The following is a 55775-nucleotide window of genomic DNA, read 5'->3' as shown; positions in this document are numbered from 1 at the left end:
GACCCGACGTACGAGAAGATCTCGCGCCGCTTCCTGGAGAACCCCGACGAGTTCGCGCTGGCGTTCGCCAAGGCCTGGTACAAGCTGCTGCACCGCGACATGGGTCCGGTCAGCCGCTTCCTCGGGCCGTGGGTTCCGGAGCCCCAGCTGTGGCAGGACCCGGTGCCGGCCGTCGACCACGAGCTCGTGGGTGACGCCGACGTCGCCGCCCTCAAGGCGAAGGTCCTGGAGTCCGGCCTCACGACCGCCCAGCTGGTCTCCACCGCCTGGGCCTCCGCCGCCAGCTTCCGGTCCACCGACAAGCGCGGCGGCGCCAACGGCGCGCGGATCCGTCTCGAGCCGCAGCGCAGCTGGGAGGTCAACCAGCCCGAGCAGCTCGCGACGGTCCTGGAGACCCTCGAGGGCATCCAGCGGGAGTTCAACGAGGCCGGCGGCGCGAAGATCTCGCTCGCGGACCTGATCGTGCTGGCCGGCTCGGCCGCCGTCGAGAAGGCGGCGCGCGACGCCGGCGTCGAGGTGACCGTGCCGTTCCGCCCGGGCCGCACCGACGCCACTCAGGAGCAGACCGACGTGGAGTCCTTCCGGGTCCTCGAGCCGCGCGCCGACGGGTTCCGCAACTACCTGCGTCCCGGCGAGAAGACCCAGCCGGAGGTGCTGCTCGTCGACCGTGCCTACATGCTCAACCTGACCGCGCCCGAGATGACCGTCCTCATCGGCGGCCTGCGCTCCCTCGAGGCAAACGTCGGCGGCACGCAGCACGGCGTCCTCACCGACCGGCCCGGCGTGCTCACCAACGACTTCTTCACCAATCTGCTCTCCCCAGGCACCCGGTGGAAGGCGTCGGAGTCCGACGAGCACGTATACGAGATCCGGGACCTGGCCACCGATGAGGTGAGGTGGACCGCCACCGCGGTCGACCTCATCTTCGGCTCCAACTCCCAGCTACGGGCCCTCGCGGAGGTCTACGCCAGCCAGGATGCCCGCGACAAGTTCGTGGCCGACTTCGTCGCAGCCTGGACCAAGGTCATGGAACTCGACCGGTTCGACCTCGCCTGACCCGGCTTCGAACGACGAGCCCCGGTCGATCCACCAGCGATCGACCGGGGCTCCCCCGCCATCGGATTCGGTCATCTGGGCCGAGCAGCACAGCTAGCCGGGCCCCAGTTGTAGTTGGCCACAAACGGCGATCATGGATTCGTGGTCGACGTCAGTCGAGCGTTCCTCTCAGACCTGACCGATGCCCAGTGGGCGTTGATCGAGCTGCTGCTGCCAGCGCCGAACACTGGTGGACGGCCCGAGAAGCATCCGCGACGCGACATCGTCGACGCGATCCTGTACGTGGTGCCCACCGGCTGCGCATGGCGGCAGTTGCCCTTCGACTTCCCGCCCTGGCAGACGGTCTACTGGAACTTCACGTGCTGGCCTGATTACCTCATCCCCGCGGTCAGTCCGCAGCTTCGGCGGAGGCTGCGCCCCGGCCGAATCCACATGAAGCGCGCACCGGCCAACGAGGCCAGCTGCCGCACCCGGCGGCGGGCGCTGCGCCGGCGGTCGCGAAACTGAGTCCGGGTGGCGCCCCACAAGACCCCCGCCGTGCGGGCCTGGCTCGCCCGCCATCCACGCTTCCACATGCACTTCACCCCGACCGGTTCCTCCTGGATCAACCAGGTCGAACGCTGGTTCGGCTACCTCACCGAGCAGAAGATCCGCCGCGGCGCCCACAAGAGCGTTCACAGCCTGGTGTGCTGCCCCTGTCAGCACAGTGGACGGAGCTGTTTCGATTGAGTACATTGACGTACTATTATCAGTTAATAAGGTTTCCTAATACGTCGCGGCGGTAATCGGGCCAGTCCGACGCGGACCAGAGCACGGGACGCGCCCCATCCCCATCCGAGGAGAGCCAATGCTTCGCAAGCGGACAGTCGCCTACCTCTCAGCGGCTCTGCTGATGTCCGCCGTGGCGGTCGGGTACGGCCTGCCTTGGGCCAGCGCCGCGGCGGCCGGGCCGATCACCGGCCTCGGCGAAAAGTGCGTCGACGTGGCCGGCGCCAACCCGGCCAACGGCACGCCGGTCCAGCTCTGGGACTGCAACGGCACCGCGGCCCAGGCATGGACGGTCGGCAACGCCGACGGCTCGGTCCGCGCCCTCGGCAAGTGCCTGGACGTCACCGCCGCGTCGACCGCCGACGGCGCGAAGGTGCAGCTGTACGACTGCAACGGCACCGGCGCCCAGAAGTGGGCCGCCAGCAACGGCGCGCTGGTCAACACCGGCTCGGGCAAGTGCCTCGACGCCACGGGCGGGAGCACGGCCAACGGCACCCGCTTGCAGATCTGGAGCTGCTCCGGCAACGCCAACCAGCGCTGGATCCTGCCCGGTGGCGCCACGCCCAGCCCGTCCGCGCCGGCCGGCGCCCCCCTCGACGACCCGGCGAAGAAGGACATCGCCATGCAGCTCGTCTCGGCGGCGGAGAACTCCTCGCTCGACTGGAGTGCGCAGTTCTCCTACATCGAGGACATCGGCGACGGGCGTGGCTACACCGCTGGCATCATCGGCTTCTGCTCCGGCACGGGCGACATGCTCGAACTGGTGCAGGCTTACACGACGACCAAGCCGGGCAACGTGTTGGCGGGGTACCTGCCGGCGCTGCGCGCCGTCAACGGCAGTGACTCGCACGCCGGCCTCGACCCGTACTTCCCCCGCGACTGGCGGACCGCCGCCGCCGACCCGGTGTTCCGGGCCGCCCAGGAGGCCGAGCGGGACCGGGTGTACTTCAACCCTTCTGTACGCGACGGCAAGGCCGACGGGGTACGGGCACTGGGTCAGTTCGCCTACTACGACGCGGCGGTGATGCACGGCTACGAGGGCATGCGGGGGATCCGCAGCCGCGCCCTCGCCCGGGCAAAGCCGCCGGCTCAGGGTGGCGACGAGCGGACCTGGCTGCACGCCTTTCTCGACGAACGGGTCGCCGAGATGAGGAAGGAGGCGGCCCACTCGGACACCTCCCGCGTCGACACCGCCCAGCGGGTCTTCCTCAACAATGGCAACTTCGACCTGAACACGCCGCTGGTTTTCGCCGTGTACGGCGACCAGTACCGCATCGGCTGACGCCCCGCCCCTCGGGTCGGGAGTCCCACCGGGTCCTACTTGGTTACACGCCCAAGCGGTGATTGTGTGCGCGAAACGTCGGTGGGAGCGGGTTGGCTCCACCGACAGGCGGTACATCCCGAGATCTGAGTTCTCACCGCGCCTGCTCGGTCACACCCACACTGCTTCGCGCCGCCCGTCGGAGGCTCCTCGTGCCTCAGCTCGCCTTCGCCAATAGCTTCTGGGAGAGCTACGACGTCCTGGAGAAGCCGATCAAGGCCGGCATTCGTAAGGCGATGGCGAAGGTCCAGCAGCTCACCATGGACAAACGTTTCCTTGACTGTCAGCCCCAGTAGGGTCGCCGCTGTCAGCGACAGGCCCGGAGGTTCTCCGGGCCTGTCGCTGTTTTCGCCAGTCACGCATTTCGCGGCTGGGGGCCGGTCACAGGGTGACGACGGCGTCCTCGGCCAGGGTGAACAGGCCGGCGTCGAAGGTGATCGTCTTCAGCTTCGTGCCCTTGGGCACATCGAAGTAGACGTTCGCCTTCACCGAGTTGCCCGGGTTGATCTCGTCGAGGAAGCCCTTGGCGTCATCGTTGCCGTAGATGGCGGCCTCTCCGTCGACGTCGTACTCCCGGCCGGAGGCGTCCTGTGCGGTGATGGTGCCGTCGGCGTGGAACAGCTTCGCGCTCTTGGTGACGTTCTTGGCGGTCACGCCGACCCGGCAGAACGTGCCCTGCGCCTTGTGGTTGAAGTAGCTGCTGCCGACCTGGGAGATCCCGCACTTCACGCTGTTGACGGTGAACTCGAAGTCGCCGCCGCGCACCTTGTCGCCGATGCCGAAGGTCTTCGGCTTTGCCGGCGCCGGGGCGGCGGTGGTCTTCGCCGGCGCGGGCGCCGCGGAGCTCGTCGTCGGGGCCGGGGCCGCCACGCTCGGGGCTGAGGTGCTGGGGTTGACGGCGGGGATCTCCTTGCTGGCGGAGACGCCGTCGCTCTTCTTGTCGTCGCTGGTCAGGCCGATCACCATCGAGCCGCCGCAGCACAGCACCACGAACACACCGACGCCGATGAGGGTCGGAAGCAGCCAGGAGGGACGCTTCTTGGCGGCGGGAGGCGGCGGGAACTGGCCGGGAGGTGGCGGTGGGTACTGGCCGGGCGGTGGCGGGAACTGGCCGGCGGGGACCTGCGGGAACTGGGCGGTCGGCGGCATCGGCTGCTGACCGGGCTGGTTCTGGGCAGGGTCGTAGGGGGTGGTCATGGGTGTGGAGGTCTCCCAGGTCTGGTGTCGCGCTGCCCCGTACTGAGCGCAATACCAGGAACGCTCTCACAGCGTCCCCACAGACGCCCTCCCCCGGCAGTCCTGACACAGACGCCGGTTGCCTGGGGCAACATCCAATCGACCGACCCACCGTCCGACGATGAGGCACCCGCCACGTCACGCTCCGGCCGCGGCATCCCAGGGCGGGTCGGCGTCCTCGCCGAGCAGCAGCGGCACGTCGTGCACCGACAGGTCCAGCCGCGGACGCAGGAACCAGACCCGGTGGCGCCTTCCGCCGGCGCTCGAAGGCGGTGTCCACTTCGATCTCAGCCACCACCGTCGGCTCCACCTGCACGTAGCGCAGCGGCTCGGGCCGGTCCAGCTGCCCGCCGCCGGATCGAGTGGGCCGACCCGAACCGCAAACGCCTCCACCACCGTCGCAGGGCGTCCCGCCGGTTCTTCCCGCCAGCGCGAGATTCGACCACCCACCCGTGCTGTACCTGCGACAGGGCGCGATCGCCGGCGCCAGCTCAATCGGCGGACCAGAGCATCGGGTTGAGCGGCCCGCTGGCCACGCTGCCGGCCGGTCGACTGTCCAGAAAAGCCGCCCAGTCCGCGTGCTGGAAGCGGTTGGCTGGCTGCGCCACCTCGAGGGCCGCGTCCATGTAGATGATGGTCATCACCCGGCGTGGGATGTCGCCGCGGTTGCCGGGCGCCCGGTGGATGGTCCAACCCGCGTGGAAGCTGACGTCGCCCAGCGCGTATGGCGAATCGTCGATCGGAAAGCCGCCGGCCGCCACGAAGGCGTCGAGCTGAGCCTCTGACTCGTCGCTGATCTCCAGTGGCTGACCGTAACCGGACCGGTGGCTGCCGGCCGCGAAGGTCAGCGGCCCCAACTCCGCCGGCGTGTCCTGCAGCGGCACCCAGGCCGTCACCGTACGGTCGGTGGAGAGCGGCCAGTAGTGCTGGTCCACATGCCATGGCGTGAAGCCGCCGCCGGCCTCCTTGTAGAGCGCCTGGTCGTGATAGAGCCGCACAGCCGGCACCCCGAGCAACTGGGCAGCCATCCCGGCCAGCCGCCGGGAGAAGACGAAGTCCCGCACCACGTCGCTGTGCCGCCACAGGTTCACCACCTGCAGGAAGGCCCGGCTGTACGTGTCGCGCTCGGCCAACGGCAGGTGCTGGCTGTTGAGCCGGATCACCTGCGCGGTGATCTCCGGCTCGTAATGTGCGACGAGGTCAGGGCTGAGAACGCCCCGCAGCTTCACGAAGCCGTTCGCGGCATAGCGCTCGACGTCCCCGGGCGCTACGGCGTAGTGCTGGTCGAGTTCGGCGCCAGCAGTGGTCATCAGAGCCTCCCATCAAGCGGCTGTCGCAACGTCTGGCCGGGACGGTGATCGGCCCGCTACGCCTGGAATGGCCGGAACCGGTACTCTGCCGGCCGCTGCACTGGGGCACACGCCGCTGCTGGTCGGCAGGGTACCGTTCGGGCGTGCGCCCGTCGCTGCCGAGGATCAGGCGGGGCGATCCGACGATCCCGGCCGTCCGGTCAGGCGCGGGCGGGGGACCAACCGTGGGCGACGAGTCGGGAGGCGTCGCCGCCCTCGCCGTGGAAGAGCAGCCCGTCCCGGTCCGTCGCGACGATCTGGTCGACGTAGACCCCTCGACCCTGGCCGGAGCCATCGGTGCTGCTGCTCCATCTCAGGTGGGTAGCCTGATTGGGCAGCTCGACCGACACCTGCCACCAGACCCGGCCGCCATAACCGGTGACCGTGCCGTCGCTGGTCCACTGGTGGTTCCCATGTCGCAGCAGCATCCGCTCGGGAGCCCAGGTCGAGCCACCGTCAGTGGAGACCTCGAACCGGGCGCTGTCGTAGCGCGGCTCGGTGTCGTACCAGAGCAGGAAACTGGCCGAGCCGCCCCGCGCCGCCCGGCGCAGCGGTGCGGTGAGGGTGCCCGTCGCGAGGTCGCGGGGGTCGGCCCGCCAGGCGTCCCGCGACCGGGGTCGTACCGGCATCGCTTCGGCGAGGTCGCGCGCGACGGCGCGCCGGGCGACGTTGTTGCTGCCCCAGCCGCGGTCGGGGTGTACCCGGTTGCTGAGCAGGATGACGAACGAGTGGGAGAGCGGGTCGACGACGATCGACGTGCCGGTGAAGCCGGTGTGCCCGAACGCCACGGGGGAGGAGAGCCCCATCATGTACCAGTGCTTGTTGAGCTCGAAGCCCAGTCCGCGATCGCTCTCCGGATAGGCCGGCTCCAGCGGCGCGTTGTAGTTGACCAGCATCGCCCGCACCGTGTCCTCCCGCAGGATCCGTCGCCCGCGGTACTCGCCGCCGTTCAGTAACGCCTGACAGAGCACGGCGAGGTCCGCCGCGGTCGAGAAGGCTCCCGCGTGCCCAGCCACACCGCCGAGTGACCAGGCGTTCTCGTCGTGCACCTCACCCCAGACCATGCCGCGCCCGGCGTACGGCTGGTACTCGGTCGCGGCGATCCGCGTCCGCCGCTCCGGTCCCGGGTTGTAGCCGGTGTCACTCATGCCCAGCGGTGCGGTGACGCCGTCGCGGACCAGCTCGGCCAACGGCCGGCCGGTCATCCGTTCCGCCAGCACGCCGAGCGCGATCAGCCCGAGGTCGGAGTACACGTACCGGGTACCGGGCGTCGCCCCGGGGGACAGCGGCGTGGCGAGCGCGGCGGCGAACCGCTCGGCCTGCGTCGGGTACCTGCTCCACAGCGGCGCAAAGGCGGGTAGGCCTGAGGTGTGGGTGAGCAGCATCCGTACGGTGACCGCCGCCTTGCCGCCGGCCGCGAACTCCGGGAGGTACCGGGCGACGGGCGCGTCCAGCTCCACCCGCCCCCGCTCGACCTGCTGCATCGTCACGATGGTGGTGAACAGCTTCGACACCGACGCCAGGTCGAAGATCGTGTCGGGCCGCATGGGGATCTGCTGGTCGGCGGGGAGCTCCACCCCGACCAGCCCGGGCGGCGGCCCGGCGGCGGCGTACCGCACCGCCGTGCCCACCGCGGCGTGCTGCACGATAACGCCGTCCTTGGCCGCCAGGACCACGGCACCCGCGTACGCGGGGTAGCCGGGATGGTCGGGGGTCGGCTGGAGATACGCCGCCAGGTCGGCGGGCATGCGGTCCACGTGCTCGGGGAGCAGGCCGACCTCGCGGGCGCTGCCGCGTCGCAGCGTGTCGTTCCGGAACTGGATGTCGGCAGGGGTGACGGCCGGCGGTCCGGAGTCGGCCGGGGGCTGCGCAGCCGCGGCCGTGGCCGGCACGGAGGTGACCAGAACGGCCACGGCCGCAACGAGCGCGACGGTTCGGAGCGGTTTCGTGCGGACCGCGGTGGCGACGGCACTCCGCTGCATGGTTCCTCCTACCAGGTCAGGCCGTGGCCGTAGGGGTAGAGCACGGTGCCCGCGCCCTCGGCCGTGGGAATCGTGACGGGCAGCCGTCCGCGGGGAGACAGCTCGCCGTGCAGCGAGCGGACGAGAGCGTCCATCGCCGCCCGGGTGTACGAATAGGTCGCCAGGTAGGTGGTCACCCCCGGCAGGTACGCGATGTCGTAGGGGTCGCGGACCGCCACCACCACCACGGGCTTCCCGGTGGCGACCAGCGCTGCGACGAGACGTTGCTGGGTGCCGCGCGGGTCGGTGACGATGGTGTCCCACGCCTTGTTGACCAGTACGACGGTGAGATCGTGCTTGGCTGCCTCGGCAGCGGTCGCGGTGATCACGGGGTCGGACGGGAGGGTCGCGGGTCGGGCGGTGGCTCGGGCGCCGCGGGCGGTGAACCCGTCGGCGACGTCGCGACCGGAGCGAAGGCGGCGCTGTTCCAACCGGTGACCAGCACCGACCGGTCCGTGTGGGCAAGCGGCAGCAGCCCGGCGTCGTTGCGGACCGCGGTGAGGGTCGGGTCGGTGACCCGGGCCACGGCGGCCAGGTGCTGCGGCGCCCCGATCGTGCGTACCGCCTCGTCGACGTCGACCAGCGGCGACCGGGCCAGGCCCTGCCGGTACTTCATCGCGAGGATCCGCCGGACCGACTCGTCGATGCGCCCCTCGGTCAGCTCGCCGGTGGAGACGGCCCGCAGCACCGCGTCTCGGGCCAGCCGCAGGTCCGGCGGCATCAGGAGCTGGTCCGCGCCGGCCTTGAGCGCCAGCACGGGCACCCGGTCGTCACCGTACTTCTGCCGCACACCGGCCATGTTGAGCGCATCGGTGACGATGACTCCGCGAAAGCCGAGTTCGCCGCGCAGCACGTCGGTGAGGATCCTCGGCGACAACGTCGCCGGGTCGCCGGAGGGATCGAGCGCGGGCACCACGATGTGGGCGGTCATGATCGATTCGACGCCCGCGCTGATCGCCTGCCGGAACGGCGGCGCGTCGATGCGGTCCCACTCCTGTCGGCTGTGGTTGATGACCGGCAGGTTGGTGTGGCTGTCATTTTCGGTGTCACCGTGGCCGGGGAAGTGCTTCGCCACCGCGGTCACGCCGGCACCGTCCTGGAACCCGGTGACCTGGGCGGCGGTCAGCTCGGCCACCAGGGTGGGATCGGCGCCGAAGGACCGTACTCCGATCACCGGGTTTGCCGGATTGACGTTGACATCGGCGATCGGCGCGTACGGCTGGTGGATGCCGGCCGCGCGTAGCTCGCGCCCGGTGATCTCCGCCGCCGTCTGCGCGGCCCCGGGCGACCGCGCGGCGCCCAGGGCCATCGACCCGGGGAACTGCGCGGCGGGTGCGGGCATCCGCAGCACCACGCCCTGCTCCTGGTCGGTGGAGATGAGCAGGGGCACCCGACCCTTGCTGCCATCGCCGAGGGCGGCCCGCTGGAGCCCGTTGGAGAGGGTGGCGATCTGGCTGGGACTGTCCAGGTTGTGGGACCAGGAGAAGTAGCAGACGCCGCCGAGGTGGAACCGGTCGATGACCTCGGCCGGCGTCTCGACGCCGAACGTCGCACGGTTGGCGACGCGGTCGGCGGCTGTGGGTTCGGTGGCGTCGCTGCCGTAGACGTACGTGGAGAAGAGCTGGCCGACCTTTTGCGCCAGGCTCATGTGCCGCAACGTCGAGGTGACCCAGCCGTGCTCGGCAGCGGGCGGGCGCACAAGCGCGGCGGAGGCCTGGACGGGGAGCGGCGTGAGGGTGGTCGCCAGGGTGGCCACCAGGACGGTCGCGATGACGAGTCGGGCCTTCATAGACGATGACCTCTCAGTCCGGTTGACTGAAACTTAGCTACACATCGATGAATGGTCAAGAAAGTTTGCTACAGGAACGCCGGACCGGTCCGCCGCGGTCTACAACGGCACCCCGGCGGTCAGCGACCTGTCGTTGCTGCGGGTCGGCCGGCACGTCCAGGTGCTCGGCGCCTGGCATCCGGACACCAACGAGATCGACATTGCCACCGTCTACGCCGCCGCCTGGCGGCAGGCCCCCGGGCGGTGCGTACCCGCGCATCCGCGTGCCGCCCGGAGCGTCGCCCGCAGCACCGCGTGCTGCCCGCGTACCGGCTGCTGGGTGGCGTCGAACTGACCCTCAGCGAGCTGCTCCTGCTGCCGCCCGTACTGCGGGTGGAGGCGGTGGCCGCGACGGTGCTGACCGTCGTCTTCGTCGCCTACCTCGGGTACGCCCGGCGGGCCGCCCCGACCTCGTCCTGCGGCTGCCTGAGCGCCCGGGCGACCCCGGTCTCCGGCCGTAGCCTGGCCCGGTCAGGGCTGCTGGTGGCGGCGGGCGGACTGGCCGGGCTGGCCACCGGCGGGTGGCTGCCCGCGCTGGCCGGGCAGCCGGTGGCCGGCGCCGCCGTGCTGCTCGTCGAGCTGGCGGTGATGGTGTCGCTCTCCCCGGAGCTGGACCCGTCCTGGCTGTTGCCGCTACGCCGGCTGCGCGCCCGGCTGACCCACCCGCTGCGCGGCGGCACCGGTGTCCCGCTGCTCGCCACCGTGCAGCAACTCCAGCTCAGCGACGCCTACCGACGGGTGGCGCCGCTGCTCCGCTCCGACGTGCGGGAGCACTGGGACGACGGCGACTGGCGCTTCGTCGGGCACGCCGCGCGCTACCAGGGCCGCCTGGTGACGGCGGTGTTCGCCGTGCCGCTGGTCGACCGGGATCGCGACGCGGTGCGGGTCGCCGTGGTCGACGACGCCACCTGGCACATCCTGCTCAGCCTGCCCGGCCCGCCGCCCGCCGCCCGCCGCCGGCCCCCGGCTCTCCGTCGTCCCGGGCCTGACACCGCCACCATCCCGGAAGGCGAGGTCACCATGAGACGCGTCCGACCATGGGCCGGCGGCGCAGCCGCGGGCCCTGCTGAGGGTCACGAGCTGATTGGGGCGGCGCCCGCCGTCGCAGGACCGCAACAAGGGCGAGAATGACCTGCGCCAGCTCCGGATGTCGGTGGTAGCGCGAGATTACGGCAGGAAGTATTCGGCCATGAGCCGACCGACCCATTGCGGCTGCCGAACGTCGGTGGGCTGGAATTCGATCATGGTGGGTTTGATGTCGATGACCGGTGTGCCCGATATCGCGTCGAGTCCGAGCACCTCGAGTTCCCGGCTGTTCACGGAGGTGATCCGGCAGGTGGTCATGCCGAGGCGGTTGGGACGCCGCGGTCCGCGATCCGCGAACATCCCTACTTCCGGCAGATCGGCCCGGCCGCGTGGTCGCCGCGGCCGGTAGTCCGGCCGTTCCGTCGTCCGGTCGAACACGAAGAAGACGTCGACGTGGGAGAAGTCGGCCAGGCCGAGCAGGCATTCGTCACCGAACCGTTCGTCGACGACGATGGTGCTGGTCACCGCTCCCCAATGGTCTGTCACTGCGCTGTCCGTGCGGTCGTTGCGCACAGTGCCGATGGGGTTCATGACGAAATGCATAGTTCACCTTCCGGGCGTGAACCACCGGCGGCTTGCGGCCGGCGGCTGGGCAGATGGTCCTGTCCGAGCTGCGGTCAGGTACGGATGGAACGGTCGGTCCGGTGGACCTCGACGCTCGAGGTTGCCGACGCCAGCCGCCGACCGTCTCGAATGTTGAATGACATCAGCGCGAGGTTGATCGCGCCGGCGGCCAACTCGACCGCCTGCACCGTGTAGAAGAGCGTGCCGAACTCACCACGTGATGCGAGTCCGTCGAGGTAGAGCGCGGCGGGGACCAGGACCAACAGCCCGATACCCGCGATGAACAGCATGCGGCGCTTCTTGGCGACGATCCCGGGGTTGGTCGCGCTGCCGGCCGTCGCGGATCCGGTCAGCCCGGCGATCCCCAGTGCGGGGACGAGGACGAAGAGTCCCCAGACGACGGCCTGCCTGGTGTCAGCGATCTGGTGGTGCGACCCGAGCAGCACCGCGAGGACGGTCGAGAGCCAGAACGCCAGGATCGTCACGAAGCCCGTCGCTGCCGCGATCACGTGCAGGCGCTTGATCATGGGGTACTCCTAACTGATGGCCTGCGGCGGCTGGGTCAGGTTCGGGTGCGGTACAGATGCATGGTCAGCGGCCCGAAGACCGCCACGAGCAGGCCGGAGGCGATGAGGACCCCGCCGATCTGACCAGCCTGGGCCGTGCCGTGCATGAGGCCGCGTACCGCGTCCACGAGCAGGCTGACCGGATTGACCTCGACGAACGTCCGCAGCCAACCGGGCATGGTCTGCGGGTCGACGAAGACGTTGCTGGCGAAGGTGAGAGGGAACTGGACGAGGAAGCTCACTGCGCTGATGGCGCTCGGTGTGCGCAGGACGAGCCCGAGCGACGCCCAGACCCAGGACAGGCCGAAGGCGAACGCGAGGACGAGGGCGATCGCCAGCAGCACGCCGATGACGCCGCCGTCGGGCCGGAAGCCCATGGCCAGTCCCAGGGCGACGACCAGTCCTGCGGCGAGCAGGTTGCGGGCGGCGTCGCTGATCAGGCCGCCCACGATGAGGGCCGGGCGCCAGATCGGCATCGAGCGGAAGCGGTCGATGACGCCACTGGTGATGTCGGTCTTCAGGTTGACGCCCGCGTACACGGTGATGAGCAGCACGGCGAAGACCATGGTGCCGGGGAGGAGGAACTGGAGGTACTCGCGGGTCGAGCCGGCCATGGCTCCGCCGAACAGGTACGTGAACATGACCGTGAACAGGATCGGGATCATGATCGCGTCCGCGAGCTGTTCCGGGACGTGCTTGATCTTCAGCAAGGCCCGGCGGGCGAACGTCAGTGACGCGGACAGGGCACTCGTCCGAGGCGGCCGTGGACGGGTCGACAGGGCGTCGCGGAGGGCCCGATCGGGCGAGCCCGGCGCGTGATGTGTGGTCGATGCTGTGGTCATGGTGCCTGCTCCTGGTGGGCGTCGGTGCCGGCCTGCGCCGGTTGCCCGGTGAGGGCGAGGAAGACCTCGTCGAGGCTGGGCTGGCCGAGTGCGAACGTGGTGACGTCGATTCCGGCGCGGGCCAGGCCGGCCAAGGCGAGCGAGGCGCGCCCGGGACCGTCGACACGGGCGGACAGCGCGTCGTCGTCGGGTCCGGTCTGGACCGTGGTGCCGAGGACGTCGGTCAGCAGCCGTTCGGCCTCGGGCCGGTGGGCCGGGTCGAATACGCGGACCTGGACGGTTCCCGCCCCCACCGAGGCCTTGAGCTGGGCGGGTGTGCCCTCCGCGATGATCCGGCCGTGGTCGATGACGGCGAGCCGGTCGGCGAGCTGGTCGGCCTCGTCGAGGTACTGCGTAGTGAGCAGCACCGTGGTGCCCTCGTCGGTAAGGGCCCGCACGATGTCCCACACCTGGTTACGGCTGCGCGGATCCAGGCCCGTGGTCGGTTCGTCGAGGAACAGCAGATCCGGGGTGACGATGATGCTCGCGGCGATGTCGAGCCGCCGGCGCATGCCTCCCGAGTACGTCTTGACGGTTCGGCCGCCCGCCTCGGTGAGGCCGAAGCCGTCCAGCAGTTCGTCGGCTCGGGCCCCGGCCTGGGTCCTGCCGAGGCCGAGCAGCCGGGCGAGGATCATGAGGTTCTCGGATCCCGTCAGCTCCTCGTCGATCGAGGCGAACTGACCGGTCAGGCTTATCCGTTCGCGTACGCGGTCGGCCTCGCGGACGACGTCGTGGCCGAACACCCGCGCGGTTCCGCCGTCAGGTTGCAGCAGGGTGGCCAGTACGCGGATGGTCGTGGTCTTGCCTGCCCCGTTCGGGCCGAGGAAGCCGAACACGCCGCCGGTGGGTACGACGAGGTCGACCCCGTCGACGGCGCGGGCGGTGCGGAAGGCCTTGACCAGACCGGTGGCTTCGATCGCAGGTTCGGTCCGTACGCCGTCGGTCGGCGTGGACAGGTCACCGCTCATCGACGATCTCCATCTGCTCCACGGTGACGTCCCTGGCCAGGGCGAACGCCGCGGTCGACTCGGGCCGGGTCGGCGCGATCTCGCGGGCCGTCTGGAGCCCCTCGGCGGACTCCCACCGCCAGATCCCGATCCAGGTCTCGTCATCGAGCTTCCCGAGCCGCGCCTCGGCGAGTCCGGGCACCGCCGACCTGACGGCGGAGACCAGTGCGGCGTGCCTGACCCGCAACTCCTCCGCATCGGCGGGATCGATCGTGAACCGGGTCATCGTTACAACAGGCATCTCTGGAGCCTTTCGCTAGAGGCGTTCACTAGTGACGACTTCTAGAGGTACGCTATTGCGGTGACCGATGTCAAGCGAGTGAACAAGCGGACCCAGAAGGCCGCGGAGACCCGGAGATGCATCCTGGAGGCCGCCCGTGGTCTGTTCGTCGACCATGGGTACGGCGCGACCAACATGCAGGATGTCGCCGCGCGCGCGGGTGTGGCCGTGCAGACGATCTACTTCGTCTTCGGCAACAAGCGGTCGCTACTGAAGGAGCTCGTCGACGTGACCATCGCCGGGGACGACGAGCCGGTCGCGACGATGAACCGACCGTGGTTTCGTGACGCCCTGGCAGCGGCGACCGCCGACGCCCAGCTAAGGGCACACGTCCGGGGCACCCGCGAGATCTTGGAACGGGTCGCGGTGATCACGAAGATGGTCGCCACGGCTGCCGCGACCGACGCTGACGTCGCGCAGCTCTGGCCACATGGCAAGAACCCCAGGTTCGAGGTGCACACAGCCGCCGCGAAGGCCCTGGTCGCCAAGCCGGGAGCGCGCCCGGGAGTCTCCACCGAAACCGCCGCCGATCTCCTGTACGCCCTACTGAGCACCGAGCTCTACCTGCTGTTCGTGCGTGACCGCGGCTGGTCACCCGAGCAATGGGAACAGTGGACCTACAACACCCTGCGTCCCCAGCTCTGCTCCACCTAGACGGTCATCGCGAGGCACCTGCGGCGCGACCTCCCGCTGACGGAACTCTGCCGGGCGTGCTGCAGGCATTCGGACCACCACATGCCGGCGTGCTGGTGGTCGCGAAGCCAGTGGACGCGGGACGCCGCTCAGGGTGGGCCGGTGCGGTTGGCGGACAGGACCCGCTCGAGTTTCTCGGGCTGTGGAATCTGACGGCATGCCAGCCTGATGCGCGCGCGGCCGCGACGTTCACGGGACTGTCGTCGATGAAGAGGGTGTCGCCGCCCTTGGCGCCGAGGTGCGCGGCGACTGCGCTGAAGGCGGCGAGGTCAGAGGCGCCGTCCAGTCGCAACCTGACAGCCTTACGGATCACTTCATCAGGACCGAGGCGGCAATCTCGGCCGTGGTGTGGGGCGTGTCGCGACCCGGCACCACCGGTGCCAGCACCGATACCCTCGACGGCCAGGTAGTCAACCTGGACGGCTCTGCCTGACGAGTTGAGGGGTTCGGACACACGCACGTCGAGGTCGCCCCGCACCGGCGGCCTTCGCGACTTTGGAAGCCAGGGCGGGGAGAGACCTCACCAGGAGGAAGCCCCGAGGATCGCTCGCCGACCGACTCCGGCGGCGCCGGCTCCGTGCTGATCCGGCCGCTCGACGCGCGTGTCCCGCCGGACCCGGACTGCGACCAAGAGGTCTGGGACGAACAGGTCCGTCAGCACAAGCATCATCGATATTTGCAGCTATGAAGCCCGTCGCCGGAGCCGCCAGTAACGGGCTTCTCCTCTGTTGCCCCTTGACTCTGACCGGTTTCAGTCGATGCGCAGGCTCACCAGCGCGCCGGTCAGCTCCTGTTCGGCGTACTGGCGGGGGTCCCGGTCGGCGACCATGACCAGGTAGGCGTCCTGCCCGGTCGGCACCCCGCGGACGGAGAACCACAATCGGCAGGTGCCGTCGGTGAGCGCGCGCGGGTCGGTCAGCCTCCCGGCGGCCAACCCGCCTGTGGTCGTGATGAGCACCGGGGCACCGTCGACGACGTCGGCGTGGGCGCCCGTGCCGGCGCAGCCGCCGTGGTCGTCCCTGGTGAAGGACGCGCCGTCGCCGAGCACCACCGCGCCGGAGACCACGAAGGTGCCCGTGGTGGGCCGGCTCGCAGCGGCGCCGGTGCGCGGTCCGCTGTTGTTGAGGAACATGGTGAGGGCGAGTGCGAGCCCCGCGGCGGCGCCGGCCCACGTCCAGAGCGGGCGCCGTGAGGTCGGCTCCGGGTGCAACGGCTGCATGGGCTCCCCTGCGCGGTCAGGCCCGCCGGTGTCGGGCGGGACGGTCGGGGGGAAGTGTCGTCGAAGATCGTTTATCTTCGCAACCCCGTTCGCGGGGTGCCGCCGCGGACGGGGACCTGGAAGAACCACCTCATCCCGGTCGACCTCCTGATTTCAACAGCGGCCGCGCGGTCCCTAGGGTTGCGAGGTGAGTCAGGGCGGCGAGCATGACGTGGAGCAACCCTTGGCCGGGGGTCGTTTGACGGTTGGTGTGGTGCGGGGTGGAGACACGGTGCGCGCCCGGCCCCGCCTGCGGGGACTGTTGCATTACCGGTTCGGTAGACACGGTGAATCGCGCTGGGAGCGCTGGTTAGATCGCCTGGGCCAGCTCGGTGAAAGCCTCGGCCACCCGAGTGGCGGGTGGGGAATCGATGGCGAGTTCGTAGTGTCCGCGGCGGAGGTTCTGGACGAAGGCATGCCCTGCGATGATTGTTTGAGCTGTTCGGTCGTTGCGTAGCCCTCGCATCGGTTTGAGTCGGTGCTTGAGCTGGCCGTGGTCGGATTCGATCGGATTGTTCGCATACTGCTCGACGTGGTGCCACGCCTGTGGGATCAGCTCGTCGAGCACGCCGGGATGGATCGCAGCCGCGTCGGTGATCACCTCGGACGGCGTCACCTTCACCGTCGCCAGTACTCGCCGGAAGAACCGCCGGGCTGCGGCGGCGTCACGGCGGGCGGAGACGAGCACGTCGATGACCTGGCCGTGCTGGTCGATGGCCCGGTACACGTAACCTGGCCCCCGGGTACGCCGGCGGCCGGTCGACCAGATCGCCATCGTCGACGCACCCTCATCCCTACCCGGGACCACCGTCTCGCCGCACCGAGCAAGAACTACCGCTACTCGACGAACCTGCAGGTCGCCATCGACGCCAGCACCCGCCTCGTCATCGCCATCAGCGAGCCGCAGCCGGGCAACCGCAACGACACCATCGTCTACCGCACCAGACGGCGTGGTGCATGGGAAGGGCGACACTCCTGCCACCAGTGAGCCGCGAGGTGCCGGGTCAGCTCCGATGGCAGCTACGGACGGGTGTCAACCGGGAGGGCTGCCGGTGGCGGGACGACGTCGCGCGGTGGTCGCGACGCGGGGCGGGTCCGGGCGCGCAGCAGGTGGTGCAGCACCACCAGGGGAGCCACGCCGGCCGGGTACCAGGCCAGGTCGACCGGGTCGAACTGCACACCCAGCGCCAGCCTCGCCGCCAGGCTCCGCGCCGACAGCTCGGCCGGCACCCCGGTCAGCTGCGCGCACTCCACCACCCAGCAGAAGACGGTGGCGACCGTCCCGGCCGGCACCGGCGCCATCCGCGGCCACAGGAACAGCACCCCGGCCCAGACCATCGACGCGTACAGCCCAGTGCCGGAGTACTGCCGCAGTGCCCCGTCGTCGACGACGCGGATCAGCAGTGCGAGGCCCAGGAACAGCAGCGCGGCCACTGGCATGAGCAGCCGCACCGTACGGGCCGTGATCGACATTCTGGCGACGGTAGCCACCCCACCAACGGTACGGGCCGAGCGTCGACTCCGGTCCGGCGGTTACAGCGGCACGAGCCCGGCGGCCAGGTCCGCGGCGGACACCAGCGTCCACGGTGCCCCGGACCGCCCTGCGAGCAGCAGGGCGGTCGAGCCGTCGGCCACCTCGCCGTCGAGGAGCACCCCCAGCCGGTCCTGGTCCACCGTCGCGACGAACATCTTCGCCGCCCGGGGCAGCGGCGACACGCCCTCCCCGGCGTCGCGGGTCGCCGCCGCCCGGACCGCGGCCACGGCCTCCGCGCCGCGGCCGACCGGCACCTGCGTGGTGGTGTCGTCGGCGTGCGCGACGACGATCCGGTCGACCCGCGCCGAGGCGTGCCAGGCGGCGAGGTCCAGCACGGTCGGGCGGGTGCCGGCGCCGAAGTGTTCCCACACGTCGGCGGCGAGTCGGCCGAGCCGCGCGCCGTACCCGCCGACGTTGTGGCCGTACCCGGCGATCGGCAAACTCGCGTCGATCCACATCACCTCGCCGGCGCGGCTCCACTTGATGCCGCCGCAATCGGCTGGCTGACGGTGGGCGTGGTCAATGACGACTCGGTCCTACGTTCAGGTGAACCGATCATCCGGTGGTGAATAGATGATCAAGGGCCGGTCTGGGGTGTTCTCCGGCGTGAGACGAACCCGCTTTCCTAGCTGACGGCTGATGTTGCGCAGGAAGCAGCACAGGATGTCCAGCTGGTGCTGCCCCTGCAGCTGCGTGCGGTCGAAGTCGAACCCGCAACTGCCGCCGACCAGGCGTTACGGTGCGTCACCAGCGGCCAGTAAGTGAACACCTGCTCCGGCCGACGATTGTGCGCCGGAGGCGCTAGGCCCAGGGTGGGATGTATCGGCCCACGTAGTCGCGAGCGCGGGGGAGCGGGTCATGCCAATACTGGTTCGGCATGCGGTGGTGGTGCTTCTCGCAGAACTCGGCGAGACTTTCCATGATCTTGATGCGCTCTAGCGGGTGGCCTTCGAAGTCTGTGTTGACCATCAGCAACTGCGGCTCGGGATTCCAGCCCGAGTGGTCGAGCGCCCAGCCATCCCAGATCGCGTAGGTGTGAAAGACCTGCCGGTCGCCCGCGAAGCGCAAGGCCGCTATCTCGATCGGCCGGTCTGGGTAGGAATCTCGGCAGACCCAGGCGAGGATGTGACACGCTCCGGCAGCGAAGAAGGCTTGGTCCGTCCGTTCCCATGCGACGCGCTGGTCTGATCGCTCGATCGCCGTCCGACGGAACGCTCCCGCTGCTTTGGCTGCCACAACCCCGGACGTTAGTGGATGGCCCGACGCATCCGCTCGCGCCGCCGGCCGCGGCGGTCGGTAGCGGTGGAGCTTTGCCGGGCATGCGGGTCAGCGACCGGCCGGACGGTCTGGCGCCCGCCGGTTGCCTGCAACAAGTGGTACTCGACGATCCGCAGCCGCTGCCGGGCTACCGCTGCTTCCTTCCCGCGGATCCCTTCGCGGTGCCCCGTACGCGCCCTTCGGTGCGGTTGCGCAGCTGGACCACGGCCATGATGTGCAGGGTCCCGACGTCTGCCAGCAGCCGGGCTGCGCCTGAGGGGCCGATCGCGTGCAGGTCCATCAGGGCGGAGTTGCGGGCGACCACCAGCTCCTTGAGGTCCTTCTCCGCGGCCTTGTTTCTCTTGTCGATGCCCTCGAGTTCACCATGGGCTCGACGGCGAGGCGGCGTCTGGTTTTGCCCACGATGTCCCTGGGTCTGATGGTCGCGCACGTGCCTGCCGTGCGGGCAGAAACTGCTTTGCCCCGCCTGGGAACAGCTCCAGCAGCAGCCGGTGCACCGGTTGATGGTCTGCGTGCGCGGCCCAGCTCGTCGCGACGGTCGACCAGCATCCCCATCACCGTCTCACCGTCATGCAGCAGGCGGTGGGCGAGTACGCCCGGCCCGGCGACTGGTCGATCCAGCGCCGGCCGGGCGGTACGGCGCAGCCCCCGACAATGGGAAGGCCCCCGGCAACAACGTCAAGGTGTCGATCGCGATCGGCGGCGGGAACGACGGCAACGACTCCGCGATCGAGGCAGCCGCATCCCGCCCCAAGGCGCTTCGCGGCAGCCCATCCATGGCGGATGCCCTCGCTCCAGACATTGATATTGATCGACTCTATCGCAATAATTAACTTCCTTAACAGCTTGCTCCGCAGTCTCGGCCGAGCTCCCGCCACCGACCGACGGGCCAACCCGCTACGGCCCAACCCGGTGACCAGCCTGCCGCCTCGGCGGACCGTCCCGCATCGACCGCTCTGCACGGAAAGGACCAGGACATGGCGCGACAATTGGCCGGGGCCGCTTCCTCTCGGCCCCGCATCCGGTTGGCCGCGGCGCTCGCCGCGGCCACGCTCGTCATACCCGCGAGCCTGACGGTCAGCATGCCCGCGGCATCCGCGGCCGTCGTGGGGGCCATCACCGGGTATGGCGGCAAGTGTGTCGACGTCGCCGGGGCGAACCCGGCCAACGGCACCCAGGTGCAGCTCTTCACCTGCAACGGCACTGCGGCGCAACAGTGGACCGTCGCCGACGACGGCACGATGCGGGCGCTCGGCAAGTGCCTCGACGTGGCCGCAGCCGGCACCGCCAACGGCGCCAAGGTGCAGATCTACGACTGCAACGGCACCGGCGCACAGCAGTGGTCGTACGCGAGCGGACAATTGATGAACCCGGCCTCCGGCAAGTGCCTCGACGCGACCGGCCCGAGCTCGGCCGACGGCACCTCGCTGCAGATCTGGACCTGTACCGGCGCCGCCAACCAGAGCTGGACGCTGCCCACCGGCGATGGCACCCCACCCCCCTCGGGCGGGTTCACGCACCCCGGGGTACTGGTCAGCCGCAGCCAGCTCGACTTCGTCCGGTCCCGGGTGCAGGCCGGCGCGCAGCCCTGGGCCTCGGCCTACAACCAGATGATGAGTAGCTGGTACGCCAACCTGTCGCGAAACCCGGCGCCCCGCTCGGTCGTCGAGTGTGGCTCCTACTCCAACCCCAACTACGGCTGCACCGACGAGCGCGAAGACGCCATCGCCGCATACACCACCGCGCTCGCCTGGTACCTCACCGGGGACGGCCGGTACGCCCAGAAGTCGATACAGATCATGGACGCCTGGTCGGCGACGATCACTTCACACACCGGCAGCAACGCCCCGTTGCAGACCGGCTGGGCGGGTTCGGTCTGGCCCCGGGCCGCGGAGATCATCCGGTACACGTACGGCAGTTGGCCCAACGCCACCCGGTTCACCACCATGCTGCGCAACGTCTACCTGCCGGTGGTCCGCAACGGCTCCAACAGCAACGGCAACTGGGAGCTGAGCATGATGGAGGCCGCGGTCGGCATCTCTGTCTTCCTGGATGACCAGGCCAGCTACGACGCGGCGGTCACCCGCTACCTCAACCGCACCCGGGCCTTCATCTACCTGCCCAGTGACGGCACCCTGCCGTACACGGTGCCTGGCAGCGGGCTGGACACCAGCAGCGAGATCATTAACTACTGGCACGGCCAGTCGACCTTCGTCGCCGGCCTCGCCCAGGAGACCTGCCGCGACTTCACCCACACCGGCTACGGGATCTCCGCCATCTCGCACATTGCGGAGACCTCCCGGATTCAGGGACGGGACCTGTATCCGCAGGTCGGTGAGCGGTTGCGGCACGCCCTTGGCTTCCACTCGAAGTACCAGCTCGGCGAGCCGGCACCCTCCTGGCTCTGCGGCGCAGTCTCAACCGGGGTCTCGGGCCGATCACCGAGGTCGGCTACAACGCGATGGCCAACCGCCTCGGTTACGCGATGGCCAACACCCAGACCCTGACCATGCAGCAGCGCCCCGCCGGCAGCAACAACCTCTTCGTCGCCTGGGAGACCCTGACCCACGGCGACAACCCGTCCTGACCACGCCGCCAGGGCCAGCCGCCGTCATACCGCCGGCGGCGGCCCGACCCGCCCATTCCGATCCGGCCCGGCGTGACCCGGCTCCGCGCCGGGCCACACCGGCAGGCCGGAACCGACTCCGTCTGCGCCGGTGCTGAGCCGGACCCGGTAAGGCGTACGCGTCGGCGCCACCGGCGCGGGCCGGGGCCGGTCAGGTGGCGAGGGCGAACAGATCCCGGGCGGGCCCCGTGAGCTGTAGCCCGGCCGCCCAGACTGCACGCGGGTCGCGGCGCAGCGGCAGCCCCACGAAGGGTACGGCGACGAGTGTCGCGGCGGTCAGCTCGGCGGTGACGGCCAGCGAGCTGAGCATGGCCGGCCACTGCCGGCAGCGACCGCGTGTTTGATCGCGGTGGCGGGGAGAGCTGCAACAACGGCGTGGCGATCTCGGTGAGGCCCTGCTGGTCCTGGGGCGTGCCCTGCCGAAATCACTGCGCGCTGCTGGCGACCCTCGCCACCAGTCGCCTGGCAGCCGAAGACCACCCGCACGCACACTTCGCCCCGCTTCCCTCCCTGGGTTCTGTCTCTGTCTTCGCCGCCCTACGGTCCTCCCCACCTGGTCATGGGGGGTCATGGGTCGGATGTGGACGGGGCTCAGGCGGCAGAGAAATAATAATTTAGGAATTAATATTGACAGCTTGCGGTAGCCAGGGGCAAGATCCCGGAAACAAACCTCAGGAGCACGGGCATGACTGGTCTGGCAGCCGATCGGGGGCCGTCCGCAACGGACTCGGAGTGTCCGGTCGCCGCGACCCTCATCGACGGCTGCGTCACCTCCACGTCAGACATTTCCAGCCTCCCGCTGAAGGTGTCCGACTCGAGCAGGACCGTCGCGCGCGCGGCACCGGCCGCAGATCGCGCGGTGCCGCTCCAGGCTTTCCGTGCCGGTGGGCTGGCCGCCCAGCGGCACGGAGGCGAGGTCCAGCCGGAGCACGAGCAGGTCCAGAAGGTGGCCGGCACGGAGCTCGACGCGGCGCCCCCCCATTCCTCGGCAGCGAAGGAATCCGATGTGAAACGACTTGTACCCACCGCCCTGCTCGCCGTCACGGTTAGTCTCTTGACCGCATCCACACCCGCTCACGCCGGCCCGGCGGCCGGCACTGTCGGTGGCGCGGAGTCAGCAGCTCAGCAGCTGCTCAGCCCGACGCCGTACCAGGGCTGGAACACCTACTTCGGCCTCGGCGGCAACTTCTTCGCGGAGTCGGTGAAGGAGGTCGCCGACGCCCTGGTCTCCCGCGGCCTGGCTCGGGCCGGCTACGACATCGTCTGGCTCGACGGCGGCTGGCAGGACCCGGAGCCGCGGACGGCCGCCGGCGACCTGCAGGCCGACCGGACCCGTTTCCCGAACGGGTTGAAGCCGCTGGTTGACTACATCCACGCCAAGGGCCTGAGGGCGGGCATCTACACCGACGCCGGACCGTACATTCCCGGCAAGTGCGGACTCGGCAGCGGCGGCTACTACCAGCGCGATGCGGACCAGTTCGCCGCCTGGGAGTTCGACGCGGTGAAGGTGGACTTCCTCTGCGGAATCGCCGCGAACCTCGACCCGAAGACCGTCTACACCGAGTTCGCCCGGGCGCTGCGGAACAACGCCAGCGGCCGTCCGATCATCTTCAACCTGTGCAACCCGGTGACCTCGCCCGACTGGGGCATGTACCCGGAGGAGCAGCAGTCGACGTACTCCTGGACGTACGCACCGGAGATCGCGCAGTCCTGGCGGACCTACACCGACGTGGGCTTCGTCGGGGACATCAAGTTCAAGGACGTGCTGCGCAACTACGACGCGAACGCGCGGCATCCTGAGGTTGCCGGGCCGGCCACTACAACGACCCGGACTACCTCGCCCCGGGACTCGGGATGACCGACGAGGAGTTCCGGACCCAGATGACTCTGTGGGCGGCGGCCGCGGCGCCGCTGGTGATCGGTAGCGACGTACGCAAGCTGAGCCAGACCTCCGTCGACATCCTCACCGACCCCGACATGCTGGCGATCAACCAGGACGCCGCCGGTGTCCAGGCCGTCCGGGTCGCCCGGCGGGCACCACGGAGACGTGGGTGAAGCGCCTGGCCGACGGCGACCGGGCCGTGGTGCTGCTCAACCGCGGCGAGAGCCCGAAGGTGCTGACCACGACGGCCGCCTCGGTCGGCCTGTCCGGGGCGCGGTTCACCGTCGAGAACGCCTGGACCGATCAGATCACCGAGAGCGCCGGCACGATCAGCGCCGCTGTTCCGGCCCACGGCGCCGCATTGTTCCGGGTCGGCCCGGCCGCGGGCGTACCGGGTGTGCCGCACGTGACCGCCGGCCTGCCGCAGGTGACGCGGGTCGCGCGACCCGGTGCCGGACGGCTACGTGCCGATGGTCGCCGGTGGCGACGAGGCGCGGGTCGAGGTGGTCGTCCGCAACGACGGGCTGCGGCCGGTGTTCGCGCCGCAGGTCGGATTGGCAACGCCCGCCGGCTGGACGGTCCGCCCGTTGAGCAAGGCGCCGAGCGAACTGCTTCCCGGCCGCGCCGCCACCTTCGCCTTTGCGGTGGCGCTGCCGCCCTCGGCCGAACCCGGTGCCGCGTCCCTGACCGCCACCACGTCCTACGAGGTGCTCGGGCACGGACGGCTGCGGCAGACGACGGTCTCGGCGGTGGTGGTGGCGCCGGCGCGCCGGACGGCGAGGTGGTGTTGTCGCATCACCAGTGGGTCAGCGCCACCAGCGGCTGGATGAGCCCGACGGTCGACCTCAGTGTCGGTGGTTGGTCGCCGATCAGCATGCTCGGCCAGGTGTACCCGATCGGCATCGGCGTAGCCTCGCCGTCCACGGTCCGGTACTACGTCGGCAAGGAGTGCAGCCGGCTGACCGCGGTCGTCGGTCTGGACGACGCGGTGCGCAACGTCGGACCGGAGGGGGCGACCGCGACCTTCCAGGTGATCGGCGACGGCCAGGTGCTGTTCGACACCGGCGTGCTGACCCGTGACGACATCCGTCAGGTCGACGTCGACCTGACCGGCGTCCGGGTGCTCGACCTGGTGGTCGGGGACGCGGGCGACGGGGGCTACAACGACCGGGCCAACTGGGCCGGCCTGAACGCCACCTGCTGAACCGGAAACAGTCGCACCCAGGTGACCTCATCTGGGTGCGACTGCTTTCTCCAGGTCGATCACCCGCGGGAACGAGGCCTCCCGGTCCGTGCTCACGTCGCTGCCACGAGCGGCGGCTCTGGACCCCCCGGCGACACCATCGCCGCCCGGTACACACGTGCCGTTCCGGCACCGGTTCAGGGCGCGCTTCGGCCGGCGGGGGCGGGCCTACGCGTGATCGTCCCGCAGGTCCCCGCTCCGGCAGGTCCGCGGGGTGTGGCCCGGCAGGCCCGCCGCCCGACGCCGAGAGCGTGGGGCGGCGGGGTCACCGATCGGATCAGGTGGTTGCGGTTCCCGGCCCGGCCAATGGGCCGTCAGGCTCGGCGCAGGACGAACAGTTCCGCGTCGTGGTCCGCGGTCCACCGCACCGGCAGGCCGACGGCGGTGAGGTGGCTGCCGGAGTAGGTGTTGTCGCCGTGCCGCCAGGTGTCGTCGGTAGCCAGGCCGCGCAGCGGCAGCCGGACCGGCCGGGACGGCAGCAGGCCATGGCCGTCGAGCCGGCCGGTGTGCCAGGCGAGGACGACGACGCTTTCGCCGTCCGGCGCGGTGTACTGCACGGCGCAGCGCGGCTGGTCGGGCCCGCCGATCAGGTGCACCTCGCCGTGCGTGATCACCTCGCGGATCTGCTTGTACCGGCCGATCCAGCTGGCCGCCTCGGCCCGCTGTCGGGGCGTCCAGTGCCGGATGTCCGCACCGATGCCGAGCACGCCGGCCATCGCGAGCACGAACCGGAACGCCAGCGAGCGGGGCCGCTGGTCGAACAGCCCGACCGCGTCGGTCACCCACGAAGAGAGCAGGTGCGGGGCGTTGGCGTGCAGGAAGCCGTGCTGGATGGCGAGCCGGTCCAGCGGTCCGGTGTTGTCACTCGGCCAGAAGACGTCCGCGTGGGCGGCCATGGCGAGGTCGGTACGGGCGCCGCCAGCGGCGCACGCCTCGATCGTCACGTGCGGGTGGTCCCGCCGCAGGGCGGCGTAGATCCGGTGCACGTTGGCGACGTGGGCGCCGTCGAGGTCCAGCCGGGTGGCCGCGCCGGGCCGGCCGGACTCGGTGCGCGGCCGGTTGAAGTCCCACTTCAGATACCCGATGTCGTGCCGGCGGAGCAGGCCGTCCAGCGTGGAGTGGACGAACTCGGCGGCCTCGGGGCGGCCGAGGTCGAGCAGGTACTGGTTGCGGATCGGGGTGATCGGCCGGTCGTCGATCGCGTAGACCCAGTCGGGATGCTCGGCGTACAGGCGCGACGCCGGGCTGATCGACTCCGGTTCGACCCAGAGCCCGAAGGTGAGGCCGAGGGCGCGGATCTGGGCGATGAAGGCGTCGAAACCGGCCGGGAACTTGACCGGGTCCGGGGTCCAGTCGCCCAGCCCGCCACGGTCGTCGTGCCGCCCGATGAACCAGCCGTCGTCGACGACGAAGGTCTCCACGCCGAGCTCCGCCGCGATCCGGGCCAGCGCCAGCTGGTTGTCGGCGTCGACGGCGAACTCGGTCGCCTCCCACGAGTTGTAGAGCACCGGCCGGGCCCGGTCGAGCCGGTCGCCGGCGAGCTGCCGCTGGTAGCGGTGCCAGGCCTGGGCCAGTCCGGCCAGCCCGGCGTCGCTGTGGGCGCCGGCGACCACCGGCAGGGTGATCCCGCCGCCCGCGGGCAGGTCCAGCCCACCGTCGACCAGACGGCGGCCGACCCGGACCCGGGTCAGCCCGCCGGTGTCCGGCTCCGCGACGATCTGCCACGAGCCGTCCAGGCCAGCGCCACACCCCAGGTGGGACCGTCGGGTTCGGCCCGGTCCTGGACCGCGAGCCACGGTACGAAGCTGTGCCCCGGCACCCCCTGTGAGCTGCCGATGGAGAACTGCCCGTGGCCGAGGTCGAGGTGCGCGAGCTGGAACTCCTGCGCCCACTGGCCCCACTGGTAGCTCACCCGGGCACCGTGCGGCGTCGGCACGCAGAACCCGGCAGAGCCGGCCCGGGCCAGGCGCAGCGGAGCCTCGCCGGTGTTGGTGAGCTCCACCCACCGCTCCACCACGTCGGTGCCGGCCGGGATCCGGTAGCAGTGTGCCGCGCGCAACCCGGTCACCGGGTCGGCGAAGGTCACCCGAAGCTGACCGCCGTCGGTCTCCGCCTGCTGGTAGCGCCAGGAGACCCGCCGGTCGCCGGTCGCCGTCTCGACGACCAGGTCGGCGCCCGTGAACGGGCGGACCGCGTCGGTCGCGTACTCCACCGGCGCGAAGTCCCCGGCGGTGAGGAAGGGTGTCGGGCCGGTGTAGCTGGCCGGCGACGGTCCGTGCGCCACGCCCGGCGGACCCCAGCTGACCAGTTCCAGCCACCGGCCGTGCCCGGGTACGACGACGGTGTACTCGGTGGCCACGCCACGCAGCGTCCACGGGCCGGCGAGCGGGGCCGTGTCCTCACCCGCGTCGGTCGCGTTCCGCACCGCAGCGCGTTCGTAGATGTTGCCGGTGGCCGGGTCGCTCACTTGACTGCTCCGAGCGCCAGGCCGGAGACGAAGTGCCGCTGGAAGCGCAGGAACACCAGCAGCGTCGGTACCGCCGCGATGACCGTGCCGGCGGCGATGACGTTCCACGACGAGACGAACTGGCCCTGCAACCCGAGCAGGGCGGGGGTCACCGGCATCTTGTCGTCGGTGCGCAGCACGGTGATCGCCCAGAGCAGGTCGTTGAAGATCCAGGTGAAGGAGAGCGCGCCCAGCGCGGCGAGCGCCGGACGGGTCAACGGGAGGATCACCCGGGCGAAGATCTGCCCCGGTCCGGCCCCGTCGATCGTGGCGGCCTCCTGCATTTCGCCCGGCAGGTCCCGCATGAAGCCATGCAGCACGAACGTGTAGAAGCCCAGCCCGAAGCCCACCTGCACCGCGATCAGCGCGGCCAGGGTGTCGTACAGGCCGGTCAGTTCGCTGAACTTGCTGACCGGGATCAGCAGGATCTGCGGCGGCAGCAGGTTCCCGGCGAGCATGAGCAGCAGGATCACCCGTCGGCCGGGGATCCGGTAGCGGCTGAGCGCGAACGCCGCCAGCGCCGCCAGTACCAGGCTGAGGGCGACAGCGGGCACGGTGACCAGCAGGCTGTTGATCAGGGCGCGCAGCTCACCGCCGTCGGTCCAGGCCTGCCGGTAGGTGTCCAGGGTGAACGAGTGTGGCAGGCTGCCCACCCCGTGCGCCGCGATGTCGTCGAAGGTCCTCGTCGACATGGCGACGACCCAGAGGATCGGGCCGAGCCACAGCAGGGCCAGCAGGCTCATGCCGGTGTGGAAAGCGCCGGTGCGCAGTGCGCGGATCATGCGTCCTCCCGGAACGCGCGGACGAGGTAACCGAGGATGACCGCGAGCGCGAGTATGAAGATCACCACTGCGATGGCGGAGCCGTAGCCCAGCCGCAGGCTCTGGAAGGCGGCCGAGTACATGTAGGTGCTCAGCAGCTCGGACGAGTGGTAGGGCCCGCCGTGGGTCAACGCCCACACGATGTCGAACGAACGCAGCGAGTCGATCACGATGACCGAGAGCACCACCGCGTTGACGCCGCGCAGCTGAGGGATGGTCACGTGCCGGAGCCGCTGCCGGGCGTTGGCGCCGTCCATCCGGGCCGCCTCGTGCAGCGCGGGGTCGATCGCCTTCAGCCCGGCCAGGTAGAGCACCATGACGTAGCCGATCTGCCGCCACAGGGCGGGCAGGATCACCGCGTAGAGCGCGGTCTGCGGGTCGGCGAGCCAGGGCCGGATCAGCTGCTCCAGGCCGACCGCGCGCAGCAACTGGTCGGCCAGCCCGTCGGGCTGGTAGAAGACCCGCCAGACCAGCGCCGTCACCACCAGGCTGAAGACCACCGGGGTGAACAGCGCGGCGCGGTAGAAGCCGACCCCGCGCCGCTCGCGTTGCAGCAGCAGCGCCATCCCGAACCCGCCGAGGACCGACAGCCCGCCGAAGAGCACCAGCCAGATGACGGTGTTGACCAGCGCACCCCGGAAGACCGCGTCGCCGGCCAGCTCCGTGTAGTTGCCGAAACCGATGAACGTGGGCGGTTCGAGGCCGTCCCACCGGGTGAGCGAGAAGTAGAAGCCCTGCAGGGCGGGCCAGAACACCCAGATGCTCTCGACCGCGAAGGGCACGAGGACGAACGCCACCAGCAGCGGCGACGGCCGGTTGGCCCGGCGCCGCCGCTGCTTGGGCGTTGGTCCCGCCGCCGAGGTGCGGAAGGTGGCTGGTGCGAGCGTCGACATCAGCCCTTGAAGACCTTCTCGGCGCCGGCCTGCCACTCGCGCAGGATCGCGTCGATCTGGTCGGGCTTGTCGATGAACTTCGTGAGCGCGGTGTCCGCGGTCGGCTGCAACGCGTCGCTGGAGTCGCGGTTGAAGAACTGGGTGAGTTCCTTGGCGTTGTCCAGCATCGCCTTGCCCTTGACGACCAGCGGGCTGTCGGCGGCCTTCGCCTTCGGGTGCGCGGGCAGGACGATGCCGGAGCTGCTCTGGATGTACGTCTCCTGCGCCTGCACCGAGGCCAGGTAGGTCAGCAGCGCCTTGGTGCCGGCCGGGTTCGCCGTCTTCGCGCTGGCGAAGAAGCCGTCGGTGGGCGCCTCCTCGGCGACCGGCACCGCCGGGTCGATGATCGGGAACTGGAAGAAGTCGAGGTCGCCGAGGGCGTCCTTCGGGGCGGCGTCGGCGAAGAAGGTGCCGATGAGGAACATCCCGGTCTTGTTCGCCAGCAGCGCCGTGGTCGCCTCCTGGAACGGGTAGGCCTTGCCCTTCGGGTCGAAGTAGGGCAGCACCTCGCGCCACCGCGCGAAGACCGCCTTGACCTTCGGGTCGTCGAAGCGCTGCTTGCCGGCGAGGAGTTCCCGGTGGAACGGGGCGCCGTTGATCCGGATGTTCAGGTAGTCGAACCAGGCCGAGGCGACCCAGGGGGTGTCGCCCAGGCCGATGCCGATCGGCGCGACGCCCTTGCTCTTCAGCGTCTGGCAGAGCGTGATGAACTCGGCCCAGGTCTTCGGCTCCTGCACGCCCCACTTGGCGAAGTTGGACTTGCGGTAGAAGAAGCCCCACCAGTAGTTGGTCATCGGCACGAAGATCTGCTTGCCGGTCGGGTCGGTGGAGATGTTCCGCAGCGACTGGGGGTAGTCGCCCAGCCCCTGCCAGACGTCGGAGACGTCGAGCAGGAGATTCTTGCTGGCGTAGTTGTTGGCGACCGAGCCGGCGTACCAGGTGTAGAGGTCCGGCGGGTTCGCGGAGGTCAGATAGGTCGGCAGCTGCGTGCGGTAGGTCTCGGAGGCGATGGTGTTCACCGTCGCCCTGCCGCTGCCCTGCTTGTTGAAGTTCTCGATGATCTTCTCCATCGCCGCCTTCGCCTGCGGCGAGGAGAGGTTCGACTGGAGGCTGATCGCGCCGGACGCCTTGTCCGCCGGGCCACTGGCGGAGCTGGCGCACGCGCTCAGCAACGAGCTGGCGCCGAGGGCGCCGACGCCGGCGAGGCCGAGGTGCCCAAGGAATCGGCGGCGACTGGGGTCGAAGTCGCTCACGGGGGTGGTCCCTTCCTCAGTGACACGATGCGTGACAACGCGGTTGTGTCAGTCATGTGAACGGTGTGGCCAGAAGGTTGCATCCGCCGCCCGCAGCTGTCAAGATGTATTACTAATTAATGATTAGATCTTCGAGGTTTCGGCGGACGGATGATCCACCACATGCGACGACTAGCGGGCAGGACCGCGCTGGTCACCGGGGCGCTCGGCGGGATAGGCGCGGCCACCGCCCGGCGGCTCGCGGCGGAGGGTGCGGCCGTCGGCCTGATGGACGTACGCGATCCCGCGCCGCTCGCCGAGGAGCTCGCCGCCGCGGGCGGTCGGGCGGTTCCCGTCGTCGCCGATGTTTCCGACGAGGCCGACTGGACCGCCGCCGTGGCAACGGTGCGACGCGCGTTCGGGCCGGTCGACATCCTGGTCAGCAACGCCTACGCCGTGGAGGCGGCCCCCGCCCACGAGACCAGCCGACGGTCCTGGGATCACCAGCTCGCGGTCAACCTCACCGGCGCCTTTCTCGGGGTGCGGGCCTGCCTGGACGATCTCCGCGCCGGTCGCGGCGCGGTGGTGGTGGTCTCCTCGGTGCATGCGCTGGTGGGCCTGCCCGGGCGGCCGGCCTACGCCGCCGCCAAGGGCGGTCTGGTCGCGCTCGGCCGGCAACTCGCCGTCGAGTACGGGCCGGACGTCCGGGTGAACACCGTGCTGCCGGGGCCGATTCTCACCCCGGCCTGGGAGGAGGTGTCCGAAGCGGACCGACAGCGGAGCGTCGCGGCGACGGTCGCCAGGCGGTTCGGCACGCCGGACGAGGTGGCGGCCGCCGTGGCCTTCCTCGCCTCGCCGGACGCCGGCTACATCACCGGCGCGAGCCTGGTGGTGGACGGCGGCTGGACCGCGGTGAAAGCCTCGGCCTGACCGATCGATACAGACGAGCGATAGGTGCGAAGAGCATTGACAACGTACGCACGCCGCGGCCTGCACGGGCAGACCGTCGAGGTCATCGCGCGCCGAATCCTCGCCGGAGAGATCGCCCCCGGCGCGACGCTGGACATCACCGCACTCCAGGCGGAGCTCGACGTCAGCCTCACCGCGCTGCGGGAGGCGCTCAAGGTGCTCGCCGCCAAGGGCATCGTGGACGCCCGGCAGAAGCGCGGCACGTTCGTCCGCCCCCGCGCGGACTGGAACCTGCTCGACGGTGACGTGATCCGTTGGCAGTTCGCCGAGGGCGCCGATCCGCGGCTGCTCGACAAGCTGCACGAGGTCCGCAGCATCATCGAACCGGCTGCCGTCCGGCTGGCGGCCGGCCGGGCCACCGACGACGACCTGGCCGCGCTGGACGCCGCGCTGGACGAGATGGCCGCCGCGAAGGGCCGTCCGGCCGCCGCGGTCGCCGCCGACCTGAGCTTCCACCGCGCGCTGCTCGCCGCCACGCACAACGAGTTGCTGGAGCGCATGGAGGTGGTCATGGAGACCGGCCTCGCCGAACGCGACCGCCTGGTGCACGGCGGCGAACCGCACGACGACCCGGTGCCGAGCCACCGGGCCGTGGTGGACGCGATCCGGGCGCGGGACGCCACCGCGGCCGAGACCGCCATGCGGGGACTGCTGGAGAAGGCGGTGCGCGACGTCGAGAAGGTACGCGGGCAGAAGGGCAACCGGTGAAGATCGACCGAATCGAGACCTTCCTCGTCGCACCACGGTGGCTGTTCTGCCGGGTGGAGACCGACGAGGGGCTGGTCGGCTGGGGCGAGCCCGTGGTGGAGGGGCGCGCCGAGGTGGTCCGCAGCGCCGTCGAGGTGCTGGCGGAGTACCTGATCGGCGAGGACCCCCTCCGGATCGAGCAGCACTGGCAGATCCTCACCAAGGGCGGCTTCTACCGCGGCGGGCCCGTGCTGTCCAGCGCCGTCGCCGGTCTCGACCAGGCTCTCTGGGACATCGCCGGGCAGGCGTACGGCGCCCCGGTGCACGCCCTGCTCGGCGGTCCGGTCCGCGACCGGGTCCGGGTCTACTCCTGGATCGGCGGTGACGAGCCCGGCGAGGTCGCCGAGGCGGCCGCCGCGCAGGCCGCCGCCGGACTCACCGCGATCAAGATGAACGCCTGCGGTCGGCTCTCCGCGATTCCCACCCCCGCCGAGGTGGACGCCGTCGTCAGCCGCGTCGCCGCCGCCCGCGAGGTGCTCGGCGACAACCGCGACATCGCGCTGGACTTTCACGGCCGGGCCAGCGCCGCCGCCGTGCGTCGCATCCTGCCCGAGATTGCCGCCCTGCGACCGCTCTTCGTGGAAGAGCCGGTCCTCGCCGAACAGGCCCACCACCTGCACGACATCGTCACCGCCTCCCCGGTCCCGGTGGCCACCGGCGAGCGGCTGTACGGTCGCGCCGAATTCCTCGGACCGTTGCAGGCCGGCGTAGCGGTGGTCCAACCGGACCTCTCCCACGCCGGCGGCATCTCCGAGGTCCGCCGGATCGCCGCCCTCGCCGAAACGTACGGTGCCGTGCTCGCCCCGCACTGTCCGCTCGGGCCGATCGCGCTCGCCGCCAGCCTCCAGGTGGCCCTCGCGACACCGAACTTCCTCATCCAGGAGCAGAGCATCGGCATCCACTACCACGCCGGCTCTGAACTCCTCGACTACGTGGTCGACCCGGCGCCGTTCCAGTTCGTCGACGGGCACATCAACCGGTTCGAGGCGCCCGGCCTGGGCATCACGGTCGACGAGGCGGCGGTCCGCGCCGCCGCGCGGACCGGGCACGCCTGGCGCAACCCGGTCTGGCGCCACGACGACGGCTCCTTCGCCGAATGGTGAGCGCCGACGACCGGCTGCCGGAGACCCCCGCGACGGAGATCCCGGTGCCGCTGCGCGTCGGCTCGGACCACCGCCATGGTGGCCGGTGGACGACCCTGCGCGGTGGCGGCCGGGAGTGGCTCTGGCGGCGGCCGGACACCGGCCGGGACGGGGTGCTGGCCGGTGATCCGTTCGTCGACGCGGGCGGCCTGGAGGAGTGCCTGCCGACGGTGCGCGGCCGACCCGACCACGGCGACGTCTGGTCCCGGCCCTGGCGCACCACCGGCCCGGGGGCCGCGACCATCGAGCGCCCGGACTTCACCTTGACCCGGCGGCTCACCGACCGGTCCGGCGTGGTGGTCGCCGACTACCGCCTCCAGGCCGATCCCGGTTACCGCTTCATCTGGGCGGCCCACGCCCTGCTCGACGTTTCCCCCACCGCCCGGCTGGAGGCGCCTGCCGGCACCCCGACCCGGCTCTACCCGGAAGCCGCCGCGCTGCTGCCCGCCGGCCCGTGGCCGGCCGGCCACCCGTGGCTGTCCGGGACGTGGCCCACGCCGGCCGGACTGCCGCTGGACCAGCTCGGCCCCGACGACGGCACCGCGGTCGGCGCGGTGCTGCTCGGCTGCCCGACCGTGCGGGTGAACGACGGCGCCGACCTGCTCACCCTGCACCTCGACTGTGACGGCCAACCCCGTTCCACCGCGCTCTGGCGCAACCTGCGCGGCTGGCCCACCGACGGTCCCTACCGCAGCATCGGCGTCGAACCCCTGCTCGGCGGCACCTTCGACCTCGCCGAAGCCGGACCCGACGACGCCGCCGAAGTCCCACCGAGCGGCGAGGTCACCTGGCGGTTGACCCTCTCCGCACACCGATCATCCGGAGGCCGTCCCCGATGAACCTGCTCGACTCCCTGCGGACCCACCGGCTGCTGGCGATCGTCCGTGGCCCGGACCCGGCGGCGGCACTGGCCTCGGTGCTGACCCTGGCCGACGCCGGCATCGCCCTGATCGAGGTGTCGCTGACCGGCGCCGGCGCGCTGGACACGATCCGCCGGGCCCGCGCCGCGCTCGGCGCCGACGCCCGACTGGGCGCCGGCACGGTGCTCAGTGCCGAGGATGCCCAGCGGGCCGCCGACGCCGGCGCCACCTTCCTGGTCACCCCGGCGCTCGCACCGAGCATCGCCGAGGCGGGCCGGCTGGGGCTGCCGGTGCTCGCCGGCGCGCTGACCCCCAGCGAGGTGGTACAGGCCGACGCGAGCGGGGCCGCCGCGGTCAAGCTGTTCCCCGCCGCCTCGCTCGGCGGGCCCGCCTACCTGGGTGCGTTGCGGGACCCGTTCCCGCGGACCGCGTTCGTGCCGGTCGGCGGCGTCGACGCGGACAGCGCGCGGGCGTACCTCGACCGGGGCGCGACCGCGGTCGGGGTCGGCTCACCGCTGCTCGGCGACGCCGTGCGCGGCGGAGACCTGGGTGCGTTGCGGGACCGGGCCGCCGCCTTCCGCGCCGGGGTGGCGCCGTCGTGACCGACGTGCTCACCCTCGGTGAGACCATGGCGGCCTTCCGGGCCTCGGCTCCACTGCGGCTGGGCGGCCCGGTCCAGCTCTCCGTGGCCGGCGCCGAGTCGACCGTGGCGATCGGCCTGGCGCGACTCGGGCACCGCGCCCGCTGGATCGGTGTCACCGGGGCGGACGAACCGGGCGAGCTGATCCGGCGCACACTGCGCGCCGAGGGCGTCGACCTGACCCTGGCCCGGGTCGACCCGGACGCCCCGACCGGACTGATCCTCTTCGAGTCCCGGGTGGGCGACATCAGCCGGGTCACCTACCACCGGACCGGATCGGCCGGTTCCCGGCTGGCCGCGTCGGACCTGACCGCCGCCTTCACCGGTGCCGGGGCGCCACCCCGCGTCCTGCACGTCACCGGCATCACCTGCGCGCTGGGTTCCGGGCCGTACGAGGCCGTCAGGACGGCGGTGACCCGGGCCCGGGCCGCCGGGACCCTGGTCTGTCTGGACGTGAACCACCGGCGGCGGCTGTGGTCGTCGACCGAGGCCGCCGCGGCGCTGCGCCCGCTGCTGCCGTCGATCGACCTCGTGGTCGCCTCCGACGACGAGTTGGGCGTCCTCACCGACGCGGCCGATCCGGTCGCGCCCTGCGCGACGCCGGCGTACGGGAGGTGGTGGTCAAGCACGGCGCGGGTGGCGCCACCAGTCACAGCGACCTCGGCAGCGTGCACCGGCCGGCCCGGCAGGTGCCGGTCGTCGACACCGTCGGTGCGGGCGACGCCTTCGTGGCCGGTCTGCTCTCCGGTCTGCTCGACGGCGCCGAGGTCGACGCCCGGCTCGACCGGGCGGTCACCACCGGCGCCTTCGCGGTCGCCACCCAGGGCGACTGGGAGGGCCTGCCCACCCGGGCCGAGCTGGCGCTGCTCGACCACGCGCCCGGCGGCGCCGTCCGCTGACGACCGAGAGGAGACCTGGTGTTTTCCGAACCGACCCCCTGGAGCAGTGACCGCCTCGAGCTGGGGGAGGGCGCTCGCTGGGTGGCTGGCAGGCTCGTGCTCGTCGACCTCCTCGGCGGACGGCTCCTGGAGACCACCGGCGACACCCCCGCGCCGCTGCGCGAAGTGTGCAAGGTGGACGGCCCGCTGGGTGCGGTGGCCGCCATCGCCGGGCGGCCCGGCAACTGGCTGGCCGTGGTCGGCACCGGGGTGGCGGTGCTGGAGGGCGCCGGCGGCTCACGACTCGTCGCGGACCTCGAGGGAAAGAACCCGGCCCGGGCCCGGATGAACGACGCGGTGGCCGATCCGCATGGCCGGTTCTGGGCGGGAAGCATGGCGTACGACGCCACCCCGGGCGCGGGGGCCCTCTACCGCCTGCCGGTCGACGGCCCGCCCGAGGCGGCGGTGACCGGGCTGACCATCACCAACGGGCCCGCCTTCGACGCGACCGGCGCCGTCATGTACCTGGCGGACACCCCGCTCGGTCAGGTGGACCGGTTCACGGTGGACCCGGCCACCGGCGCCCTGTCCGCCCGGGAACCGTTCCTGCGCCTGTCGCCCGGGGAGGGCGTCCCGGACGGGATGACCGTCGACGCCGCGGGGCATCTCTGGGTGGCGCTCTGGGGCGGCCACGCGGTCCGCCGCTACCGACCCGACGGGCGCCTGGACCGCGAGATCCGCCTTGCCGCGGCCCAGCCCACCAGCGTCTGCCTCGGCGGCCCCGACCTGCGCCGGCTCTTCGTCACCACCGCCGCCCTGGGGTTGGCGCCCCGCGGCCCCGTCGACGGTGCGCTACTCGCCGTCGACGTGGAGGTCGCCGGCCTGCCCGCCGCATCGGCTGCTCCTCCATCGGGTCCGTCAGCAACGGTAGCGGTGCCGTAGCGGCGGCAGCGGAACAGCAGTCACCGACTTCGTCTCGTCGTTGCGGTTAATTCGGCCAAATTGGCCATCCGAGGTACCCGCCCGCGATGAGCTCGACGCCCAGAAGGCTCGGCCACCCGCCTTCCCGAGCACCTCGCGGGCGCAACACCAGGTTAGGCCACCACCCCCGTGGTACGACTGACGTGCTGACGCCGCAAAGCCGACAGGACGGGCGTATCGTGACCGCAGGCAACACGGGCGACCTACTGCGGGACCACGCCGAACCGCAGCGCGCGACCTACGTCGAACTCTTCTTCGACGTGATCCTCGTGTTCGCGCTGACCCGCCTCTCGCACACCCTGTTCCACAACCTCACCTGGCTCGGTGCCCTGCACACGGTGATCCTGCTCGCCGCGTTCTGGTGGGTGTGGGTCTTCACCGCCTGGACCACGAACCGTCTCAACCCCGCCCGACCCGCGATCCAGCTCGTGATCATCCCCATCATGCTCGGTACCTTGATCATGGCGGGTGCGGTGCCCACGGCGTTCGGAGAGAACGGCATGATCTTCGCCGCCACCTACGTCGTCATCCAGGTCGGCCGCGCCCTCTTCGTCACGGTCGCGCTGCACGGTCGGGAGGTGGCGATCGGCACCCTGCAGCAGCTCATCTGGTTCTGTCTGTCCGGAGTGCTGTGGATCGTGGGCGCACTTACCGAGGACATCACCCGGGTGGTGATCTGGCTCGCCGCGGCGGCCCTCGGCTACACCATGAGCCGGCTGGACTTCCGGCTACCCAAACTCGGCCCAGCCCGGATCGCCACCCAGACGGTCAACGCGGAGCACCTCGCCGAACGCTACCAGCAGATCATGATCGTCGCGTTCGCGAGACGGTCCTGGCCTCGGGCGGGCAGTTCGCCGCGTTCGGCTTCGGACGAGACCGGGTGACCGCGTTCGTACTGGCGTTCGCCATCACCACACTGCTGTGGCGGATCTACTTCTACCGGGCGGGCCTAGTGCTCCCGGCCGTGATCGCCACCAGCACCGCCCCCGCCGTCTTCAGCCGGTCCGCCTCCTACGCCCACCTGCTCATGGCCGGCGGCATCGTGCTCAGCTCGGTCGGCGACGAAATCATCATCACCCACCCGTTCGCCGAACCCAACCTGGTCTGGTCCGCCGTCATCCTCTGCGGACCGGCCATCTACCTGGCCGGCCGCGCCCGGCTCGACTACCTGTCCTTCAGCCGCATCGCCTATTCCCGAGTGACCGGGCTGCTGCTCCTAGTCGCGCTAGCGCCCGTGGTCGCCTTCCTGCCACCGATCCTGATCGCCGTCGTAGCCATCGTCATCCTCACCGCGATCGCCACCTCGGACACCATTTCCTGGCGATTCCGCCCCAGCAAGCCAACCCCGCCACCACCACCCCACGGGCGGTATCTACGCCCATAGCCTCCCGCCGCCCGGTCGCCGTCGATCCCGCCGACATATCGCTTGCGTCCTCGACGGCATCGAAAGCGAGCGCGAGCCGGGCACCACCGGCGCGATCGCCCCCACCCCTCGTCGCGGGAGTTGCGGAAGCGGAACAAGCTGCTCGAGCAGGAGAACGAGATCCTGCGCCGGCGGCGGCGTTCTTCACCCGGGAGATCGCCCCAAAATGACCTACCCGCTGGGCTGCCACCTGGCCGCGGACGGCATCCCCGTCGCGGTGACCTGCCGGGTCCTGGGCTTCACCCCGCAGGCCTTTCACGCTTGGGGCAAAGATCCGGTGTCGCAGCGGGACTGGGACGGCGCGCATCTGATCAACGCCCTGGGCATCCACCACGACGATCCGGCGTTCGGCTCGGATAGCGGTAGCCAGTTCCGGTCCCGCAAGTTCGTGAGGTGCGCACCACCACCTCGGCACGGGCGTGGTCTGGAGGCACGGCGGCAGGGTTGCCGCTCGATGTCATAATCTCGGGCATGCCCGTTGGTCGTACCGCTGGTCGGCCGAGCCTGAGGCAGGTGGCCGCACTGTCCGGGGTGTCGGTCAAGACGGCTTCCCGCGCGCTCAGCGACGAGCCGCGAGTCGCCGCGGAAACCCGGCTGCGGGTGCGGAACGCCGCCGACCAGCTCGGCTACCGACTGAACGGGGTGGCCCGGGAGCTGCGTCGGGGCGCCAACACCTCGACACTGGTCGGCCTGCTCATCGGTGACCTGGCCAACCCGTTCTACTCCCGCCTGGCCAGTGGCCTCGAACGCGAACTGCGCATGCACGGTCTGCAATTGGTCATCGCGAGTACCGACGAGGACTCGGACTGGGAACGCCGACTCGCCGACGCCCTGCTGGAGCGGCGGGTCCGGGCGTTGGTGATCGCCTCCAGTGCCACCGAGCACGGCTATCTCGAGGCCGAACACCGCCACGGCATCCCCTTCGTGTTCGTGGACCGACCCCCGGTCGACCTCGCTGCGGATGCGGTCCTGTTGGACAACCACGGTGGTGCCCGGCAGGCCGGCGCGCACCTGATCGCGGCCGGGCACCGGCGGATCGGGGTGGTGGGGGACCTGCCTGGGTTGAGCACCCACCGGGACCGGTTGGCGGGATTCGCCGAGGTGATGGAGGCCGCCGGGCTTGCGGACTGGGCCGGGTACCTCGTGGAGAGCGCGCACGACGTGGACGCCGCCGAGCGGGCGGTGCACCAGCTGCTGAGCCGCATCCCCGCGCCGACCGCCCTGTTCACCATGAACAACCGGATCACCAGCGGAGCTCTGCGGGCGCTGCGCGGTCACCCGGCATCACCGGCCCTGGTCGGCTTCGACGACCTGGACCTCGGTGAGGTGCTGGGTGTGAGTGTCATCGTGCACGACCCGGAGGAGATGGGACGCCAGGCGGCGCAGCTGCTGCTGGCCCGGATCGACGGCGACCGTGGACCGGCCCGGCGGGTGGTGCTGCCGACCCGGCTGCTCGCCCGTGGCTCGGGTGAGCGCCCCCCTGCGGGTTGACCGGACGCGGGCTGAGCCCGTCGGCTTCTCATTGACACCTGCCTCTTGAAAGGTCTACACAGGAATTCGACAGCGTTCAATGACAACGTTGTCACTGAGGCTGCCACCCGTGCACCCCAAGGAGGTACCGGACATGTTCCGACCAGGCCCGTCCCGTCTGCTCGGCCTGCTGGCCGCCACCGCCGTCGCCGGCACATCCCTGCTCGCCGTCGCCTCACCCGCCCAAGCCGCGCCGCTCAACCTCACCCAGTACGTCAACCCGTTCATCGGCACCGACGACAGCAGCGCCCCCAACCCCGTCCCAGGTGGCGCCGGTGGCAGCACCGTTCCCGGCCCGGTGCAGCCCTTCGGGATGGTGCAGCTCAGCCCGGACACGCCCACCGCCTCGCCGTCCGGTTACCGGTACAGCGACGCCCAGATCGAGGAGTTCAGCCTCACCCACTTCAACGGTGCCGGCTGCGCGAACAACGAGGACCTCGGCATCCTGCCGATGACCGGCGCCATCGGCACCTCACCCGGCACCGCCTGGACGTCCTACCGCGCCACCCAGAACAAGAGCCAGGAACAGGCCGGCCCCGGCTTCTACCAGGCGGTGCTCAGCAACTACGGCAACACCCGCGTGGAGGCCTCGGCCACCACCCGCACCGCCGCCCTGCGCCTGACCTACCCGTCGACCAACACGGCGCGGGTCCTGATCAACACCAGTCGCAGCGCCACCGGCAGCCGGAGCGGCTCGATCACGATCAGCGGCTCCACCGTGACCGGTAGCGTCACCGGAGGTGGCTTCTGCGGCAACTCCAAGACCTACCAGATCTTCTACCGGATGGAGTTCGACCGCGCCCCGACCGGCGTCGGCACCTGGCTGGGCGGCACCGTCAGCGCCGGCTCCACCACCACCAGCGGCACGAACGCCGGCGGATACCTGACCTTCGACACGTCCACCAACCCGGTCGTGCAGGTCAGGGTCGGCATCTCGTTCGTCAGCCAGGCCGGCGCCCAGGCCAACCTCGCCGCCGAGCAGTCAAACTTCGACTTCGACGCGGTGCGCTCCCGCGCCGACGCCGAGTGGAACGCGATCCTCAACCGGGTGCAGGTCACCGGCGGATCCGCCGCCGACCTGCAGAAGTTCTACACCGCGCTCTACCGCGTCTTCATCAACCCCAACGTGTCCAACGACGTCAACGGGCAGTACCGCGGCTTCGACAACGCCATCCACACCGCCGGCCACACCGTCTACCAGAACTACTCCGGCTGGGACATCTACCGCTCCTGGGCGGCGCTGATCGCGTTCATCGCGCCGGCCGAGGCGACCGACATCGCCAAGTCCATGGTGCTCGACGGCCAACAGGGTGGCCTGCTGCCCAAGTGGTCGCACAACACCAACGAAGCCTTCGTCATGACCGGCGACCCCGGGCCGATCATCGTGGACACTCTCTACCAGTTCGGCGCCCGCGGTTTCGACACCGCCGCCGCCCTGGCGCTGATGAAGAAGAGCTCCAACGGCGGCACCATGCAGGGCAGCCCCATCCGCGGCCGGCAGAGCGGCTACGTCCAGCGCCAGTACATCGACGGCGACCCCTCCGACTCGCTGGAGTACTCGGCGAGCGACTTCGCCGTCGCCCAGTTCGCCCGGGCCCTCGGCGACACCGCCACGTACGACACCCACATGGCGCGCGCCCAATGGTGGCGCAACGTCTTCAACACCGAGTCGGGCTACATCCACCCGCGCAACGCCGACGGCACCTGGCCGTGGCCGCTCGACCCCGCCAGCCAGTCCAACTACGTCGAGGGCAACGCCTCGCAGTACACCTGGATGGTGCCCTACAACTTCACCGGCCTGATCAACCTGCTGGGCGGGCGGCAGACCGCGCTCCAACGGCTGGACCACCACTTCACCCAGACCAACGGTGGCCAGTCGCAGCCGTACTTCTACATCGGCAACGAGCCGGAGCACGGGGTGCCGTGGGCGTACCACTTCGCGGCCGCGCCGGCCGGCACCAGCGCCGCGGTCCGGCGGGTGATGAACGAGTCGTTCACCACCGGGGCCGGCGGCCTGCCCGGCAACGACGACCTCGGCGCCACCTCCGCGTGGTTTGTCTGGTCCGCGCTCGGGATGTATCCGCCGACACCGGGCGCGGACACCCTGGCCCTGCACGGCCCGCTGTTCCCGTCGATCCTGGTCGACCGGCCGGCCGGTGACCTCCAGATCAACGCCGCCAGCGCCGGGCAGGGCAACCAGTACGTCCAGAACCTGTCGGTCAACGGCACATCGACCCAGCGCGCCTGGTTGCGGTACGGCGACCTCGCCGGCGGGGCGACGCTGTCGTACACGATGGGCGGCTCGCCGTCGTCGTGGGGCACCAACCCCGCCGATGTGCCGCCGTCGTTCACCGACGGGTTCACCCCGTCGCCCGCCGCTCCCGACCTGGGCCCCAACCTGGCCGCCGGCAAACCGGCGACGGGCTCGACCCCGTGCGCCGCGACCGAAGGCCCGGAGAAGGCGTTCGACGGCCGGCTCGGCAGCACCAGCAAGTGGTGTTCCCTCGCTGCCGGCACGAAAATCCTCCAGGTCGACCTCGGGACGAACCAGACCGTCGGGTCCTTCGTCGTCAAGCACGCCGGACTCGGTGCCGAGAACACCGGCTGGAACACCGGCGGCTTCACCATCCAGACCAGCACCGACGGCAGCACCTGGACGACCCGGGCGACGGTGTCCGGCAACCGGTCCAGCCGCACGTACCACCCGATGTCCGCGGCGACGGCCCGCTACGTCCGCCTGAACGTCAGCACCCCGACCAACAACGGGAACACCGCGGCCCGGATCGACGAGTTCGAGGTGTACGGCGGCAGCGGCCCGACCAACCTGGCGCTCAACCGGCCGGCCACCGCCGACTCGCAGTGCGCCAGCACGGAGGGGCCGGAGAAGGCCGTCAACGGCAGCACCACCGGCGGCACCTCCGACAAGTGGTGCTCGGGTGGTGCGACCAAGTTCCTCCGCATCGACCTGGGCGGCACCCACCCCATCCAGACGGTCACCGTTTACCACGCCGGCGCCGGTGGCGAGGACCGCGCCTGGAACACCCGGGACTTCGACGTGCAGGTGTCCGCGGACGGCTCCACCTGGACGAGTGCCGCGCAGGTCCGGGGCAACACCGCTGACGTCACCAACACGCCGGTCACGGCCACCGGTAGGTACCTGCGGCTGAACATTCTCACCCCGACGCAGACCACCGATGCGGCGGCCCGCCTCTACGAGGTGGAGGTCTACGGCACCTGAGGTGTGCCACTCGCCGCCCGGCCAGGGCGGTGGGCCGCCGGCCGTGGGCGGGGGGACGCCCACGCGGTCCGGGTGCGTCACCATGAGCGACGCCGGTTCAGCGCCGGGGACCGGCGTCGCGCCATCCTGCTCGCCGAGGCCGGTCCCCGACTATGGCGGGCCGGTCGCGCCCGGCGTGCCGGCCGGCGCGCGGAGCTGGAGCGGATCATCGCCCACCCACACCCGGAGGTACGCCCCGACGCGGTGCGCCGGCTGGCCGTCCTGGTAAGGCCTCCGACCGGGCGCCCGGTCTGACGCCGATCCCAGCGAAGAGGCTGATGCCCCGGCGGCGTGAGGTAGCCACCCCCTGGCGATGTCCGTTATGCGCAAATCCCCAGCGCCTGCGAGGTTGCCGCCGCTAGCATCGTTTTAGTCGGTTTTGCGCTGGCCGAGACTGCCCCCGTCGGACGGAACTGGAACCACTCAGCGTTATGGCATCGACAATCATCGATCTAGATACGGGGACCGCAAGTGCACGTGCAGACTTCGGGGAATCGACGAGCCGCCGGGCCTCGTCGGGCGGACGCACCCGGTAGGGAACACTCCGGTCGGCACTACCGTCTCGGCGAGGACGTCCGGCGATCGGGGAGACCGCCGGAGATCTGGGCCGGGCAGCGGGCACGGACCGCGGCATGAGCGCGCCGGCTCCGCCAGCATTCGAGGCGCTCGAAACCGAGATCCGGAACCTCTCGGGCGGCAATGTCCTACACGCCGGGCCCGGTGGACCGACCCTCGCGCCCTTCCGGCACCTGCGCGCCACCCGGCCATCCACCTTCGTATCGACCCTGCGCCGGCGCGACCGGGTGGCCGTCGCCGGGTTGACCGCCGGTTGGGCGACCTCCTTCGTGGCCTTCTGGTTGTGGTGGTGGCAACCCGAGCACCGCGTCGGCTGGGCGGGACTGGCCCTGAACAGTCTGCTTCTGCTGTATCTGACCGGGCTGCCCGCCTACTACCTCCTCGCCGTCTCGCGATTGCGGCAGGTCAATCCCGCGCTCCGGGTGCCGCGGCTGCGGGTGGCCTTTGTGGTGACCCGCGCACCGGCAGAACCCTGGTCGCTCGCCCACCGCACCCTCACCGCGATGCTGGCCCAGCAGTTTCCCTACCCGTACGACGTCTGGCTCTGCGACGAGGAGCCGTCCGAGCAGGCCCTGCGATGGTGCGCCGCGAACGGGGTCCGGGTGGCCAGTCGAAGTGGCGTGGCCGCCTACCACCGGGCGACCTGGCCTCGCCGTACCCGCTGCAAAGAAGGCAACCTCGCCTACTTCTACGACCACTGGGGTTACTGGGACTACGACACCGTCGCCCAGCTCGACTGCGACCACGTGCCCCAACCAACCTATCTTGCCGCGATCACGCGACCGTTCGCCGATCCCGCCATCGGCTACGTCGCCGCACCGAGCGTCTGTGACGCCAACAGCGCGAACTCGTGGTCGGCGCGGGGACGGCTGCACCGCGAGGCGACCTATCACGGCCCGGTTCAGCTAGGCCTCAACCGCGGCCTCGCTCCCTTGTGCATCGGCTCGCACTACGCCGTACGGACGAAGGCGCTGCGCGACATCGGCGGTCTCGGCCCCGAACTGGCCGAGGACTTCTCCACGACGTTCCTGCTCACCTCCGCCGGCTGGCACGGCGCCTTCGCCATCGACGCCGAGGCGCACGGCGACGGCCCGCTCACCGTCGCCGATATGCTGATCCAGGAGTTCCAGTGGTCGCGCAGCCTCACCATGCTGCTCTACGACCTCGCGCCGGATCACCTGCGGCGGATGGGCGCCGCCTTGCGGCTGCGCTTCGCGTTTCAGCTGTACTACTACCCGCTACTGGCGATCGTGACCGTCGTCGGCCTCGCCCTGCCGCCGTTCGCGGTGGTCACCGGGCTGCCGTGGGTCAACGTCAACTATTTGGAATTCCTGGCCCGCCTGCTTGTGGTATCGCTGTGGCTGCCCCTACTGACCTTGCTGCTACGCCGGCGCGGGCTGTTACGCCCCCGATCCGTGCCCGTCGTGAGCTGGGAAGGTGTCCTGTTCGCCCTGACCCGCTGGCCGTACGTCGTCTGGGGCGTCCTAGCCGCGACGCGGCTGAACGTGCGGCCCAGGCAGGTCTCGTTCAAGGTCACCCCCAAGGCACGCACCGGCCTGGAGCCACTCCCCGCCCGACTCGTCCTGCCCTATGCGGTGATCACCGTGGCGCTGTCCGCGGCCGCCCTGCTCGGCGAGCGGTCGACACACACTCCGGGGTACGTCTTCCTCTGCATTCTCGGCGCACTCTGCTACGCGGTGGCCGGCCTCGCGGTACCCGCCCTGCATGTGGTGGAGGCAGCCCGGGCCGCCCGGCTGCGCGTACGGTCAGCCGTCCCGACCGCCGCCGGACCCCTGCTCGTCGGCGTCGTGGCGCTCCTCCCGCTCGCGGCGGCCATCGCCAACTATGCCGGCCCCGCGGTGCCGCTCTTTACCCGATAACGCCCCGATGCGCGGACGCACCGGAAGGAGATCCTCATGTCTGGTCCGAAGACTGTCCTGGTGACCGGCGGCGCCGGCTTCATCGGCAGCCACACCTGCGTCGAGTTGCTCGAGCATGGCTACGAGGTGTGCATTGTCGACAACTACTCCAACAGCTCACCAGCGGCACCGGCCCGGGTCGAGAAGGTGGCGGGCCGCCCCCTGCTGAGGGTCTACGAGGCCGACGTACGTGATCACCAGGCGCTCTCGGCGATCTTTGCGGAGAACACCATCGATGCGGTCATCCACTTCGCCGGGAGGAAGGCTGTCGGCGAATCGGTGTGGATCCCCGTCGACTACTACGACACGAACGTCGGTGGCACGACGAGCCTGCTGCGAAGCATGCGGGAAAACGGCGTACACCGCCTGGTCTTCTCCTCATCGTGTTCCATCTACGGGGAGGCGGCGCGGATCCCGATCGACGAGCAGGCCCCGCCACGGCCGACGAATCCGTACGCCAGATCGAAATGGATGTGCGAACAGATCATCGCCGACGCCTGCCGGCAGCACCCGGAGCTGGCGGCCTATTCGCTGCGATACTTCAACCCGGTTGGCGCACATCCCAGCGGGTTGCTCGGCGAGGACCCCCGCGGCATCCCGCAGAACGTCATGCCCTATCTGATGCAGGTCGCAATCGGCAGGCTCGAACGGCTGAGCATCTTCGGCCGCGACTACGCCACCGCGGACGGTACGGCGGTGCGCGACTACATACATGTCATGGACGTCGCCCAGGCGCACCGCATCGCACTGGAGCGTCTCGACGAGGTGACGGGACTGGACATCCTCAATCTCGGCACTGGCGTGGGGACGTCAGTCCTGGAGCTCGTACGGGCGGTCAGCGCGACCTGTGGAAAGTCCCTACCGTACGACATCGTCGAACGGCGGCAAGGTGATGTAGCCAGACTAGTTGCCGACCCTGGCGCGGCGGCCCGGAAGTGGGGCTGGCGCACGACCCGGAACCTCGCCGCGATGTGCCGGGACGCGTGGCGGTTCCAGCTGCTGAATCCCGCCGGATTCGACGACGACCTGACGGGGCGGCCCGCCATCCCAACGGCGCGATCGCTCGATACGCCGGACCCGATGACAAGGACTCGGGCGAACTAGCGCGGTCACCATGAACGTTCACCGGGTTTGATGGATCACGCGGTTCTCGGTCATGGGCGGCCCAGCGTTGTTGGCGTTCGCCGCGGATGCGGGCGCGTTCGCGGCAGCGAATCTCTGCCGGCAACGGGGCGAAAGGCTACCGCTACTACGACTGGGCGTTCATCACCCTGCCGCAGGCCACCGACGAGCACGCAGCACTGGCTGCTGATCCGCCGCAACCGCACCACCGGTGAGCCGCCGCAACAGCCGTCACCACCAGCAGCCCGGACGGCCTGATCGCGATCACTGTCAACGAACTACGCCGGCTCTTCCACGCCCTGATCATCGACCCGGCACGGCGGGCCGCCGACGTCATCGCCTGGTCCCTCTTCCGACGCAGGCATCACGCTGCCGCCAAGACAGCCATTACCTCGGCAAGCCCTCACGGAACCCTGAAACGGATCTCCTACTGGAGTACTTGGGCGGCTGGCCTCCCGGACGCCTGGCGGATGGGCATGTCGGCCAGCCAGACGTCGGCCAGGTCGCTGAGGGGGACGTCGAGGGCGTGGCTGAGGCAGACCACAGTGCCGAACGCGGGTGCGGGAAGGCGGCCCGCCTCGATCTTGCGCAGCGTCTCGGGGGAGATGCCGGCTGCCAGGGCCACCTCGACGAGGCTGCGGCCGGCCCGCGCGGCCCGGAGGGCGGCTCCGAGGCGCTGGCCCGCTGCGATCTGTTCGGCGGTGAGTGGTTGGCGAACCATGCCAGCAGGATATCCCTCCGGAGCAGCCCCGACCTGGCGTGGTATAAAAATACCGCATACGGAGAGGGAGGCTGTCGTGATCGAGCTCAAGTCCGCCGAGGAGATCGGCCGGATGGCGGTGACCGGCCAGTTCGTCGGCGAGCTGCTCGCCGAGCTGAGCGGTGTCGCCGCAGTCGGCGTCAACCTGATAGACCTCGAACACCACGCCCGCCGCCGGATCAAGGAACGTGGTGCCGAATCCTGCTACTGGGACTACGCCCCTTCGTTCGGCCGCGGCCCGTTCCGCAACGTGCTGTGCCTGTCGGTCAACGACGCGGTGCTGCACGGCCTGCCGCACGACTATGTTTTGCGGGACGGTGACCTGCTCAGCATCGACATGGCGGCCGGCATCGACGGCTGGGTCGCCGACTCCGCGCTCTCCGTCATCGTCGGCACCCCCGACCCGGCCGACCTGAAGCTGATCGAGGCCACCGAGGTCGCACTGGAGGCCGGCATCACCGCCGCCCAGCCCGGCGGCCGCCTCGGCGACATCTCCGCCGCGATCGGCGAGGTCGCTTACTCCTACGGCTACGGCGTCAACGCCGAGTTCGGCGGCCACGGCATCGGCCGCACCATGCACGAGGCCCCGCACGTCCCCAACAACGGCCGCGCCCGCCGCGGCATGAAACTCGACCCCGGCCTCACCATCGCCATCGAGCCCTGGTTCTGCCGCTCCACCGACAAAATCAAGTTCGACAACGACGGCTGGACGATCCGCTCCGCCGACGGCTCCCGCACCGCCCACTCCGAACACACAGTCGCCATCACGGCTTCCGGCCCCCAGGTCCTGACCCGCCGCCCCACTCACGGCGCCACCTCGGCCGACCCCACCAAAAAGTCCGCCACAGCCTCCTGACCCACTGCCCGCCTTAGGACGTGACTCAGGGCGTTCCAGGGAGGGGCCTGCCGCAGCTTCCTGAGCAAGTCCCAGCCGCACGCCTCAGCCCACCGCCACACCGCCACAGCAGGTCAAAACGGATCTCCTTCTGGAGCACTAGAACTAGGCGGCGGGCTGGATGGCCCCGACGGTGCCGGCCCCGACGAGCGGCCGACCCAGGAAATCCACCGGTCCCGGATCGACATTGAAACGCGACCGGAGGTTGAGGGCGTGGCCGGCCAGTGGCGAATCACGGCGCGGCGTGAGCGCTTGCGCCCGTTGGGCCGGGGAGCCGGAGCGATCGGCCGTCACGAAACGCGGGTCTGCGCTCGATCCGCCGACCTTCGCCCCGAGGCGTTCCTGCCCGGTAGCCGCGCGCCAATCTCCCATATTGGCATAGGACGCGCCGGCCCACGAAACGGCCCAGGTTCCCGATTCGGCGAAGAAGTTGTTGCCCTGCAACAAGACATCGGCCGTCGAGAAGTCATCGGCGATCACCAGGTTGGTCCCGCCCGAGACAATCAGGTTGTTGCGCAGGACGACGTTGGACAAGCCACGAAAGAAATTCTGCAAGCGGATGGCCGCGGGGGCCCAGCCCTCCGCCTCCATCACCACGGTGTTGTGGTAGACCTCGGCGTTGTTAACCGACCCGGCCAGATGGATACCCGCGTACTCCGGCAGCTTGCGGGCGTCGTTGATACTTATGTTGAAACGGACGATGTTGCCGGTGTGCGCGGCATTGAGTTGGCCGCTGTAGAGCAGGTACCCGGCGCCGTCGTTGTCGTAGGACAGGTTGTACTGCAGGACTGACGAGGACACGTTCTGGTCCATGTCGAAGCCACCGCCGTCCTTCTGGCCGGCCGTGTGGTTGCGGAATGAGACGTTGCGCTCCATGACCACGGCGGTCGAATCCCAGGTCCAAATGCCGACCGGCCCTTCGGGCGCCGCGGCCGACCTCCCATTGTCGTGCGCGCTGGACCGCTCGATGCGCCCGCCTCGCACACTTCCGAGCGCGATTCCGCTTCCCGTGTGGCTAAAGTGATTGGTCGGGTCTCCCGCATTGTGGTGCACCTCGACATCCGACACGACGACGTCTTCGTGGGCATAGCGCGGCGCCGCGGCGTCGAAGCGAGGTCCGAAGCTGATCAGCCCATTCTCCGTGTTGCCGTGCAGGTTGGCAGCACGGATCCGTACGCCACGAAAGCCGGTAGAATTCGGGCCAGCTCCGATCTGTATTCCGTTCTTGAATCCGCTCACCTCGACCCCGGAAATGTCCACGTGGTCGAGTTTCCGGCCGTCGGTCAGGTCGGAGTAAAGCTCGATCCCGCCGGTGGTCTTGTTGTCCGCCCCGCCGCCGACGATCACCAGGTCCCGAATCTCGACGCCGGCTGTGTTGTGCACCCTGATCCCCGCGCCGCCGGCGGCCTCGATCGTGGCACGGCCGGCGCCGTATGTGTCGACGACGACCGGATTTGCCGCGTCACCCGCATCACCGGGCCCGAAGGTCAGGCTCCCACGGAAGTGCGCACCCCCTTCGAGTAGGAGTTTGTCTCCCGGCTTGAAGGCGAAGGCGGCGGCCTTGTCCAGCGATCGCCATGCTGTGGCGGGCGACGAGCCGTCGAGGGAATCGTCCCCGGTTGGGCTGACATGGTACGTGTTGATCATGGGTGGAGCGGCTACCCGATTCGACCTAAGCTCGAGAACATGCGCAAGCATGGGGAGGAACACCGCCAGCGCCAGCACCAGCACCGCGACGATTCGCCGACGTGAACGCCGGGTGGCTGGCGGCCCTGACAGGTCCGCCGGCAGATCAACCTCACTCTGTTGCCCATTTGTACCAGCTATCAAGGACTCCTACCGCCCTCTCCCAACCCGACACACCGCCCCAAACATCCCCTATCTGTACTTTAGGCCACTTTGGTGCCTACCTGCGGGACGTCTCGTAACCCGACGTACGCCCCTTGGAAACGATCACGGTGGATGTCCCGGTGCGGGCGCCGCAACGCTCGGCGTAGTCGCCGCACTCCTGGCCCTGTGCCGCCTGCACGAACGACTGTCCAGGAGCCGATGAGCCGGGCGCGGCCCGGACCCACCCGTCGGAGCGCACCACCACGGGTCAGACGCGCTGGTCGCCGATGACGGAAAGTAGTTGCAGCTTCTCGTAGCTCTCCGAGCCGGGCGCGGCGGTGAATACCAGCAGCATCTGGGACTCGTCCGGGTCCACCAGGGTCTGGCAGTGCAGTTCCAGGTCGCCGACCTCGGGGTGCCGGAAGCGTTTCGGCGGGCAGTACGCCCCCTGCACAGGGTGCTCCCGCCACAGCTCCGCGAACTCCGGGCTGGCGGCCAGCAGGGCGTCCACGATCGCCGCGGCGCGGGACCCCCGGCCGTCGCGGGCGTAGGCGGCGTGCAGGTGCGCGGCGATGAGCCGGCTGTGGATGGGGTGGTCTTCATCCGGGTGCCGCAGCCGTGCGACCGGGTCGGTGAACCAGCGGTGGTGCAGACTGCGCGCCAGCCCGCTGTACCGGGTCTCGTCGCCGAGCAGGGCGACCGCCGGCGCGGTCTGCGTCAGGGTCTCGCCCAGGTGGTTCACCACCTGCGCCGGGGTGTCCTGGAGCCGGTCGAGGATCCGCATCATCCCCGGGTTGACGTGGTCGGCCCGGACGGCGCGGTGTGGGACGGCGTAGCCAGCGAGCTGGAACAGGTGGTCACGCTCGGCCAGGGTGAGCCGCAGGCCGCGGGCCAACGCGGCGAGCAGCTGCTCGGAGGGGTGCGGGCCCCGCTGCTGCTCCAGCCGGCTGTAGTAGTCGGTGGACATGTCGCTGAGCGCCGCGACCTCCTCCCGCCGCAGCCCTCCGGTGCGCCGGCGTCGGCCCCGGGGCAGCCCGACGTCCTCCGGCTGCAACGCCTCGCGACGGGTGCGGAGGAAGCCGGCGAGTTGGGCGCGGTCCATGGCGTTCCTCCTCCCACCGGGCGGTGGATCGGCGTGCGGTGGGCACCGGAAGCGGCGCCCGCATCTCCTCACAACAGGTGATCTCGGCGCCGGTGTTCCGCCGCCCCACCCACCGTCCCGCGGCGGGTGGGGCGGATCCAGGGTCGGCCGGTCCCTGGCTCAGCCGGGCCGGGTCGAGCGGCGGGTCAGCCGGGCCGAATGGGCCAGCTACCGCAGGGAGCGGGCGGAGGGTTACCCGGCCCGGGCGTTGACGCGGGGGCGCACGGCGCCGCAGGCGAGGTGGCGCGCGCCGCACGCTCAGCGGGAGGTCAAGACCTGCTCGGCGTAGGCCCAGAGCCAGTCGGCGGCGACCGGGTCCACCGCGTGCTCGGCCACCCCCGCGGCGGGGTCCGGGCCGCCCGGTACCACCTCCGCCTCCTGGTTGTCCTCGAAGTACCGGCCGGTCACGCCCTCGAGCAGCGGTGACGCCGCCAACAGCACGGAGGTCGCGGCACCCTGCGCCGGGCTCTTGTAGTACGACGGCGTGATGAGGTTGCCCGCCTCGTCCATCGCCCCGAACGCGCGCATCGTGTCGTCGTCCAGGTGCCGTTGCAGGTTCGTGTGGATGTACCCCGGGGCGAGGGCGTTGGCGGTGATCCCGTCCGCGGCCCACCGTCGGGCGATGCCGACGACGAGCAGGACGCCCGCGGTCTTCGACTGGCTGTACGCGGTCCACGGGTCGTACGGGCGTCTCGCGAACTGCGGGTCGTCGAAGTCGACCCCGGCCCGCAGCTGGGCGCCGGAACTGACCACCACCACCCGGGCCGAGCCGGCGGCCCGGAGCCTGTCGTGCAGGCCCCGGACGAGCGCGAAATGGCCCAGGTAGTTGGTGGCGAGCTGGATTTCCCAGCCCTCGGCGGTCAGCCGCCGGTCCGGGACCGCCATGATCCCGGCGTTGGCGACCAGGGCGTGCAGCGGGCCCTGCCAGCCGGCGACGAAGGCGTCGACCGAGGTGAGGTCGGCCAGGTCGAGCGCGGCCGCCCGGACGCTGCCCGCGCCCGGTCCGGCAAACTCCTCGACCAGCCCCGCGGCCCGGTCAGGGTCGCGGGTGGCCACCGTCACCTCCGCCCCCGCGCGCGCAAGGGCGCGGACGGTTTCGGCGCCGATGCCGGAGGCACCGCCGGTGACGATCATCCGGCGTCCGGTGAGGTCGACGCCGTCGAGAATCTCCGCGGCGGTGGCGCGGGCGGTGAACGGGGTGGTCAGGCGTGCGGTGGCTGTCATGCCGGCAACGCTACGAGCGCCCCACCTGGACTGCCTATAGTCTGGACTCCGTCACTCTTTAGCGTACGTCCAGAGGAGGGGGTGCCCGTGGACCCGTTGGAGGACGTGCTGTCCCTGCTCGACGCGACGGGTCACGTGTCCGCCGCTATGTCCGCCGGTGGGCGTTGGGCGGTCCGGTTTCCGCCACCCGCCGGGCTCAAGTTCAACGCCGTCCGGCGGGGCAGCTGCTGGCTGGAAGTGGACGACGTGCCGGATCCCGTCCACCTTGCGGAGGGCGACTGCTACCTGTTGACCCGGCCCGTCGCGTTCACTCTCGCCAGCGACCTGAATGTGCCGGCCGAACCGGCGCATCCCCTCTTCGCGGCGGCCGTCGACGGCGTGGCCCGCGCCGGCGATGGCGACGAGGTGTTCCTCATCGGCGGTGCGTTCTCCTTCACCGGGCGGGCCCGCGCGCTGCTGCTCGACAGCCTGCCGCCGGTCCTCCATGTCCCGGCCGGCACGCCCGAGGCCGCCACCGTGCGCTGGGCGGTCGGCGAGATCGACGCCGAGCTGGGGCGCCGACCGACGGGGGCCACCGTGGTCGCCGAGCACCTCGCGATGGTCATGCTGATCCGGATTCTGCGCGTGCACCTCGCCCACGATCCCGACCGGAGCTCGGGCTGGCTGGCCGGGCTGGCCGATCCGACCGTCGCGGCCGCGCTGCGCGCCATGCACGCCCGCCCGGCCCACCCGTGGACCGTGGCGGAGCTGGCCCGGGTGGCGGCCGTCTCCCGGTCCACGCTGGCGGCCCGGTTCAAGGACCGGGTCGGCAAGGGCCCGCTGGAGTACCTCACCGAGTGGCGGATCGAACTCGCCGCCGACCAGATCCGACGCGGCGGCGAGACCGTCGCCACCATCGCCCGGGCCGTCGGCTACGGCTCCGAGAGCGCGTTCAGCGTCGCCTTCAAACGCACCACCGGCCTCTCACCGCGCGCCTACCGCAGTCACCTCACCCGTGCCGGCTGAACCGCCCGGGTCGGCGCGCCCAGCACGGCGGGGGCGGCGGGGATCCTCGAGGAATGTCAGTCACCGCACTACACGCGGCCACCCCGGCCCGGCGGCTCGGGCCGGGGCGGCCGTTCCTCACCGCTGAATCGACTTGGTCTCCAGGAACTCCTCCAGGCCGAACCGGCCGAACTCGCGGCCGTTGCCCGACTGCTTGTAGCCGCCGAACGGGGCGAGTGGGTTCCACTGCCCGCCGTTGACGTCGACCTGGCCCACCCGCAGGCGCGCGGCGACCGCCAGCGCGTGCTCCGGCTCGCCGAAGACCCCGCTGGTCAGGCCGTACACGGTGCCGTTGGCGATGGCGATGGCCTCCTCCTCGTCGGCGTACGGGATGATCGTCAGCACCGGACCGAAGATCTCCTCCTGGGCGATCGCGGAGCGCGGGTCGACGTCGGCGAAGATGGTCGGCCGGACGTAGGCTCCCTTCTCCAGGCCCTCGGGGCGGCCCGGCGCCGAACACCAGCCGCGCGCCCTCGGCGACGCCGCGGGCGATGTACCCGTCGACCTTCCGCCGGTGCGCTTCCGAGGCCATCGGACCGAGCACTGTCGGCTCGTCGGTCGGGTCGCCGACGGTGAACCGCCGCGCCGCCTCGACGGCGAGCGCGACGACCTCCTCCTGGCGCGCGGCGGGCACCAGCATCCGCGGCCACGCGCCGCAGACCTGGCCGCCGTTGGCGAACGCCATCATCACGCCGGTGGCGACCGCCTTCGGCAGGTCGGCGTCGTCGAGGACGATGTTCGCCCCCTTGCCGCCCAGCTCAAGGGTGACCCGCTTGACCGTCTCGGCGGCCACCGCGGAGATCCGACGGCCGGCCCGGGTGGAGCCGGTGAAGGAGACCATGTCGATGTCCGGGTGGGCGGAGATCGCCTCGCCGACGACCGGGCCGGTGCCGTACACCACGTTGAACACCCCGGGCGGCAAACCCGCCCCGTCGGTCACCTCGGCGAGGATCCGCGCGGTCAGCGGGGCGTTCTCGGAGGGCTTGAAGACCATCGTGTTCCCGGCGAGAAGCGCGGGGGCCAGCTTGGACACGATCTGCTGCAGCGGGAAGTTCCACGGGGTGATCGCGGCCACCACGCCGATCGGCTCGCGCAGGATCAGGGAGTTTCCGATCTCCTCGGTCCAGGGGAAGTCGTCGGCGAGACCCGCGACGGACTCGATCACCGCCGCCGGGAACCCGACCTGCGCGGTGCGGGACATCGCGATCGGGGAGCCCATCTCGGCGGTGATCGCCGAGGCGATCTCCTCCTGACGGGCGGCGAGGCCCGCGGCGACGCGGCGCAGCACGGCCGCCCGCTCGGCCGGGGTGGTCGCCGCCCACGAGGAGAAGGCGGCCCGGGCGGTGGCGACGGCACGGTCGACGTCGGCGGCCGTCCCGGCCGGCACCTCGGCCACGAGGTCGCCGGTCGCCGGGTTCACCACGGGCAGGGTGCCGGCCGAGCCGGCGACGATCTCGCCACCGATCCAGTGGCCGGTGACGGTGAAGGCGGAAGTAGTCATGGCTCGACCGTCGCACTGGCGCAGGACCCGAACCAGGGACGGCTTGTCCGGGACTCGGCGGTCCCTGGCCGGCGCGGCGCGGCACCGGCGTCCCGGCACCTCAGCCGAGGGCGGCCGGGCGAACTCGCCGCGCCACGTCCCAAGGGGCGTTCGCCCCGCCCTGCCGCAAACGGCCTGTGCGCAGTGCGCGGCGCGTCGATCCCGGCGGAACGCCTGGAGGTCTACCACACGCTCGCTTCTACGGTGCCAGCAGAAGCACGGCCCGACCTCGGTGGCGCCGGACCGCTCCGGCAGCCCGGCGCAACCCGGTGCACCCCGGGTGGCGGGGTCCCGCAGGGTCAACGGCCCTGGAGGGCCTTGACGTTGTCGCCGAAGGTCCAGCCCTTCGACCCGTCCCAGTTGATCGACCAGGTCATCAGACCCTTCAGGCCGCCCTGGTATGTGTTCCAGGCCTGCGCCACGGAGGACGGCGCCAGGTACCCGCCGCCGGCCCCGGACTGCGCGGGCAGGCCGGGGACCTGTCGGTCGTACGGGACGCGGATGGTGGTGCCCTGCACGACCAGGCCGGCGTTGAGGCAGTTGGTCTGCGCGACGAACCCCTGCACGGTACCGGCGGCGTACGAGTCGCCGGAGCAGCCGTACATGCTGCCGTTGTAGTACTGCATGTTCAGCCACCAGAGCCGGTCGTTGTCGACGTACCGCTTGATGATCGGCAGGTAGGCGCCCCAGATGGACCCGTAGGTGACGCTGCCGCCGGTGACGTACGCGGTCTCCGGCGCCATGGTCAGCCCGAAGCCGGCCGGCATCTGTGCGAGCACCCCGTCGATGATGCGGACCAGGTTGGCCTGTGAGGTGGAGAGCCGGGTGATGTCGCCGCTGCCGGTGAGCCCGGTCTCGATGTCGATGTCGATGCCGTCGAAGTTGTACCTCTTGAGGATCGGCACCACCGTGGCGACGAACCGGTCGGCGACTGCGGCGGAGCTGAGGTCGATGCCGGCGGTCGCGCCGCCGATCGACAGCAGGACGGTCAGCCCGGCGGCCTTGGCCTGGCACATCTCGGCCGGGGTGGGCACCTTGACGCCGGTGTCCATGCCGTCCTCCCAGAGCACGGTGCCGTCCGAGCGGATCACCGGGAAGGCGGCGGTGACCACGTTGTAGCCGTGCCCGCGGATGCGGGAATCGGTGATCGGGATCCAGCCCAGCGGCGGGTGAACTCCGTTGGCCGCCCCGTCCCAGCTCTCCCAGTACCCCTGGAGCACCTTGCCGGTGGGCCCGCGGCTTGGTCGCGCAGGTGCCCGTGCCGGGCGGAGCCCGACGTGGTCGGGTGGGCGACGGCGTGGCCGGTGAG

The 55775-nt window shown here is 70.7% G+C and carries 56 protein-coding genes and 9 pseudogenes (1 of these 65 running past the window's edge); 34 read left to right on the top strand and 31 right to left on the bottom strand.

The genetic code is table 11. The features are described 5' to 3' along the window. The 5 genes and pseudogenes from katG to JNW87_RS03095 form a co-directional block, all read left to right on the top strand. Positions 1 to 1056, top strand: partial view of a catalase/peroxidase HPI gene (gene katG, locus JNW87_RS03115; protein WP_109805572.1) — the final stretch only. The gene continues 1221 nt to the left of window position 1, outside the view; 1056 of the gene's 2277 nt are visible here — the last part of the coding sequence; its start codon lies beyond the left edge, outside the window; the stop codon is at positions 1054 to 1056. Positions 1057 to 1170: 114 nt separating this feature from the next. Next, a pseudogene (locus JNW87_RS41255) lies at positions 1171 to 1404 on the top strand (transposase); the annotation flags it as partial. 168 nt (positions 1405 to 1572) lie between these two features. Further along, a pseudogene (locus JNW87_RS03105) lies at positions 1573 to 1740 on the top strand (transposase); the annotation flags it as partial. Between the two features lie 163 nt (positions 1741 to 1903). Further along, positions 1904 to 3106: a chitosanase gene (locus JNW87_RS03100; RefSeq protein WP_109805573.1), complete on the top strand. Its 1203-nt coding sequence runs from the start codon at positions 1904 to 1906 to the stop codon at positions 3104 to 3106. A gap of 191 nt (positions 3107 to 3297) precedes the next feature. Next, a complete protein-coding gene (locus JNW87_RS03095; protein ID WP_161558006.1) occupies positions 3298 to 3441 on the top strand; it encodes a hypothetical protein in 144 nt (47 codons plus the stop codon). Positions 3442 to 3526: 85 nt separating this feature from the next. Here the strand turns inward: JNW87_RS03095 and JNW87_RS03090 are convergent, their stop codons facing one another. The 6 genes from JNW87_RS03090 to JNW87_RS03065 all read right to left on the bottom strand — a co-directional run bounded on the left by JNW87_RS03090 (position 3527) and on the right by JNW87_RS03065 (position 9540). Then, the gene (locus JNW87_RS03090; RefSeq protein WP_238452926.1) at positions 3527 to 4342 is read right to left on the bottom strand and encodes a DUF4352 domain-containing protein; all 816 of its coding nucleotides are present in this window, start codon (positions 4340 to 4342) and stop codon (positions 3527 to 3529) included. A 177-nt stretch (positions 4343 to 4519) separates the two neighbouring features. Beyond that, positions 4520 to 4777, bottom strand: a complete 258-nt coding sequence (locus tag JNW87_RS03085; RefSeq protein WP_238452925.1) for a hypothetical protein — start codon at positions 4775 to 4777, stop codon at positions 4520 to 4522. A 95-nt stretch (positions 4778 to 4872) separates the two neighbouring features. Continuing rightward, positions 4873 to 5691: a phytanoyl-CoA dioxygenase family protein gene (locus JNW87_RS03080; RefSeq protein WP_109805399.1), complete on the bottom strand. Its 819-nt coding sequence runs from the start codon at positions 5689 to 5691 to the stop codon at positions 4873 to 4875. A 200-nt stretch (positions 5692 to 5891) separates the two neighbouring features. Next, the gene (locus tag JNW87_RS03075; RefSeq protein ID WP_109805400.1) at positions 5892 to 7712 is read right to left on the bottom strand and encodes a serine hydrolase domain-containing protein; all 1821 of its coding nucleotides are present in this window, start codon (positions 7710 to 7712) and stop codon (positions 5892 to 5894) included. A gap of 8 nt (positions 7713 to 7720) precedes the next feature. Continuing rightward, on the bottom strand, positions 7721 to 8080 hold the full coding sequence (locus JNW87_RS03070) for a glycoside hydrolase family 3 C-terminal domain-containing protein (RefSeq protein WP_238452924.1): 360 nt from the start codon (positions 8078 to 8080) through the stop codon (positions 7721 to 7723). Then, positions 8077 to 9540, bottom strand: a complete 1464-nt coding sequence (locus JNW87_RS03065; RefSeq protein WP_238452923.1) for a glycoside hydrolase family 3 protein — start codon at positions 9538 to 9540, stop codon at positions 8077 to 8079. Before JNW87_RS03065 ends, JNW87_RS03070 begins: the two co-directional genes overlap by 4 nt. 133 nt (positions 9541 to 9673) lie before the next feature. Between JNW87_RS03065 and JNW87_RS03060 the strand changes: the two genes are divergently transcribed. Together JNW87_RS03060 and JNW87_RS03055 are read left to right on the top strand one after the other, a co-directional pair. Continuing rightward, positions 9674 to 9874, top strand: coding sequence for a hypothetical protein (locus JNW87_RS03060; RefSeq protein ID WP_201749987.1), 201 nt, complete (start codon positions 9674 to 9676; stop codon positions 9872 to 9874). Next, positions 9835 to 10710, top strand: a complete 876-nt coding sequence (locus JNW87_RS03055; protein ID WP_238452922.1) for a MauE/DoxX family redox-associated membrane protein — start codon at positions 9835 to 9837, stop codon at positions 10708 to 10710. Before JNW87_RS03060 ends, JNW87_RS03055 begins: the two co-directional genes overlap by 40 nt. A gap of 36 nt (positions 10711 to 10746) precedes the next feature. Here the strand turns inward: JNW87_RS03055 and JNW87_RS03050 are convergent, their stop codons facing one another. The 5 genes from JNW87_RS03050 to JNW87_RS03030 form a co-directional block, all read right to left on the bottom strand. Then, positions 10747 to 11208 carry an SAM-dependent methyltransferase gene (locus JNW87_RS03050; protein ID WP_109801243.1) on the bottom strand — a complete coding sequence of 154 codons (462 nt, stop codon included), beginning with the start codon at positions 11206 to 11208 and terminating at the stop codon, positions 10747 to 10749. A 74-nt stretch (positions 11209 to 11282) separates the two neighbouring features. After that, positions 11283 to 11756, bottom strand: a complete 474-nt coding sequence (locus tag JNW87_RS03045; RefSeq protein ID WP_238452921.1) for a hypothetical protein — start codon at positions 11754 to 11756, stop codon at positions 11283 to 11285. 35 nt (positions 11757 to 11791) lie between these two features. Then, entirely contained in the window at positions 11792 to 12637 is an 846-nt protein-coding gene (locus JNW87_RS03040) for an ABC transporter permease (RefSeq protein ID WP_109801245.1), read from the bottom strand. After that, complete coding sequence (locus tag JNW87_RS03035; protein WP_109801246.1) at positions 12634 to 13644, bottom strand: ATP-binding cassette domain-containing protein; 1011 nt, start codon at positions 13642 to 13644, stop codon at positions 12634 to 12636. Before JNW87_RS03035 ends, JNW87_RS03040 begins: the two co-directional genes overlap by 4 nt. Beyond that, on the bottom strand, positions 13634 to 13924 hold the full coding sequence (locus JNW87_RS03030; RefSeq protein ID WP_109801247.1) for an antibiotic biosynthesis monooxygenase: 291 nt from the start codon (positions 13922 to 13924) through the stop codon (positions 13634 to 13636). The genes JNW87_RS03035 and JNW87_RS03030 overlap by 11 nt, the downstream gene beginning before the upstream one ends. Positions 13925 to 13984: 60 nt before the next feature. Here JNW87_RS03030 and JNW87_RS03025 point away from each other — a divergent pair, with 60 nt between their 5' ends. Next, positions 13985 to 14617, top strand: a complete 633-nt coding sequence (locus JNW87_RS03025; protein WP_238452920.1) for a TetR/AcrR family transcriptional regulator — start codon at positions 13985 to 13987, stop codon at positions 14615 to 14617. Positions 14618 to 14621: 4 nt separating this feature from the next. On the opposite strand, the gene JNW87_RS41250 is transcribed toward JNW87_RS03025, so the two are convergent. From JNW87_RS41250 to JNW87_RS03015, 3 genes and pseudogenes are all read right to left on the bottom strand, one after another. Then, entirely contained in the window at positions 14622 to 14969 is a 348-nt protein-coding gene (locus JNW87_RS41250) for an HAD-IA family hydrolase (protein WP_375373453.1), read from the bottom strand. Positions 14970 to 15407: 438 nt separating this feature from the next. Then, on the bottom strand, positions 15408 to 15875 hold the full coding sequence (locus tag JNW87_RS03020; protein ID WP_109801250.1) for a hypothetical protein: 468 nt from the start codon (positions 15873 to 15875) through the stop codon (positions 15408 to 15410). 349 nt (positions 15876 to 16224) lie between these two features. Then, positions 16225 to 16644: pseudogene (locus JNW87_RS03015) on the bottom strand (DDE-type integrase/transposase/recombinase); the annotation flags it as partial. Between the two features lie 13 nt (positions 16645 to 16657). Here JNW87_RS03015 and JNW87_RS03010 point away from each other — a divergent pair. Continuing rightward, positions 16658 to 16854, top strand: a pseudogene (locus JNW87_RS03010) (transposase); the annotation flags it as partial. 80 nt (positions 16855 to 16934) lie between these two features. Here the strand turns inward: JNW87_RS03010 and JNW87_RS03005 are convergent. The 4 genes from JNW87_RS03005 to JNW87_RS02990 all read right to left on the bottom strand — a co-directional run bounded on the left by JNW87_RS03005 (position 16935) and on the right by JNW87_RS02990 (position 19156). Then, a complete protein-coding gene (locus JNW87_RS03005; RefSeq protein ID WP_109801252.1) occupies positions 16935 to 17387 on the bottom strand; it encodes a DUF2809 domain-containing protein in 453 nt (150 codons plus the stop codon). Between the two features lie 60 nt (positions 17388 to 17447). Beyond that, complete coding sequence (locus JNW87_RS03000; protein WP_109801253.1) at positions 17448 to 17906, bottom strand: hypothetical protein; 459 nt, start codon at positions 17904 to 17906, stop codon at positions 17448 to 17450. Positions 17907 to 18249: 343 nt separating this feature from the next. Continuing rightward, positions 18250 to 18684, bottom strand: a complete 435-nt coding sequence (locus JNW87_RS02995) for a hypothetical protein (RefSeq protein WP_109801254.1) — start codon at positions 18682 to 18684, stop codon at positions 18250 to 18252. Positions 18685 to 18853: 169 nt separating this feature from the next. Beyond that, the gene (locus tag JNW87_RS02990) at positions 18854 to 19156 is read right to left on the bottom strand and encodes a hypothetical protein (protein ID WP_201749559.1); all 303 of its coding nucleotides are present in this window, start codon (positions 19154 to 19156) and stop codon (positions 18854 to 18856) included. 253 nt (positions 19157 to 19409) lie between these two features. On the opposite strand from JNW87_RS02990, the gene JNW87_RS02985 reads away from it, so the two are divergent. Then, positions 19410 to 19559: a hypothetical protein gene (locus JNW87_RS02985; protein ID WP_201749560.1), complete on the top strand. Its 150-nt coding sequence runs from the start codon at positions 19410 to 19412 to the stop codon at positions 19557 to 19559. A 144-nt stretch (positions 19560 to 19703) separates the two neighbouring features. Continuing rightward, complete coding sequence (locus tag JNW87_RS02980; protein ID WP_238452919.1) at positions 19704 to 21233, top strand: ricin-type beta-trefoil lectin domain protein; 1530 nt, start codon at positions 19704 to 19706, stop codon at positions 21231 to 21233. Positions 21234 to 21503: 270 nt separating this feature from the next. Here JNW87_RS02980 and JNW87_RS02975 read toward each other — a convergent pair whose 3' ends face one another. Continuing rightward, positions 21504 to 21662, bottom strand: coding sequence for a hypothetical protein (locus tag JNW87_RS02975; protein ID WP_161557790.1), 159 nt, complete (start codon positions 21660 to 21662; stop codon positions 21504 to 21506). A 696-nt stretch (positions 21663 to 22358) separates the two neighbouring features. Here JNW87_RS02975 and JNW87_RS02970 point away from each other — a divergent pair. The 5 genes and pseudogenes from JNW87_RS02970 to JNW87_RS02960 all read left to right on the top strand — a co-directional run bounded on the left by JNW87_RS02970 (position 22359) and on the right by JNW87_RS02960 (position 24438). Then, entirely contained in the window at positions 22359 to 23210 is an 852-nt protein-coding gene (locus tag JNW87_RS02970; protein ID WP_309233889.1) for a glycoside hydrolase family 27 protein, read from the top strand. Then, positions 23207 to 23407 carry a hypothetical protein gene (locus JNW87_RS39215; protein ID WP_255543343.1) on the top strand — a complete coding sequence of 67 codons (201 nt, stop codon included), beginning with the start codon at positions 23207 to 23209 and terminating at the stop codon, positions 23405 to 23407. Before JNW87_RS02970 ends, JNW87_RS39215 begins: the two co-directional genes overlap by 4 nt. After that, positions 23404 to 23547 (top strand): annotated as a pseudogene (locus tag JNW87_RS41245) (hypothetical protein); the annotation flags it as partial. The gene JNW87_RS39215 and the pseudogene JNW87_RS41245, both read left to right, overlap by 4 nt. 136 nt (positions 23548 to 23683) lie before the next feature. Beyond that, a complete protein-coding gene (locus JNW87_RS02965; protein ID WP_238452918.1) occupies positions 23684 to 24064 on the top strand; it encodes an NEW3 domain-containing protein in 381 nt (126 codons plus the stop codon). Further along, positions 24061 to 24438 carry an NPCBM/NEW2 domain-containing protein gene (locus JNW87_RS02960; RefSeq protein WP_238452917.1) on the top strand — a complete coding sequence of 126 codons (378 nt, stop codon included), beginning with the start codon at positions 24061 to 24063 and terminating at the stop codon, positions 24436 to 24438. Before JNW87_RS02965 ends, JNW87_RS02960 begins: the two co-directional genes overlap by 4 nt. Positions 24439 to 24791: 353 nt before the next feature. Here the strand turns inward: JNW87_RS02960 and JNW87_RS02955 are convergent, their stop codons facing one another. From JNW87_RS02955 to JNW87_RS02935, 5 genes are read right to left on the bottom strand one after another with little or no spacing between them, the layout of a single operon-like run. Continuing rightward, positions 24792 to 26273 (bottom strand): alpha-galactosidase, encoded by a 1482-nt coding sequence (locus JNW87_RS02955; protein WP_238452916.1) that lies wholly within the window; start codon positions 26271 to 26273, stop codon positions 24792 to 24794. Beyond that, on the bottom strand, positions 26165 to 26944 hold the full coding sequence (locus JNW87_RS40410; protein WP_238452915.1) for a glycoside hydrolase family 36 N-terminal domain-containing protein: 780 nt from the start codon (positions 26942 to 26944) through the stop codon (positions 26165 to 26167). The genes JNW87_RS02955 and JNW87_RS40410 overlap by 109 nt, the downstream gene beginning before the upstream one ends. Continuing rightward, the gene (locus JNW87_RS02945; protein ID WP_236647486.1) at positions 26941 to 27765 is read right to left on the bottom strand and encodes a carbohydrate ABC transporter permease; all 825 of its coding nucleotides are present in this window, start codon (positions 27763 to 27765) and stop codon (positions 26941 to 26943) included. The genes JNW87_RS40410 and JNW87_RS02945 overlap by 4 nt, the downstream gene beginning before the upstream one ends. Next, positions 27762 to 28697: a carbohydrate ABC transporter permease gene (locus tag JNW87_RS02940; RefSeq protein WP_109801257.1), complete on the bottom strand. Its 936-nt coding sequence runs from the start codon at positions 28695 to 28697 to the stop codon at positions 27762 to 27764. The genes JNW87_RS02945 and JNW87_RS02940 overlap by 4 nt, the downstream gene beginning before the upstream one ends. After that, positions 28697 to 29989 carry an ABC transporter substrate-binding protein gene (locus tag JNW87_RS02935; protein ID WP_109801258.1) on the bottom strand — a complete coding sequence of 431 codons (1293 nt, stop codon included), beginning with the start codon at positions 29987 to 29989 and terminating at the stop codon, positions 28697 to 28699. Before JNW87_RS02935 ends, JNW87_RS02940 begins: the two co-directional genes overlap by 1 nt. Positions 29990 to 30151: 162 nt before the next feature. Here JNW87_RS02935 and JNW87_RS02930 point away from each other — a divergent pair, with 162 nt between their 5' ends. From JNW87_RS02930 to galE, 16 genes and pseudogenes are all read left to right on the top strand, one after another. Then, on the top strand, positions 30152 to 30898 hold the full coding sequence (locus JNW87_RS02930) for an SDR family NAD(P)-dependent oxidoreductase (protein WP_109801278.1): 747 nt from the start codon (positions 30152 to 30154) through the stop codon (positions 30896 to 30898). Positions 30899 to 30934: 36 nt separating this feature from the next. Next, positions 30935 to 31645, top strand: coding sequence for a FadR/GntR family transcriptional regulator (locus JNW87_RS02925; protein WP_238452914.1), 711 nt, complete (start codon positions 30935 to 30937; stop codon positions 31643 to 31645). Beyond that, positions 31642 to 32787 carry a galactonate dehydratase gene (dgoD, locus tag JNW87_RS02920; protein ID WP_109801260.1) on the top strand — a complete coding sequence of 382 codons (1146 nt, stop codon included), beginning with the start codon at positions 31642 to 31644 and terminating at the stop codon, positions 32785 to 32787. Before JNW87_RS02925 ends, dgoD begins: the two co-directional genes overlap by 4 nt. Next, positions 32781 to 33665 carry a hypothetical protein gene (locus tag JNW87_RS02915; protein ID WP_109801261.1) on the top strand — a complete coding sequence of 295 codons (885 nt, stop codon included), beginning with the start codon at positions 32781 to 32783 and terminating at the stop codon, positions 33663 to 33665. The genes dgoD and JNW87_RS02915 overlap by 7 nt, the downstream gene beginning before the upstream one ends. Next, a complete protein-coding gene (locus JNW87_RS02910) occupies positions 33662 to 34288 on the top strand; it encodes a bifunctional 4-hydroxy-2-oxoglutarate aldolase/2-dehydro-3-deoxy-phosphogluconate aldolase (protein ID WP_109801262.1) in 627 nt (208 codons plus the stop codon). The genes JNW87_RS02915 and JNW87_RS02910 overlap by 4 nt, the downstream gene beginning before the upstream one ends. Positions 34289 to 34314: 26 nt before the next feature. After that, a pseudogene (locus JNW87_RS39205) lies at positions 34315 to 34842 on the top strand (PfkB family carbohydrate kinase); the annotation flags it as partial. A gap of 101 nt (positions 34843 to 34943) precedes the next feature. Beyond that, positions 34944 to 35225, top strand: a complete 282-nt coding sequence (locus JNW87_RS39200) for a PfkB family carbohydrate kinase (protein WP_309233887.1) — start codon at positions 34944 to 34946, stop codon at positions 35223 to 35225. A gap of 18 nt (positions 35226 to 35243) precedes the next feature. Next, positions 35244 to 36146, top strand: a complete 903-nt coding sequence (locus JNW87_RS02900; protein ID WP_236647488.1) for an SMP-30/gluconolactonase/LRE family protein — start codon at positions 35244 to 35246, stop codon at positions 36144 to 36146. 218 nt (positions 36147 to 36364) lie between these two features. Beyond that, positions 36365 to 37069: a low temperature requirement protein A gene (locus tag JNW87_RS39195; protein WP_309233886.1), complete on the top strand. Its 705-nt coding sequence runs from the start codon at positions 36365 to 36367 to the stop codon at positions 37067 to 37069. Next, positions 37066 to 37569 carry a low temperature requirement protein A gene (locus JNW87_RS39190; protein WP_309233885.1) on the top strand — a complete coding sequence of 168 codons (504 nt, stop codon included), beginning with the start codon at positions 37066 to 37068 and terminating at the stop codon, positions 37567 to 37569. The genes JNW87_RS39195 and JNW87_RS39190 overlap by 4 nt, the downstream gene beginning before the upstream one ends. A 114-nt stretch (positions 37570 to 37683) precedes the next feature. Continuing rightward, positions 37684 to 37960: pseudogene (locus JNW87_RS02890) on the top strand (IS3 family transposase); the annotation flags it as partial. 161 nt (positions 37961 to 38121) lie between these two features. Further along, a complete protein-coding gene (locus tag JNW87_RS02885; protein WP_236647489.1) occupies positions 38122 to 39099 on the top strand; it encodes a LacI family DNA-binding transcriptional regulator in 978 nt (325 codons plus the stop codon). A gap of 133 nt (positions 39100 to 39232) precedes the next feature. Continuing rightward, the gene (locus JNW87_RS02880) at positions 39233 to 42376 is read left to right on the top strand and encodes a GH92 family glycosyl hydrolase (RefSeq protein WP_109801279.1); all 3144 of its coding nucleotides are present in this window, start codon (positions 39233 to 39235) and stop codon (positions 42374 to 42376) included. Between the two features lie 72 nt (positions 42377 to 42448). After that, the gene (locus JNW87_RS02875) at positions 42449 to 42670 is read left to right on the top strand and encodes a hypothetical protein (RefSeq protein WP_146231020.1); all 222 of its coding nucleotides are present in this window, start codon (positions 42449 to 42451) and stop codon (positions 42668 to 42670) included. 377 nt (positions 42671 to 43047) lie between these two features. After that, positions 43048 to 44871 carry a glycosyltransferase family 2 protein gene (locus JNW87_RS02870; RefSeq protein ID WP_109801268.1) on the top strand — a complete coding sequence of 608 codons (1824 nt, stop codon included), beginning with the start codon at positions 43048 to 43050 and terminating at the stop codon, positions 44869 to 44871. Positions 44872 to 44907: 36 nt separating this feature from the next. Further along, complete coding sequence (gene galE / locus JNW87_RS02865) at positions 44908 to 46014, top strand: UDP-glucose 4-epimerase GalE (protein ID WP_109801269.1); 1107 nt, start codon at positions 44908 to 44910, stop codon at positions 46012 to 46014. A 445-nt stretch (positions 46015 to 46459) separates the two neighbouring features. Here galE and JNW87_RS02860 read toward each other — a convergent pair whose 3' ends face one another. Further along, entirely contained in the window at positions 46460 to 46753 is a 294-nt protein-coding gene (locus JNW87_RS02860; RefSeq protein ID WP_109801270.1) for a helix-turn-helix domain-containing protein, read from the bottom strand. 76 nt (positions 46754 to 46829) lie between these two features. Here JNW87_RS02860 and map point away from each other — a divergent pair, with 76 nt between their 5' ends. Continuing rightward, a complete protein-coding gene (map, locus tag JNW87_RS02855) occupies positions 46830 to 47648 on the top strand; it encodes a type I methionyl aminopeptidase (protein ID WP_109801271.1) in 819 nt (272 codons plus the stop codon). A gap of 144 nt (positions 47649 to 47792) precedes the next feature. Here the strand turns inward: map and JNW87_RS02850 are convergent, their stop codons facing one another. From JNW87_RS02850 to JNW87_RS02840, 3 genes are all read right to left on the bottom strand, one after another. Further along, a complete protein-coding gene (locus tag JNW87_RS02850; RefSeq protein WP_238452913.1) occupies positions 47793 to 49418 on the bottom strand; it encodes a right-handed parallel beta-helix repeat-containing protein in 1626 nt (541 codons plus the stop codon). A gap of 367 nt (positions 49419 to 49785) precedes the next feature. After that, positions 49786 to 50619 carry a helix-turn-helix transcriptional regulator gene (locus JNW87_RS02845; protein ID WP_109801273.1) on the bottom strand — a complete coding sequence of 278 codons (834 nt, stop codon included), beginning with the start codon at positions 50617 to 50619 and terminating at the stop codon, positions 49786 to 49788. A gap of 297 nt (positions 50620 to 50916) precedes the next feature. Continuing rightward, positions 50917 to 51882: an SDR family NAD(P)-dependent oxidoreductase gene (locus JNW87_RS02840; protein WP_109801274.1), complete on the bottom strand. Its 966-nt coding sequence runs from the start codon at positions 51880 to 51882 to the stop codon at positions 50917 to 50919. A gap of 87 nt (positions 51883 to 51969) precedes the next feature. On the opposite strand from JNW87_RS02840, the gene JNW87_RS02835 reads away from it, so the two are divergent. Beyond that, on the top strand, positions 51970 to 52887 hold the full coding sequence (locus JNW87_RS02835) for an AraC family transcriptional regulator (protein ID WP_238452912.1): 918 nt from the start codon (positions 51970 to 51972) through the stop codon (positions 52885 to 52887). Positions 52888 to 53004: 117 nt separating this feature from the next. On the opposite strand, the gene JNW87_RS39185 is transcribed toward JNW87_RS02835, so the two are convergent. From JNW87_RS39185 to JNW87_RS02825, 3 genes and pseudogenes are all read right to left on the bottom strand, one after another. After that, a complete protein-coding gene (locus tag JNW87_RS39185) occupies positions 53005 to 53328 on the bottom strand; it encodes an aldehyde dehydrogenase family protein (protein ID WP_309233890.1) in 324 nt (107 codons plus the stop codon). A 109-nt stretch (positions 53329 to 53437) separates the two neighbouring features. Further along, a pseudogene (locus JNW87_RS39180) lies at positions 53438 to 54427 on the bottom strand (aldehyde dehydrogenase family protein); the annotation flags it as partial. A gap of 338 nt (positions 54428 to 54765) precedes the next feature. Then, positions 54766 to 55775 (bottom strand): annotated as a pseudogene (locus tag JNW87_RS02825) (chitinase); the annotation flags it as partial.

Origin of the sequence: Micromonospora sp. ATA51 (assembly GCF_016802855.1) — a bacterium.
Lineage (GTDB): Bacteria > Actinomycetota > Actinomycetes > Mycobacteriales > Micromonosporaceae > Micromonospora > Micromonospora sicca.
Note: the sequence above shows the minus strand (reverse complement) of the source record. Positions and strands in the feature narration are given on the sequence as shown.

What these genes read in the sequence shown, in the direction of transcription:
- JNW87_RS02840 (WP_109801274.1), bottom strand. Translation starts at nt 51,882, where the DNA reads ATGACAGCCACCGCACGCCTGACCACCCCGTTCACCGCCCGCGCCACC.
- galE (WP_109801269.1), top strand. Translation starts at nt 44,908, where the DNA reads ATGTCTGGTCCGAAGACTGTCCTGGTGACCGGCGGCGCCGGCTTCATC.
- JNW87_RS02980 (WP_238452919.1), top strand. Translation starts at nt 19,704, where the DNA reads ATGGCGCGACAATTGGCCGGGGCCGCTTCCTCTCGGCCCCGCATCCGG.
- JNW87_RS03100 (WP_109805573.1), top strand. Translation starts at nt 1,904, where the DNA reads ATGCTTCGCAAGCGGACAGTCGCCTACCTCTCAGCGGCTCTGCTGATG.
- JNW87_RS02845 (WP_109801273.1), bottom strand. Translation starts at nt 50,619, where the DNA reads ATGGACCGCGCCCAACTCGCCGGCTTCCTCCGCACCCGTCGCGAGGCG.
- JNW87_RS02930 (WP_109801278.1), top strand. Translation starts at nt 30,152, where the DNA reads ATGCGACGACTAGCGGGCAGGACCGCGCTGGTCACCGGGGCGCTCGGC.
- JNW87_RS02975 (WP_161557790.1), bottom strand. Translation starts at nt 21,662, where the DNA reads ATGCTCAGCTCGCTGGCCGTCACCGCCGAGCTGACCGCCGCGACACTC.
- JNW87_RS03035 (WP_109801246.1), bottom strand. Translation starts at nt 13,644, where the DNA reads ATGAGCGGTGACCTGTCCACGCCGACCGACGGCGTACGGACCGAACCT.
- JNW87_RS02945 (WP_236647486.1), bottom strand. Translation starts at nt 27,765, where the DNA reads ATGATCCGCGCACTGCGCACCGGCGCTTTCCACACCGGCATGAGCCTG.
- JNW87_RS03080 (WP_109805399.1), bottom strand. Translation starts at nt 5,691, where the DNA reads ATGACCACTGCTGGCGCCGAACTCGACCAGCACTACGCCGTAGCGCCC.
- JNW87_RS03050 (WP_109801243.1), bottom strand. Translation starts at nt 11,208, where the DNA reads ATGCATTTCGTCATGAACCCCATCGGCACTGTGCGCAACGACCGCACG.
- JNW87_RS03045 (WP_238452921.1), bottom strand. Translation starts at nt 11,756, where the DNA reads ATGATCAAGCGCCTGCACGTGATCGCGGCAGCGACGGGCTTCGTGACG.
- JNW87_RS02940 (WP_109801257.1), bottom strand. Translation starts at nt 28,697, where the DNA reads ATGTCGACGCTCGCACCAGCCACCTTCCGCACCTCGGCGGCGGGACCA.
- JNW87_RS03000 (WP_109801253.1), bottom strand. Translation starts at nt 17,906, where the DNA reads ATGTGGATCGACGCGAGTTTGCCGATCGCCGGGTACGGCCACAACGTC.
- JNW87_RS03040 (WP_109801245.1), bottom strand. Translation starts at nt 12,637, where the DNA reads ATGACCACAGCATCGACCACACATCACGCGCCGGGCTCGCCCGATCGG.
- JNW87_RS03020 (WP_109801250.1), bottom strand. Translation starts at nt 15,875, where the DNA reads ATGCAGCCGTTGCACCCGGAGCCGACCTCACGGCGCCCGCTCTGGACG.
- JNW87_RS02860 (WP_109801270.1), bottom strand. Translation starts at nt 46,753, where the DNA reads ATGGTTCGCCAACCACTCACCGCCGAACAGATCGCAGCGGGCCAGCGC.
- JNW87_RS02915 (WP_109801261.1), top strand. Translation starts at nt 32,781, where the DNA reads ATGGTGAGCGCCGACGACCGGCTGCCGGAGACCCCCGCGACGGAGATC.
- JNW87_RS02960 (WP_238452917.1), top strand. Translation starts at nt 24,061, where the DNA reads ATGAGCCCGACGGTCGACCTCAGTGTCGGTGGTTGGTCGCCGATCAGC.
- JNW87_RS03090 (WP_238452926.1), bottom strand. Translation starts at nt 4,342, where the DNA reads ATGACCACCCCCTACGACCCTGCCCAGAACCAGCCCGGTCAGCAGCCG.
- JNW87_RS02910 (WP_109801262.1), top strand. Translation starts at nt 33,662, where the DNA reads ATGAACCTGCTCGACTCCCTGCGGACCCACCGGCTGCTGGCGATCGTC.
- JNW87_RS03030 (WP_109801247.1), bottom strand. Translation starts at nt 13,924, where the DNA reads ATGCCTGTTGTAACGATGACCCGGTTCACGATCGATCCCGCCGATGCG.
- JNW87_RS02870 (WP_109801268.1), top strand. Translation starts at nt 43,048, where the DNA reads ATGAGCGCGCCGGCTCCGCCAGCATTCGAGGCGCTCGAAACCGAGATC.
- JNW87_RS03065 (WP_238452923.1), bottom strand. Translation starts at nt 9,540, where the DNA reads ATGAAGGCCCGACTCGTCATCGCGACCGTCCTGGTGGCCACCCTGGCG.
- JNW87_RS03005 (WP_109801252.1), bottom strand. Translation starts at nt 17,387, where the DNA reads ATGTCGATCACGGCCCGTACGGTGCGGCTGCTCATGCCAGTGGCCGCG.
- JNW87_RS03075 (WP_109805400.1), bottom strand. Translation starts at nt 7,712, where the DNA reads ATGCAGCGGAGTGCCGTCGCCACCGCGGTCCGCACGAAACCGCTCCGA.
- JNW87_RS02880 (WP_109801279.1), top strand. Translation starts at nt 39,233, where the DNA reads ATGTTCCGACCAGGCCCGTCCCGTCTGCTCGGCCTGCTGGCCGCCACC.
- JNW87_RS39215 (WP_255543343.1), top strand. Translation starts at nt 23,207, where the DNA reads ATGACCGACGAGGAGTTCCGGACCCAGATGACTCTGTGGGCGGCGGCC.